This is a genomic window from Micromonospora sp. NPDC047527, assembly GCF_040643015.1.
In the GTDB taxonomy this organism is placed as follows: Bacteria; Actinomycetota; Actinomycetes; order Mycobacteriales; family Micromonosporaceae; genus Micromonospora.
In genome coordinates, this window is sequence record NZ_JBEYTK010000002.1 from 282848 (window position 1) to 336817 (window position 53970).

Consider the following 53970-nt stretch of genomic DNA (forward strand, 5'->3'; position numbering starts at 1 on the left):
CAGATTCCCTGGGCATCACCCGGGTCGGCGCCGCCGTATTCATCCATGACCGGGCCTTCACGGTCATGGGCATCTTCTATGACGTCGGCCGGCGCCAGGACTCACTCACCGGGGCGCTCATGCCAGCCTCGACGGCTGAGATCCTCCTAGAGTCGTACCGTCAGGGAGCGGAGGAAGACGCTAACCGCGAGGTTCTGATCCGGACCTCTCCCGGTGCGGCTCAACTGATCGGGTCGCAGGCTGCGACCGCGCTGCATCCCGAGAGCCCGCAAGACCTACGAGTCGTCGCGCCTCCCGACCCGCGACAGCTGCGCCGGGAGGTGGAAGGCAACGTGGCGCTGTCGACCGTGTTGCTCAGCATCGTCGCGCTTGCCGTAGGCGCGGTGACGATCGCCAATGCAGCCGCAGCCTCCGTGACGACGCGGGTCGCGGAGATCGGGCTACGTCGCGCGTTGGGAGCTCGCCCGTCACACATCTTCGCGCAACTGGTCGGCGAGACCACGGTCTTAGGCACCATCGGTGGCGCGGTCGGCGTCCTTATTGGCGTAGCGACCGTTGCCACCGTCAGCATTGTGAACCGCTGGAGCCCGGTGCTCGATATGCGCGCCGCGATGATAGCTGTAGCGGCAAGCGCGGCGACAGGACTGGTAGCGGGCCTTTGGCCTGCCGCTCGCGCGATCCGGATCCAACCGGTGTCCGCGCTTCAACGGTGACCCACTTGGCGAATCGCTAACGCCGGGCGTGGTCCCGCGCTCTGGACACCCGCAGCGGGCTTTGTGGCCCGAGGACAGGCAGACGGGGCGTAGGACGATCGGACGGGCTCCTCCCATAGGGAGGAGCCCGTCCGTGTTGCCGCATGGTGTGGTCCGGAGCGCCTCGCCCTGTTCGGCTGGCCCAGGTCAGCGCGGGCGGGGAACCCTCCGCGCCTTCTCGCGGCGCGCGGGCATCGCCGGGTCGGCGACGGTACCAGCGGTCTGCAACCGGAACTCGGTCTGCCTACCGATATCGAATCGGGCGGCGACGCGGGCCAGGACCTTGTCGGCCGGCCGGGCGGCGATTTCGAAGTGCGAGGTCTTCACCGGGGTTAGGTCGCCGCCCCACACGACCGTGCCCTCGCAGTCGGCGAGAATGTCCCGCACGATGGCCTCGTGGTGCGGCCACAGCCGCTCGCTGCCGGCCACCGGGTAGGCGGTCGGGTGCAGGGCGATGGCGGTGCCGGACAGGTAATTCGACTCGAATTCCGCCTGGACCGCGCGCTCCGTCATATGCCCCGTGATTCCGCCGCCTTCACCCGTGTCCAGCGGCGCGATCTCGTAGTGCCAGCGGCGCGCGACGTGCAGCAACATCGCAGCGGCGCTGCCCTGTCGCACTGCAACCGTGGCGTTCGATCCCTCGACCCGGTAGGTGGTGATGGCGGCGGGGTCGATCTTCCAACCATTGGCGGAGACACCACGTGTCCACCGCGCAGGGGCTTTGCCCGCAGCGTTGGCCGGCAGGCTGGGCGCGAGAGCGAGGACGCCGCTGCCTGCGGCAGCCCCGAGGAGACTGCGTCTGGTAACCATGTGGATTCCTAACTAGTCGCTGAGGGCGGATACGCCGGGGTCACTTCCATCGCGCCAAACGTTGTGGTCCAGTCCCCAGTTCGACTGGAACATGTACTCCTTGATCTGGTTGAAAGACCAGTTCGCTGGCAAGGGGTAACCCAGGTTGCCGGAGAAGCCCCAGGACATGCCGGAGACCAGGGACCAGCGGGCGCCGACCTCGTGCGAGATGCGACTGCACACGTTGCGGGACCCGTAGACACCGAAGGTGTATGGGTTACCGTGATTGGAGAGCAGCGCCTTGACGCCCTCGAAGTACGGTTTGATGTTGCTGTCGATCTCCGAGTCCATCGCGTCGTAGTCGACTGCGAAGTAGATGCAGGTGCCGGCCGGGATCCTGTGTTCGAGCGACTTCTGATAGGCGGCCCAAGCCTGGTCGAACCCCTTCTCGTATGTGAAGTTGAACAGCTCTCTCCCGTTGTACTGAAAGATCGGGAAGAACCGCAGCCCAGCGTCGATGATTGTCTGGGGCTCGCCGGGCTTCAGCGCTTTGCCGAGGTAGTACGGGTCCGTCGGCGGCAGATGCTCGTCGAGGTAACGCCCGACGATCCGGTAACCGGCCGACTTCAGTGCGGCTGCGCGGGCGGCGGTGATCTCGGTGATGCAGTCGCAGCCGGTGGCGGGTCGATCCGTGTCACCGCTGGAGACGAGTAGTTGCGCCCACGTCGTGTAGTCGTTGTGCCCTGTTACGGGAATTTGCGAGAAGCGCTGGAATGCCTGCACCCAATTAAGGTGGGTGCTGGTCAGCGTGTCGGTGCCGATGTCCTCCGGGCGGTACATCAACGGCACCTGGGGGTTTCCCGGAAGCATTGTCGGCGAATTGAAGTAGCATGCCGACCGGAACAGATACCTGAGGTCGCCGGTGAGCGTCCCCGAGCCCCTTCCTCTGAGGCCGGACTGGGTGCCGGGACCGAAGTATCCGTTGATGGAGTTGAGCGCGATGCCAATCTCGTACTGGACCGCCATCATGAAGCCCTGCTGGACATCCCGGGAGTAAATGCCGTCGCAGGGGACTAGGCCCATCGCTGGGATGCGGATTCCCGCGACGTAGCGCGAGTTGAGCCTCTTCTGGACGTTCTGGATATTGATGTCACCACCCGGCACAAGCCGGAACTGGTCCATCCGCATCAACGCCTTGACGATGTGCGGCCACATACCAGTCTGGGCGTATGTCAGTCCGGCGTCCCTGTAGAGCTGCTCAAGGGATGTCTGTGAGGCGGGCCCCCAGACGTCGTAGAGCGTGGATGCCCAGTAGCCCTTGCAGAACAGAGCGCTGTTGTAGATGCGAACAAGATTCGGCCGGCCCAACTCTTCGCTCGGCATCTTGTTGCGCAGCCGGACAGCGTCGAACGTGCCGGGTCCGAAGCTCTGGACCGTTGGGGAAATGCCGAGCTCGTGTTGGAGCGCTTGGGTCAGGGAGAGCACCGTGGACCATCCGGTCTTCCCGTTCTCGGGGCACCTGATGTATCCCGGAGCGTTCGCGTACGTGGCGTTGACCCACTTCTGGGCCGCGTACACGTGAACGTCGCCGGCGCCGATCCACGGTGCCGCCGGGTCGATGGTGGATCCCGGCTTGGCGTACATGTGGAGGTGGCCCGGGCACTGGGTGTCGTATTCGTGCGAGTGCGGATAGATCTGGAGGCCGGTCCTTCTGGGAGCCTCCTCGCGAAGATGCTTGATGAGCGCCCGGTACGCCTGCAGCATGGGCTCGCTTGCGGTGTGGTTCAATCGCATTAGGGCGCAGATCGAGTAGAACCCCGCGTTGCGCCCCAGTCCGTTGATATATCCCGGAGCGTTTGCCTCGCCTCGCTCGTAACCCCGGCCCTCGTAGATGTTGCCGTGTTTGCAGATGAGGAAGTTGTAGCCGATGTCTCCCTCGAACTCGTCGTTGCTGGTGTGATTGTCGTATACCTCGGCCACGTCGCGGCGGCAGTCTTCCTCCGTCGGGTAGTCGTTCTCATCGCCACCGCCTCCGCGATAGTGGATGAACACCCCGCCGACCGGGTTCCATTGAGGGTTGCTGCTCGGTATGGGCCCAAAGATGGCGTGGTCGCGCTTTTCCGCAGGTACGTAGGGGGCCCAGGTGGCACGACTGTGGATGGTAATCGGCATTGCTCCTCGTTTCACCCGATGAATCGAGTTGGTAGGGGCAGGGAACGCGACGGAACCAGTCGCACGCGTAGGTCATTAGTTGCAGATCCGCAGGCGGTGCCGGCCTGTTGATCCGCAAAATGGCACCTCAATGCACCACGCAAGGGTTGCCCGAAAGCGAATTATCTTCGGCGCGCTAAGGGAATGTTAGTGCACGATCCACTACGGTGGGGGGCGGCAGATCGGACATAATTCACATTCACGTGAGCTGATCAAACTTGTAGGTGCTCCGGTCGCGGGAGGTGTGCGAGGCCACAGGGTTGAAGAGCGTGTTCGATATGATTGGGATCACGTCCGGGTGGTGGTGCGTCGGGCTTGACGGGCATCTGGGTTGATCGTGGCTGACGCGGCGGGTCGTGTCGGCGATGGGCGTCCCAGGGCGGATGAGTGCCCCGGGAGCCTCGGGGTGGCGTTCGTCGCGGACTTCCGCCGCTCCACGGTGGAATTCACCGTGTTTGTACAGCGGTGCCCATCGCCCTATCATCTGCCCGATGAGCGTCGAGATCGAGCGGGGCAGTTCGAGGCTTCGCACCTGGGTGACGGCTACCCGAGTCGCATGGGTCGGGACCGCCCTGGTCGTGCTCCTGCTGGCATTTCCGATCTATATCCTCGGGCCGGGAGATCACGAACAGAAGGCCTGCGGGAACGCGTTGAGCCTGGATCTGGACCTCTGGGTGGGCCCATCGGACGGGAACTACTGGGAAAGGGCGTACCGGACGTGCAACGCGAAACGTATCGATCGGCTCGGCCAAGCCCTCGGCGTCGTCTCGCTGACGGTCCTCACTGTCACGCTGCTCGGTACGGGTACCCGTCGCAGAGGTGGTAAGGAGTCCTGAGCCGCCAGGACGCGCCAGATCAGGTGGTGGCGAACGCTGCCCGGCGGCGGGTGTCGACCTCGGCTGCCAGCGCCGGTGCCCGATCCAGGGCCTCCGGGTGACCGCAGCCGGCCAGCCAGTTGGCGAGCATCAGGTGGCCGCCCTCGGTGAGCACCGACTCCGGGTGGAACTGCACGCCCTCGATCGGCAACGTCCGGTGCCGCATCGCCATCACCACGCCGGACTCGGTCCAGCCGGTGACCTCCAGCTCGTCGGGGAGCGTCTCGGGCAGCACCGCCAGCGAGTGGTACCGGGTGGCGGTGAACGGGTCGGGCAGACCAGCGAGTACGCCGACCGAGTGGTGCCGCACCTCGGAGGTCTTGCCGTGCAGCAGCTCGGGAGCCCGCGTCACCGTCGCCCCGAACGCCTCACCGATCGCCTGGTGACCGAGGCAGACGCCGAAGATCGGTAGCTTGCCCGCGTACTCCCGGATGACGTCCAGGCAGATGCCGGCGCGGTCCGGGCTGCCCGGCCCGGGTGAGAGCAGGATGCCGGCCGCGCCGACCCTGCCCACCTCGGCGACGTCGATCTCGTCGTTGCGGCGGACCTCGCAGTCCACGCCGAGCTGGCCGAGGTACTGCACGAGGTTGAACACGAACGAGTCGTAGTTGTCGATCACCAGGACGCGCATGGTCACCTGCTCGGGGAGGACGGTGCGGGGTTGTTCTGGTCGGTGTCGTACGGCAACTCGTGCTCGTCACCGGCCGGGGTCTCCCCGGTCACCGCGTCACCGCCGCCCGTCTCCGCGGGGACGCCGGACTCGACCTGCACGTCGTCGAAGGGCAGCAGCGGCTCGGCCCAGGGGAAGGCCACGAACCAGAGCAGGGCCACCGCGGCGGCGGCGAGCAGCACCGAACCGGTCAGCTTGCCGACCAGCCCGAAGGGCAGCTTGCGCCAGATGAACGCGTACATCGGGTCAGCCTCCCAGCTCTGCCGGGCGGCCCGCCGTCTTGGGTTGGGTCCGGTCCAGCTCGGCGTGGATGATCAGGCGCTGGTAGTTGTCGAACTTCGGGTTGCAGGTGGTGAGGGTCAGCATCCGCTTGGTCGGCTTCTTGTCCGGCTGGCCGGGGACCGGCGCCACCACCTCGACCTGCGTCGGCTTGACGATCCGGGACTGCGACACCTTGTAGACGTACCACTCGGTCTTGCCCTCGACCACGATCGCGTCACCGTCGTCGAGTTCGTCGAGCCGCCAGAAGGTGGCCCGGTTGCGGTGGCCGGCGACGGAGAAGTTGCCGACCTGACCGGGCAGCGCGCTGGCCGGGTAGTGGCCAGGGGCATACCGGATGTCGGCCTGGGTGACGCCCTCGACGACCACCCAGTTCTTGTCGAGCTTGGGGATGTAGAGGCCCGCGATCGGCTTGCCGCGCACCGGCGGTGACGGCTTGACGCTCGGGACGGCCGATGGCGCCACCGTCGGGTCGTCGGTCGGGCCCCACGCCTGGGCGAGTTCGTTGCTGAGGTCGTTCTGATGGGCGTCGACGATTGCCGACTTGCCCCAGATCTCGTAGCCGGCGAAGAGCAGCACCACGAGGCCGAAGGTGATCAGGACCTCGCCGGTGATCCGGATGCCGCTACGGATCCGGGAGCCGAGTGACGGGCGGGTGAGTTCCGAGTAGACGCTCTTGTAGCCCTCGCCGGTCTGGTGCGGCCGGAGTTGGACCACCCGTTCGCCGCGCCGGGGGCGGGGAGGTTCGGCGGCGCTCTCGTCCGCACCGGCCGGATCGTCGGTGGTCGGGGTGCGGGGGACGGCGCCCATCAGGGCCGTGGAGTCCATCACCGGGGGCCGGGGCGCGGGCCCGGAGGGCACGGCGGGGATGAGTGCGGTGGCGCCCGGGTCTGCTGCGCGCTCCGGGCCGCGCTCCGAACCGCGGCTGGGCCCGGCCGGGGAGACCGGCGCGCCGCCCGGAGAACCGGTCGGGCGGGTGGAGCGCGGACCGACCTGCGGGAGGAACGCGGTCGGCGCGTCGCCCCCGGACGGGTTCGAGGCGCCGGACGGGTTCGGGTTCACGTCAGGTGGGTTCGAGGCGCCAGGCGGGTTCGAGGGACCGGCGGATGCCGTCGGCCGGGCCGGGGGGTAGGAAGTCGGCGGCGTCGAGGGACCGGACCCTGCCGGCCGCGTCGGAGCGCCGCCGGGCGTACCCGACCAGGTCGGAGCGCCACCGGGACGGCCCGGCGCGGTGCCCGGCCCGGTCGGTACGCCGGGCGGGCCGCTGGGGGCAGGCGGGCGGGTGCTCGCGGTGCCGGGCGCTGGCGGGCGGACGGGGACGTTGCCGGGGACGGCCGGCCGGACCGGCCCCTGATCGGGGGAGGCGGTCGGTCGGCCGGGGCCGGTGGGGGGACGGCCGGACCCGACGTGCGGGCCGGGGCCGGTCGCTGCGGCGTTGGCCGCTGCGGCACCGGGCCAGGGCGGCGGCGCGGCGGGGCCGGGGTGGCCCGAGGCGCGCGACGGGTCGGGTCGGCCAGCGCTCGGCGGGGCCGAGTGATCGGTCCGGGGAGGGTAGTCGGTCCGGGGAGTGTGGTCGGTCCGGGGAGTGTGGTCGGTCCGGCCAGGGCGCGGCTGGGAGGCGCGGTCATCCCAGGGTGCACCGGTGGCGCGCGGCGGCTCGGGAGCGGTCGGCGGGCGGGCCGGGCCGGGCCGGGTGGGCAGCACCGGCTCAGGCCAGTTGCCGGCGGGGGCCGGCCGGCCGGGAGTCGGCTCCGGGCGGCCAGGGGTCGGCTCGGGCCGGCCGGGAGTCGGCTCCGGCCGGTTGACCCTGGGTAGGATGTCGGTCGGTTCGTCGGCCTGGTCCCGGTGTCGCCCGTCGCGCCGCTCGTCCGGGCCGCTCACCTGGGCACCGTCGCCGAGCGCAGGGCGGTCGAGTCCTCGAAGGCCGGGACCGTCACGGTGGAGACGGACTCCTTGTAGCCGAGCTGGTAGTCGTCGACAGCGCCCTTGAACAACCGGACTCCCTCAGAGCTGGCGAGGGCCTGCTGGAGGGCAGCGGGATCGCCGATCGCTACGATCTTGAACGGTGGGGAGTACACCCGCCCATGTAGCAGCAGGGTGTTACCGACGCAGCGTACCGCGCTGGTCGCGAGCACGCGGACGTTCATGATTGACATGGCCTCCGCCCCTCCGGCCCAGAGTGCGTTGACCACCGCCTGGACGTCGCCCTGGTGCACGACCAGGTCGTCGTTGCTGGCGTCGGAGTGAGCCACGTCGTTGTGCTGGGGCGCGTCGTTCAACTCGACCGTGACACCGGTGCCGGTGAGCGCCGTGAACCCGGCCGACTGGAGGCTGCGCTGGGCACGGGTCTGCTGGGCCTGGATCGGGGCGTCCGAGTCGGCCAGGGTGTCGGTGCGATCTTCGATCTCGTTGCGCAGCGTGGCTGCCCGGCGTTCGCTCGCCGCGACCTGCTCCCGGCGCTCCTCGATGAGCTGGTTGAGCTGGGGCCGCCGGTCTTCTCGCAGTGCGGTGCCGCCGGCCGTGGTCGCGGTGGTGGTGAAGAGCAGCCCCGCTGCGGCGGCGATCAGGGGCACGCCGATCGACCAGCCGGGTCGACGTTGCCGTGGTCGCCGGGGCAGCAGTCCGGCGACGGCCCGTCGGAGGACCTTCTGCCAGGAGGCCGCGCCGGATGTGTACTCCACCGAGCGTTCCTTCCGCGTGTCGGGGGCCGGTCCGCCCCGGTTGGGCCGGGTGATGCGAACAGTCCCGCCTTTTTCGGTCACTCCGCGCACCGGCCTGACCCCATTCGTGGTCCAGGCGGCCGATCGGGACTACGCTAGCTGTCGAACATTATTGGCCATGACCGTCGCTTCCGCGCCCGGTTGTCAGGCCGGCCGAGGTCGTCACCCCCTCTGGAGAGCGTCGTGCCCAAGTCCCAGGTCCGCAAGAAGAAGGTGTACACCCCGCCGACGGATGTCCGTCCGACGACGGCGGCGTCGACGCGCAAGCCTAGCCCGGTGTGGTTGCCGGTCACCGCGGTCGCTCTGATCGTCGTGGGCATCGGCTGGCTGGTGGTCTACTACCTCTCCGAGCAGCAGTACCCGGTCGCCTCGTGGCAGTACTGGAACCTCGCCGTCGGCTTCGGCGCGATGGTCGGGTCGTTGGCGCTGCTCTCCCGCTGGCGCTGAGCCGGCGCGGCGCCCACCGCGTCGCAGAGGATTTGGTCATCCCGACGCGCCCCTGCCCGGCACGACCGGGCGGGGCACCCTATGGTGTCCGCAGGCGGCGTGGCCTACTGCGAGATGACTCACGTTACCGCTGGGTAACCTTGCGCGTAGGCTGCACTGTATGACCGAGCGGAGCGAGGTCATCGACCGGTCCGGTCGCAGGTGCGGCGGCGGCGCGATGCCGGCTTCGTCCTGACCCGGCCCCGGTCGCTGTACTGCTCGACAGCAAGCACACCGGGGAGGCCAACTCGATGGGCAGCGTCCAGATCGTCACCACGATCCTCGCGGCCGGCATCACCGCCGTGGCGGTGTGGCTGGCGGTGCGTGCGGTCCTGAAGATGACGGCCGTCATCCGACTCGGGCAGCCCGCCCCGGAGCGGTTCGACGACAAGGCCACCCGCACGAAGACCATGCTGGTGGAGACCGCCGGCCACACCCGGATGTTCAAGTGGGGTGTGGTGGGGGCGGCCCACTGGTTCGTGATGGTCGGCTTCATCGTGCTGTCGCTGCTCGTGCTCGAGGCGTACTTCGAGGTCGTCACCACCGATGGTGGCCTGCCGATCATCGGGCACTGGACGATCTTCGGCCTGGTCACCGAGATCATCGGTGTGCTGGGCCTGGTCGGCATCCTGGTGCTGATGGCGATCCGGCTCCGCAACCGGCCGAGCCGGCCGGGCGGCCGGTCCCGGTTCACCGGCTCCAGCATGTGGCAGGGCTACTTCGTCGAGTGGATCGTGCTGCTGGTCCTGGTCTTCGGGTTCGTGATCCGGGGCTTCAAGGTCGCCACCGACCACTTCGAGTTCCCGTTCTGGGCGACCCCGGTCAGCCACGCGGTCGGCGCGGTGCTCCCCGACTGGCAGGACGGCGTGAGTGTCGCCGCCGCCATCAAGATCATGATTTCGATGACCTGGCTGATCGTCATCTCGCTGAACGTCACTATGGGTGTCGCCTGGCACCGCTTCCTGGCGTTCCCCAACATCTTCTTCAAGCGTGAGCCGGCCAAGCCGGCGGGCTCCGGTCTCGGCGCGCTGCGCCCGATGACGAGCCAGGGCAAGCCGCTCGACTTCGAGGAGGCCGACCCGGAGAAGGACCAGTTCGGCGTCGCCCAGGTCGAGCAGTTCAGCTGGAAGGGTCTGCTGGACTTCAGCACCTGCACCGAGTGCGGTCGCTGCCAGTCGCAGTGCCCGGCCTGGAACACCGGCAAGCCGCTGTCGCCCAAGCTGCTCGTGCTGAGCCTGCGCGACCACGCGTACGCCAAGGCGCCCTACCTGCTGGCCGGCGGTGGCAAGGACCTCACCGGCGAGGAGAAGGCCACCCAGGCGCAGCTCGCCCACCTGGACGTGCTGTCCTTGGCCGAGGGTGACAAGCCGTTGATCGGCACCGCCGAGGAGGGCGGCGTCATCGACCCGGACGTGCTCTGGTCCTGCACCACCTGCGGCGCCTGTGTCGAGCAGTGCCCGGTGGATATCGAGCACGTGGACCACATCGTCGACATGCGCCGCTACCAGGTGCTGATCGAGTCGAGCTTCCCCTCGGAGGCCGGCGTGATGCTGCGCAACCTGGAGAACAAGGGCAACCCGTGGGGTGCCCCGCAGAACACCCGCGAGGACTGGACCAAGGGCCTCGACTTCGAGGTGCCGCGGGTGGGCGAGGTCGACGACTTCGAGTACCTGTTCTGGGTGGGCTGCGCCGGTGCCTTCGAGGACCGGGCCAAGAAGACCACCCGGGCGGTGGCGACCCTGCTCAACGAGGCGGGCGTGAAGTTCGCGATCCTCGGTGAGGGCGAGACCTGCTCCGGTGACCCGGCGCGGCGGATCGGCAACGAGTTCGTCTTCCAGATGCTCGCCCAGCAGAACGTGGAGACGCTGAACGAGGCGTTCGAGGGCCGCGAGAAGACCAAGCGCAAGATCGTGGCGACCTGCCCGCACTGCTTCAACACCCTGGGCAACGAGTACGGCCAGCTCGGCGGCGAGTTCGAGGTCGTCCACCACACCCAACTGCTGGCCCACCTGGTGTCCATCGGCAAGCTCACCCCGGTGCAGCCGGTCGACGGCGGTGTCACCTACCACGACCCCTGCTACCTGGGCCGGCACAACCGCATCTTCGCGGCTCCCCGCGAGGTTCTCGGTGACGCCATCCGGGGTGAGCTCACCGAGATGCCGCGAAACAGCGAGCGCTCCTTCTGCTGTGGCGCAGGCGGCGCCCGGATGTGGATGGAGGAGAAGATCGGCAAGCGGATCAACGTGGACCGGGTCGAGGAGGCCATGGCCACCGGGGCGAAGACCGTCGCCGTCGGTTGCCCGTTCTGCTCGACGATGCTCAGCGACGGGGTCAACGGCAAGGGCGCCGGCGAGCAGGTCGAGGTGATCGACGTGGCGACCGTCCTGCTGCGCTCGGTGAAGCCGGAGGCCCCGGCCGGTGAGCCGGCGGTCGTGCCGACCGCAGGCTGAGGCGTACCCCCGGCGGAAGCTGGACCACGACGGCGGCGGCACCCGTGCGGTGCCGCCGCCGCTCGTTCAGCTGACCGTGGTGGTGACGATGGTCGCGGTGGTCGCGACCATCAGCGCGGCCTGCATCTCGTCGATGGCCTTCTTGGCCGCGGCCGAGGCCCAGTCGCCCGCAGCGATCTCGTTCATCCGGGCCTTCACCCGCTCCTTCGGCAGTTCGCGGAAGAGCTTGCGGTCCAGACCGACCGCCCGGGTCAGGGTGAGCAGCGCCGCCGTCCGCGCGTCGACCGGGCCGCTGCCGGTCAGCGCCGCTGCCATCCGCTCCCGGGCTTCCGTCTCCACCGCCGGCTGGGCTCCGGTCGGCGAGGGATAGCGGGTACGCGGGAAGATCAGCAGCACCCGGTCGGACTCCCGGCGCAGCACCCCGGCGTCCACCAGCCCGTCGAGCACCCGCTCCGGAAGGCCCTTGGCCAGCTTGCCGATCCAGTTCTTCGGCTTGCGGGGCCGTTCGGCCTCCAGCATGGTCAGGGCCTCGTCCAGTAGCGGCACCCCGGTCGGGGCGGGATCGGTCACCACGAGGTGCTTGTCCGTCACCTCCACCCGGCCGGCGAGCGCCAGTTCCAGCAACACCGCGCTGGCGAGGCCGTAGTCGAGGTGTGGGCGCCCGAGCCGGTTGGCGCCGTCGTCGTCGTACGCGAGCAGGACCAGTTCATCGGTGAGTAGCAGACTGTCCATGCCACCACGCTAGCGGGGACCCGCTGCCGGCCCTCCCGTGTCACAATCACGCGCATCGACGGACTTCTGGTTCTAGCGCTGCTGCCGCTTGTCGGTTTCGTGCTGCTGACCGTCGGCAACGCGTTCTTCGTGGTGGCTGAGTTCGCCCTGGTCACCGTCGATCGGGCCGAGATCGACCGGCGGGCTGCCGCCGGTGACGAGGCCGCCCGGACGGTCCGCACGGCGCTGCGCGAGCTGTCCTTCCAGCTGTCCGGAGCGCAGCTCGGAATCACCATCACCGCGCTGCTGACCGGCTATCTGGCCGAGCCGGCCCTGGCCCGGATCTTCACTCCGTTGCTGCGTCCCGTCGCGGGTGACAGCACCGAACGGTTCACCCCGTTCCTGGCGCTGGCCCTGGCCACGCTCATTTCCATGCTCTTCGGCGAGCTGGTGCCCAAGAACGCGGCGCTGGCCCGTCCGATGCCGGCGGCGCTCGCCACCGCCGGCCCGATGCACGCCTTCTCCAGGACGCTCGGGTGGGTGATCCGTGGCCTGAACGGCTCGGCGAACCGGCTGGTCCGGGCGCTCGGGGTGGAGCCGCAGGAAGAGCTGGCGAGCGCCCGTTCGCCGGAGGAGCTGGGCCTGCTGGCCGCCATCTCGGCCCGCGCCGGTGCATTGCCCACGGACACCGCGATGCTGCTGCGCCGCACCATCCGCTTCGGAGACAAGCGGGCGGCCGAGGCGATGACCCCGAGGGTCGACGTGGTCGCGTTGCGCGCCACCGCCACCGTGGCCGAGCTGCTGGAGGCGTCCCGGCAGACGGGGCGGACCCGGTTCCCGGTGTACGAGGAGACTCTGGACCTGGTCACCGGCGTGGCGGGCGTGCCGGACGCGCTGGGCGTGCCGCTTGCCGCCCGGGCGTCGACCATGGTCGGCTCGGTGGCCCGCGAGCCGGTGTTCGTGCCGGAGAGCCTGAACCTGGACGGCGTGTTGGCGGCGTTGAAGGCCGCCGGGGCCGATCTCGCCATCGTGGTCGACGAGTACGGCGGCACGGACGGTGTGGTGACGATCGAGGACCTCGTCGAGGAGTTGGTCGGCGAGATTGCCGACGAGTTCGATCCGGCCAGCGTGGACGACCGCGACCCGGCGGAGCTGACCGTGCCGGGCGGGGAGCGCACGGTGCTGGTCGACGGGGTGCTGCGCTCCGACGAGTTGGCCGAGCAGACCGGCTTCCGGCTGCCTGAGGGCCCGTACGAGACGTTGGCCGGGTTCCTGCTGGCCCGGCTCGGGCACATCCCGCTGGCCGGCGAGACGATCGATGAGGGCGGCTGGGAGTTCACCGTGGTGGAGGTGGAGCGGCACCGGATCGAGCAGGTCCGGGTGCTGCGCCCGGCGGAGCCGGCGACCGATGACTGAGCTGCTGGTGACCGTGCTGTTGCTGCTCGGCAACGGGTTCTTCGTGGGCAGCGAGTTCGCGCTGATCGCGTCCCGGCGGACGGTCATCGAGCCGTTGGCCGCCGGGTCGAAGCGGGCCCGCTGGGCGTTGTCCGCGATGAACCAGATCCCACTGATGATCGCCGGCGCGCAGCTCGGCATCACGGTCTGCTCGCTGGGCCTCGGCGCGATAGCCGAGCCGGCGCTGGCGCACCTGCTGGAGTCGCCGTTCCACGCGGTCGGCCTGCCCGAGCGAGCGGTGCATCCGGTGGCGTTCGTGCTGGCGCTGGGCGTGGTGATCTTCCTGCACACGGTGGTCGGCGAGATGGTGCCGAAGAACATCACGCTGGCCGGTCCGGAGGTCTCCGCGCTGTGGCTCGGCCCGGCGATGCTGGCGTTCTGTGTGGCCACCAAGCCGCTGCTGCTGGCGATGAAGTGGGCTGCCCGCCGGGTGTTGGCGCTCTGGCGGATCGAGACGACCGAGACGGTGAAGACGGTGTTCACCGCCGAGGAGTTGGCCGTGCTGGTGTCGCAGGCGCGTACCGAGGGGCTGCTCGACGCCGACGAGCACGCCCGCATCACCGGTGCCCTGGCCCTGCATTCCCGGACCGCGGCGGACGCGTTGCAGCCGTGGTCGACGGTGGTGACGGTTGCCGAGGACGTCTCGCCCGCGTCGCTGGAGGTGCTGGCGACCCGGACCGGCCGTTCCCGGTTCCCCGTGGTGCAGCGGTCCACCCGGCGTGTGCTGGGCTTCGTGCACGTCAAGGACGTGCTCGGGTACGCCGGGCAGGGTCGCCGGGCACCGGTGCCGGCCCAGGTGCACCGGCCGCTGGCGGTGGTGCCGCCGGACCGTACGCTGGCCGATCTGCTGCTGGCCATGCGCCGCGAACGGCGGCACATGGTGCTGGTCAGTGACGGCCGGCGCCCGCTCGGCGTGGTCACGCTTGACGATGTATTGACCGCAATCGTTGGCTAATGGAGCAACACCGTTGGTGTGCAAGCAGTTGCGCGACAGTGATGGTGACGCAGTCCGCCTTGATTCCGGTCCGGCGCTTCCCTAGTGTTGGGCACCGACCGCTGTGGGTCGTCTGCCTCGGCCCTTCCCTCACGCGAGGCGCCCGGCGGTCGGTTGTAAAGGAGTCGATGCCGGTGGCAACCGTGCCCCCTCATCGTCACGCCCCGGGGCTGTCCGTTCGACCGGGCGGTCTACGCCGGGTCGCCCACCGCCTGCTCGTTCTGGTCGCCGCCGCGGCCGTCGGCGCCGGCATGCTCGCCGTTCCGGCGCAGGCTGAGCCCACGGTCGACGAGATCGAGGCGCAGATCGACAAGAAGTGGGAGCAGTTGGAGCCCACCATCGAGCAGTACAACAAGGTGCGGGCGGACCTGAAGGTCAACCGCAAGAAGTCGGCCGACCTGCAGAAGAAGATCGAGCCGCTGGCCCTGCAGAGTGAGTTGGCGCTCAACCGGGTCGGTGACCTCGCGTCCCGCTACTACATGTCGGGCCCGTCGCAGGAGATCGGCGCGCTGCTGGTCAGCGCCAAGCCGGACACCCTCACCGAGCAGCTCACCCTCCTCGACCGACTCGCCGCGCGTGAGCGCAAGGAGGTCGAGGGCGTGCTGGCCGTCCGGGCCAAGTACGACGCCGAGAAAGAGAAGCTCGACGCGCTGATCGGCACCCAGACGAAGCAGCAGAACGACCTGGCGGCCAAGAAGAAGCAGATCGACGTCGAGATCAAGAAGCTCGAGGCGTCGCTGCCCAAGACCACGGTCAAGACCACGGGCTGCCCCACCATCAACGGTGTGGTCAACGTGGCGGCCCAGAAGGCGATCAAGACGGCCTGTCAGCAGGTCGGCAAGCCGTACGTCTGGGGTGCCACCGGCCCGAACTCGTTCGACTGCTCGGGCCTGACCCAGTACGCCTACAAGTCGGCCGGGATCAGCCTCACCCACCACACCGGCAACCAGTGGAACGAGGGCAAGGCCATCTCGCGGGCCGACGCCCGTCCCGGTGACCTGGTGTTCTTCTTCAGCGACCTGCACCATGTCGGCCTCTATCTGGGTAACGACCAGATGGTGCACGCCCCGCGCGCCGGTAAACCGGTGCAGGTGGCAAGCATCAACCACATGCCGGTCGCCGGGTTCCGCCGACCCGGCTGATCCCCACCAGGCACGACGACGGCCCCCGGTCACCGACCGGGGGCCGTCGCGGTTTTCAGCGGTACGCCGGTCAGCGCGGCGCGCCCACCGGGGATGGCAGCACCTGCACGTCGGCCAGGTTGACGTACATGATGCGGTGGCCGAACTGGATCTGCACGTACCTGTTCTCGCCGCGGATTACCGTCCAGTCGCCGGGCGAGGAGCCGTCGACCGTGCTGGCCCGGTAGTACTCACCGGGCAGCACCGCGCCGACGGCGTACCGCTGCCCGGCGGCGAGGGTGTACTGCAACGGCGAGATCGCCTGGTAGGGCACACCGGCCGGGTAGGCGGCCTGCTCCGGGTACGCCCGCCCGTACACCGGAATGGTGGCGCGGCCGGGCTTCGGGGTGACCACCACGCCGACGGTCCAGGTGGCGGTCGGTGCGGTCTTCGGGTTGTGGAACCAGGCCCGCTGCCCGAGGTACCAGATGGCCGTCCAGTCACCCTGCCGCCCGGCCAGCGCGTACGTCTGGCCGGCGGAGGCGCGGGCGCCGTGGTCCGACACCTCCATCGTGTTCGGGGTGCCGTCGGGGCGCAGCGCGATGTCGTTGACCAGTGGCGCGTCCGCGGCCGGTGCGGTGCGCAGCACCACCGACGACGATCCGCGCGGCGGGCACGGAACGCCGGGGGTGACGCATCCAATGAACGCCGGCTGGTTGGTGGCGTAGTCCGGGTCGATCCGGACCAGGCCGGTCGCCGGGGTGCCGGTGTCCAGGCGCGGCGCGTGCAGCAGGTCGAAGTAGTGCGTCCAGTCCCAGTACGGTCCCGGGTCCCAGTGCATCCCGCGCACGGTCGACGCGGTGGTGCCGGGCACGTTGTCGTGGCCGATGATGTGCTGGCGGTCCAGCGGGATGCCCAACCGCAGCGCGAGGTGTCGGACGAGCTTCGCGGATGTCCGGTACATCGCCTCCGTGTACCAGGTGCCCTGCGCGGCGAAGCCCTCGTGTTCGAGCCCGATCGACTTGGCGTTGACGTACCAGTTGCCGGCGTGCCAGGCGACGTCCTTGGTCCTGACGTGCTGGGCGATGTGCCCGTCCACCGAGCGCAGCGAGTAGTGCCAGCTCACGTACGTCGGGTCCTGGACGAGGTTCAGGGTGGTCGCCCAACTCGCCTCGGTGTCGTGGATGACGATGTATTCGATCTTCTGCCGGGCGGGCCGGTCGGAGAGGTCGTGGTTGCCGTAGTCCCCGTCGCCGAACGCCTCGTACGGCGCGGGAATCCATTCACACGAGATGGTGCGCGGGCACTCCAGACCATCCGGGCGGGCGAGCTTGCGCAGACCCAGCCGGTCCAGCCAGGAACGCTCCGGCCGTACCGTGCGGGCTGGCAGCGTGACCCGCTGACCGTCGTCGGTCACCCGGGACTCGCCCGCGCCGATGGTGGTGAAGACCTCGTCGGCGAAGGCCGCCGCGGCGTCGGCGCTGTCCGCGCCGGCGTAACGGGCCACCGCGCCGTACCAGGCGGACGGGTCGCTGCCGGCGCCGACCGGCGCGCCCAACTCCCGTTGGTACGCCGCCAGCAGCGCCGCCCCGCCGCGGATGTTCACGTTGGCGTCGGTGCGTAGCGAATCGGGGGCCGCGCCGGTCAGCGCGGCGGCGGCGTCCACGGTCTGCAGGGCCGCGCTGGGCGGCTCGGAGTCTGCGGTGTGGCGGGGTGCCAGCGTGGTACGCGAGTCGTCGCCGCGCGGGTCCTCGGTGCCGGCGTCGTGGTGGCCGCGTCCGGGCAGGGCGGTCACGTGCCGGGCGTCGGTCAGGTGCATCGGGCCGTAGCCGCCGCTGGTGCTCGGTGTGCCGGCGTTGCTGTCCCAGCGGGACTCCAGATAGGAGACGCCGAGCAGCACGGCGGTCGGTACGCCGTACTCGCTGGCTGCGGCGGCGTACTGCTGCTGGCGGTCGGCGGTGGGTGCGGCGGCGGCCGGACCGGCGGGCAACGGTAGTGCGGTCGCGGCGACCACGGCGGTGACCAGCAGTGCGTGCCGGCCGGACGACAGGGTTGGATGGCGCATCGAACCCCCTAGATTGCGTGGGTAAGGGTGAGGCCACCCTCCCGCCGGCCGGGAGTCGGCGTCAATACCTTTCCTCGTATGGACACACTCAGAAGGAAACTTTCGCCCACGGTCCGTGACCCCTCCGGATCGGTACGGAGTGTCACGGCCCCACGGGTTGCGGATTGGTAACGGCCGTCTCTACTCTGGTCATTTGTCGGCCCGGTGGCAGGTCTGCCCGTCCCGGGCAGTAACGGACCGACACCGCCGAGTCGCTTCCGAGCGAGCCGGGGACCCAGGTTCCTCGGGGTGAATCCGCAGTCACTGCGGTAGGGCGCCGACTTCCCGCCCGAACCCGTCAGCTAACCCGGTAGGCGGTCAGGAAGAAGGAGTACGGAACCCCGGTGGCACTTCATGCCCCGCGGCCGTCGTCCGGGCGGTCGGCGTCAGCCGACCCGACACCGACCGTGCCGCGTCCACGCTGGTCCCGCTTCACCACCGCCTTCGCCGCCCTGGTCGGCGCCGCCGTTGTCCTGACCGGCAGCGCCACGGCGGCCCACGCGGACCCGTCCGTCGCCGAGATCGAACGCCAGATCGACGCCGACTGGAACAAGCTCGAACCGATCATCGAACGGCACAACGCCACCCGCACCGACCTGGCCGCCAAGCGCAAGCAGGCCGACGCCCTGGCCGCCCGGATCGCTCCGCTGGAGCGCCAGGTCGACGCCGCGATGGACAAGGTCAGCGCCCTGGCCGTCCGCGCGTACATGGGCGAGAACGTCTCCACCGTCAACGCCATGCTCGGCAGCCGGTCACCCAGCGAGATGGTCGGCCAACTGGAGATGCTCGACCGGTTCGCCCACAACCAGCAGCAGGACGTACAGCAGGTGTCCGACCTGCGTGACGAGCTGGCCCGGCAGAAGGCGCCGCTGGACGAGATGGTGGCCCAGCTGACCCTGACCGAGGCGCAGTTGGCGGCGAAGAAGAAGCAGATCAACGGGGAGATCGACCGGCTACAGAAGCTGCGCCTCAAGGTGTACGGCAACGGCGGCGGCGGTCCGCTGCGTCCGGCGCCCTGCCCGGCCAGCTACCCCGGCGGCGGCGCGGGCACGGCGGTCAAGTTCGCCTGCGCCCAGATCGGCAAACCCTACGTGTGGGGCGCCGAGGGCCCGAACTCGTACGACTGCTCCGGGCTGATGCTGGCCGCGTGGGCCAAGGCCGGGGTGTCCCTGCCGCACAACGCCGCGCAGCAGAGCCGGGTGACCAAGGACGTCAGCCGCGCCGATCTGCGCCCCGGTGACCTGGTCTTCTACTACAGCGACATCCACCACGTCGGCATGTACGTCGGCAACGGCTGGGTGGTGCACGCGTCCCAGGCCGGTCAACCCGTCAAGATGAAGAAGGTCGACGACGGCCCGATCCACAGCTACGGCCGCCCAGGCTGAACCTCTGCTGGTCGAGGGCCCGTCGCGATCCGTCGCGGCGGGCCCTCGTCGTTGACCCGACCCTCAGCGGGTCGGCCAGGCCCGCCAGTTCTGCCAGGAGCGGCTCGGCGTCGGCCCCCGCTGACCCTGGTAACGCGAGCCGTAGACCACCGAGCCGTACGGGTGGTCGGCCGGCGAGGAGAGCCGGAAGATGCAGAGCTGCCCGATCTTCATGCCCGGCCAGAGGGTGATCGGCAGGTTCGCCACGTTGGACAGCTCCAGCGTCACGTGACCGGAGAAGCCCGGGTCGATGAAGCCGGCGGTGGAGTGGGTGAGCAGGCCGAGCCGGCCCAGGCTGGACTTGCCCTCCAGGCGGCCGGCCAGCTGGTCGCCGAGCGAGATCACCTCCAGCGTCGAGGCGAGCACGAACTCGCCCGGGTGCAGCACGAACGGCTCGCCGTCGGGCACCTCGACCACCGAGGTCAGGTCGTCCTGCTGCATGGCCGGGTCGATGTGCGTGTAGAGGTGGTTGTTGAAGACCCGGAACAGCCGGTCGAGTCGTACGTCGATGCTGGACGGTTGGACCAGAGTGGGCTCGAAAGGGTCCAGGCCCAGCGCGCCGGCCTTGATCTCGGTGACCAGGTCGCGGTCGGAGAGCAGCATCGGACCACCATAGCGAGGCACGCGGTGACCAGCGTGTCGAGGTCGCTCTTCGTACATTTGTTCGATAGAATGCCGGCATGGCTTCCTGGTCCGATTTCGCCGCCGACGAGCCCCGACTCGCCGACGGGATCCGCGTTCTCCTGCAGCAGTACGGGCCGGGCTTCGGCTACCTGGCCACGGTCCGCGCCGACGGCGGTCCCCGGGTCCATCCGGTCTCCCCGGTCATCACCGACGAGGGTCTGTTCTGCTTCATCATCGACTCGCCGAAGCGCCGTGACCTGGAGCGGGACGGCCGCTATGCGCTGCACTCGTTCCCACCGGAGGAGAGCGACGACGAGGCTTACGTGGCGGGGCACGCCTGGCCGGTGACCGATCCGGCGCGGGTGGCCCGGCTGGCGCAGACCGCCCGAGCGGAGCCGCAGGTCGACTGGCGGCTCTTCGAGTTCACCGTCGACGTGGCGATGCTGACCCGCCGCGAGCACCACATCACGGGCATTCCTGGTCTCCCGCCGAGCCGTCCGGCCGTTCGGGTCTGGCTCGACCCGCACGCCCCGACGGCTGCGGCGCCGCTCGGCGTACCCCAGGCACGCCCGACCCGTCTCAGCCGTGACGTCCAGTGCACGGCCGCCTGACCACCGCCCGAAGACGCCGGTGCCGGCTCCGTCGTGACGGAGCCGGCACCGGTGGTACGCGGAGAAGTTAGGCCGCGCGGTACGCGTTCCAGGCGGTCAGCATGCGGCTGGCCTGTCCCGGGGTGAACTGATACATGCACGAGTCGTAGGTGTAGTCCATGAAGTTGGTGATCGGGTCCAGCCCGGCCGCCGAGCAGGTGTTGCGCCCGGTCGGGCACTGGTAGGCCGGCGACGCCTCGGCCGGGGTGTCGCTGACGCTGTCACCCGAGCCACCGCAGCCACCCTGGAAGGTGTGGTAGAGGTTCAGCCAGTGACCCACCTCGTGGGTGCCGGTGTCGCCCTGGTTGTAGTTGGTGGCGGTGCCGCCCGGCAGCGACTCGTTCAGCGCGACCACGCCGTCCATGCTGCTCAGGTTCCGCTGCGGGAAGGTCGCCCAGCCCAGCAGGTTGTTGCTCAGTTCGCCGAGGTAGATGTTGAGCGTGTTCTTGCCGCCCACCCGCAGCGAGGACTTCATCGACCGCTCCGCCGACGAGCCCTGCACGATCGGGTACCACGATGGGTTCGTCACCCGGTTGATCTTGTCGAGGCGGAAGGCGAACGCGGTGACCGCGCCGCCGGTCGCGCCGGCGTACGCCTGGTTGAGCACGTTGATCTGGGCGGTGACCAGCGAGTCCGGGATGTTGCCGCCGGCCCGGGTGCTGTTCTCCTGGATCACGTGCACCACCACCGGGATGGTGACGGTGGCCAGTGCCGTCGCGCCGGCACCCGTGCGGAAGTTGGCGCGCTCCCGCAACGCCGCCGCGAGGTCGGCTTCCCGGTCGCGGACCTGGTCGGCGGTCAGTTCGTTCGGGTCGTGCTTGGCCGCACCGCCGGGCCTCATCCGGGCGTTGGCGTGGCTGTCGGCCGGCTCCACGCAGGCGCCACCAGGCGCTGCCGAGAGGGCTGAAGCAGCCGGCACGACACCTACGGCGGCGGTGCTGAGCAGCAGCGCGAGGGTTGTCGACGCGACACCGGCGGCACGCCGGGTCAGCAGGTTGGGACGGAGTCCCATGGGCCCACCTCTTTCTGGCGGCGCGGCAGGGGGTGTGTCACGCCATGGCGGAGAACGTGTGGCAGACGTTACAACCCATCGATGCATTTGAGAACGGCCATATGTTGCCGTGAGGAAACTTCTTGCTGGCCGCGTCCCGCTGTCGGCACGCGGGGATGCCTGGGTGCACCGGCTCGGCGACTCGGGTACAGTGGTGCCGCCCGCGGGTGTAGTTCAATGGCAGAACATCAGCTTCCCAAGCTGACAGTGCGGGTTCGATTCCCGTCACCCGCTCCACGATCAAGGCCCAGGTCAGGACACGTTCCCGACCTGGGCCTCATCCGTTCCGGCCACGTCTTCGGCTTGCTGTGCCCGGTCACGGCCCTTATTGATCCGCGCACGGAGACTGCCCGGCAGTTGCGGGAGCGCTGGACGTTGGGTGGCAGCGTTATACATCTCCTGCGCCTCCGAGGGCTGCCGATCTACCCGATGACTATCCGCCATGCTGCATAGGTGATCCCGATGAGCAGCGCCGCCGCTAACGCGAGCCGGAACAACGAGAGGGTTCCTGTCAACTCGCTGTTCAGTGACTCCACAGCGCCAGGGAGTTCCGGTATCGATGAAGGTCGGAATACCAAGGCGCCGACACGCCCCTCAGGGACCGGGATGGAATTGCGGACTCGTCGCCCCGGGCTTCCGTTGCGACGAGGCACCCAGGCCACGACGTCGACGGCGCCGGCTCGGACGGCGACGTCGTACGGATCCCACCCGGGCAACTGATACTCGATGTCCTCGACGGCGACGACCGGGGCGGCGTCGTTGGCATAGGTGTCACCGTCGAGCCACCACTCGGGCTTGACCGGAATGACCCGAAGCACGCCTTGCTCCGACGCGATTGGAACCGAGACAGGTGCGGCCTCTTTTGCAACCAGGTCGCGAACCAGTTCCGGGGTGAGCGCTTTGTTGGGTACGAAGAACAGCTTCGCGGCCAGGTTCGGCCCCACGACGGCCATGAGCAGGAGCAGCGTGACGAGCAGTGCGCCGCCGTACGCGAGATAGAACCCGATCATGGCCAACAACCGACCGACAAGCCACGTGTCGCGAAAATGCTCGGCAAGCACAATGAGGCCGGCCGCCGATCCGCCGAAGATGACGAGGACGGCCGGTATGCCGACGGCAGCGTTGGCAAGAACCCTCCGGCCGGCTCCCATGCCTCCGACCCTAACGATGGTCAGCAACGCGCTCCGCCGTCATCGGTGATGCGGCCTCCGCGTGCCCGGTTCGTGCGCGATGAAGGGGCCAAGCCGGGTCAACGGCAACGCGGTCACGGCCAGAGCCCTCGATGTTCCACACCCGAGGACCGCGCCGCGGGCCATTACCTGAGTGGTCGCACCGGATAGTGTCCGGTTGGAGGTGGTCGCGTGTTCACCGAGGCGTTCCCCATCGTGACGACGACAGACCTGCCACGGCTTATCGCGTTCTATCGGGACGTTGTCGGCTTCGAACTGACCTACCGATTTCCCGAGGAGGGCGAGCCGGAGTTCGTCGCGCTCCGGTTGGGCAACAGCGAGTTGGGCCTGGCCTCCGACCCGAACGCCGGTGACCCTGCCCTCTCGCGTCGTTGGGAGTTGTGCGTCTACGCCGACGACTGCGATGCGGCCGTGGACGTGCTGCGGGTGGGCGGCGGGACGATCATTGAGGAGCCGGTCAGCCAGCCGTGGGGTGAGCGGTCCGCCCGCGTCACCGATCCCGATGGCAACCGCATGCTGGTGCTTTCCCGCCTCTCGTAGATGGTGTTGGGACCGCCCCGGTCCGGGCCGACGCTGTCCAAGATCTGGAGCGGCAGGCCGCCGTCGAGCGCGCCGTCGACAGGCGGGTGCCTCGCCTGTCGACGGCGGTTGCCTAACGCATCAGCGCGTCACCGTCGGCCCGCCGCCGCTGCCCCGGTCGTCGAGCACGAGCGGGGCGCGACCGCCCACCGCGTACCGGATGTGGGTGACCTCCGGTGTGGGGATGACCCGGGTGGGCGTCAGCTCGATCGCCTCCTTGTCGCCCAGGTCGAGGTCCGCGTCGAGCAGCCGCAGGCCGGTGCCGAGCACGACCGGTACGACGTGCAGCTCCAACTCGTCGAGCAGACCGGCCTTGAGCACCTGCCGCACGAGGCTGCCCCCGCCGGCCACGGCGACGTCCTTGCCGCCGGCCACGGCGCGTGCCTGCTCGACGGCGCTGGCCACGCCATCGGTGACGTACGTGAAGCTGGTGCCACCTTCGCGCAACAGGGTCTGACGCGGGCGGTGGGTGACGACGAAGACCGGCGCGCGGAACGGCGGCTCGTCGCCCCAGGGGATCTCACCCCCGTCGGCCATCCGCCGGCCCATCACGTACGCGCCGGCCGCCCCGAACGACTCGGCGACGATGTCGGAGTTGGTGTCCTGCTCGCCGCCTTCGAAGCCCAGCCGTTCGCGCCACGCCATCGCGTGGGTTACCCAGCGGGTGACCCGGAAGAAGCCGGCGGCCTCGGCCGAGTCGATCCAGTTGCCGTCGCCGGTGAACTGCGGGCCGGCGTAGAACCCGTCCACCGACACCGACAGCTGAGCGGTCACCTTCGTCATCTCGCATCGTCCCCTTCGTTGGCGGCACCCGCCCGGGTGCCTGCTCGCCGAGAGGTCGAAGCCGGCCCCGATACCCCCTACAGGACAACCATGTGACGTGGGACACATGCCTACCGAGCGGTCTGGCCGGCGTTGGGATCAGCCTTCGCCACGTACCACATGCCGGCGCGCTCGGGGTCGCTCAGCCAGCGCATGTGGGGAACCTCGTCGGGGCGGGGCCGCCAGTCGCGGTAGGGGGCGAGAGCCACCCGCCAGGCGATCACCGCGAAGATCAACGCACCCGGGCCGACCAGCCAGAGCAGGGCGTCGCGCCGCCGGTAGGAGGCGTACGGCGCGAGCCAGGCAGTCATCACCACCGGCACCACGAGGAAGCTGACATCGGCTACCGGTCCGTCGCCGAACCGGACCTCGACCAGCTCGCGGACGAGCAGGGCTGGCACCACCGCCGCCAGCACGATCACCGCCGCGACGGTCGTGCGGGCCCGCCGCCCCAGGGGCGCGCGTACAGCGGATGGTTCGACGGACATGTCCGGAGGGTACGGCTCGACAGGCGTGGTGAAACTACGTCTTACGGTCGCGGTCCTCGGTACGGCAGGGTGGCGCTGTAGACCACGTTCGTGGTGGTGCTGCCGAACGCCGCCAATTCGTCGATGACTCGTTCGAGGTGGGCCATCGAGGTCGCGGCCACCTTGAGTACGTAGCAGTCGTCGCCGGTGGTGCGCAGGCACTCCAGGATCTCGTACCGCTCGGCCAGCAGTTGCCGCAGCGGTTCGTGCCGGCTGCCGGGATACTTCAGCCGCACCACCGCGAGCACGGCGAACCCGACCTTCGCCAGGTCGACCTCTGCCCGGTAGCCGCTGATCACCCCGGTCGACTCCAGCCGCTTCACCCGCTCGGTGGCCGCCGACGAGCTGAGGTTGACCCGCCGGCCCAACTCGGTCAGCGGGAGCCGGCCGTCGTTCTGCAGCTCGCCGAGGATGGCCCAGTCGACGGCATCGAGATTGACGGTCATCGGGGCAAACTACCGGCAGATCCTCGGCGAAAGCCAGTGAACGCCGGCAGTAGTCCGTTCACAATTGGGACATCGCCTCGATAGCGTTGGGCGGTGGAAATTGGGGTCAACGTACCGAACTTCGCCCCGGGCACTGACCCCGAGGTGCTGCGCCGCTGGGCGCAGACGGTGGAAGGTCTGGGCTTCGATCTGCTGCTGGTCTCGGACCACATCGTGATCACGCCGGACGTGGCCGAGCAGTATCCTGCCCCGTTCTACGAGCCGTTCACCACGCTGTCCTTCCTGGCTGGGGTGACCCGCCGGGTGAAGCTGGGCACCACCGTCCTCATCGTTCCGTACCGGCACCCGCTGCTGACCGCGCGGATGGCGGCGAACCTCAACCGGCTCAGCGGCGGCCGGCTGGTCCTCGGCGTCGGGGTCGGGTGGGCCCGGCAGGAGTTCGAGGCGCTCGGGGTGCCGTTTCGGCAGCGTGGCGCGCTCACCGACGAGTACCTGCGCACCATCCGTGAGGCGTGGCGGGACACCGCCGACTACGCCACCCCGCCGATTCCGATCTGGGTCGGCGGCAACAGCGACGCCGGCATCCGTCGCGCCGTGCGTCTCGGGGACGCCTGGCATCCACTGCGGTTCACCCTGGACTGGTTGACCGACGCCGTTGGGCGGCTGCGGGCGAGCGCGGAGGAGTTGGGCCGGCCGGTGCCGGCGCTGGTTCCGCGGATCGCACTCCGGATGACCGACGAACCGGTCACCGACCCGGCGCGGCTCGCCGGGATCGGCACCATCGGGCAGATCGCCGCCGATCTCGACCGGCTCCGGCTGCTCGGCGCGCGGACGGTGGTGCTCGACCCGTTCAACGGCGACGTCACCGAGATCCGCGAACCCGAACGGGCCTGGCGGGCGCTGGCAGCCGTCGCGGCCCTGCGCCACACCATCACCGACCAACGATCCACGGAGGATTCATGACCCCCGACGACGAGACGTTTCTCCGGCGCGCGATCGACATCGCCTACCGGGCCGGTGCGGCCGGCGAGCGGCCGTTCGGCTCGCTGCTGGTCGGCCCTGACGGCGACGTGCTGATCGAGGACCACAACACGGTGGTCTCCGAGGTCGACATCTCCGCCCACCCGGAGTTGAAGTTGGCCCGCTGGGCGGCCCGGGAGCTCGCGCCCGAGGCGGCGGCCGGAACCACCATGTACACCAGTTGCCAGCCGTGCCCGATGTGCGCCACGGCAATCGACCGCTCCGGCCTGGGGCGGGTGGTGTTCGCCCTGTCCGCCGAGCAGTTCGAGAGCGTCAAGCCGGCCACTCCGGTGCCAACCCCGGTCCCGTACGAGGGGCCGGCCCTGTTCGAGGAGGCCCGCCGGCCGATCGAGGACCACTACTGACATCGGGCCCGTCGGGCGCATGGTCGGATGGCCAGGTCGGCGCGGCTAGGCTGGCGGTCATGCGGATTGGCATCGTGATCCTGCCGGACCAGCGGTGGGCGGAGTCGCAGCGTCGCTGGCGGCAGGTCGACGAGTGGGGCTTCGACCACGCCTGGACGTACGACCACCTGGGCTGGCGGGATCTGGTGGACGGCCCGTGGTTCGACTCGATGGCCACGTTGACGGCCGCCGCCACGGTGACCTCTCGGATCCGGTTGGGCACGCTCGTCGCGTCGCCGAACTTCCGGCACCCGGCAGCGTTCGCCCGGCAGATCACCACGGTGGACGACGTCTCGGAGGGCCGGCTGCTGCTCGGCCTGGGCGCGGGCGGCATCGGCTTCGACTCGGCGGTGCTCGGCGGCGAGACGCTGCCGCCGCGCCAGCGGGTCGACCGGTTCGCCGAGTTCACCGAACTGCTCGACCTGATCCTGCGCCAGGACGGCACCACCTGGCGCGGCGACTGGTTCGCGGCGGTGGACGCCCGCAACAACCCCGGCTGCGTGCAGCAGCCCCGGGTGCCGTTCGTGGTGGCCGCGAACGGCCCGCGGTCGATGCGGTTGGTGGCCCGGTTCGGCCAGGGTTGGGTGACCACCGGCACCGACGCCGACGACGTGCAGGGCTGGTGGGCCACGGTGTCGGCGCTGTCCGCCCGGATGGACCGGACGTTGGACGAGGCCGGCCGTGACCCGGCCACCCTGGACCGCTATCTCTCGTTGGACGCCGCGCCGGTGTTCTCGCTCAGCAGCGCGCAGTTCTTCGCCGATCAGGTCGGCCGGGCCGCCGAGTTGGGCTTCACCGACGTGGTGACGCACTGGCCGCGCGCCAGCAGTTGGTACGCCGGCGACGAGGCCGTCCTGGTGGACGTGGCGACCCGGCTGCTGCCTCAGCTACGCGGCTGAGCCAGCCGGACCTGTCGGACGGGCGTTTAGTGCGCCAACGGCTGCGACAGCATCACGATCTTCCCTTGGGCGCGGCGGCTCTCGCTCAGCAGGTGGGCGGCGGGGGCCTCCGACAGTGGGAACGATGCGGCGACCGGCACCCGGAGTCGTCCCTCGTCGGCGAGCGTGGCGGCGATTCCGAGTCCGTGTAGCGCCATCGGGTCGGCTGGTGCGCCGACCATCGCGCTCGCGTCCGAGCCCGGTGCCGTGTGGGACATGTGGACGCCGTGTGCCGCCGCGCCGAAGTCGGCGATCGTCACAACGCGCGCCGGGTCCCCGGTGATCGCGATCAGGTCTGGCAACGCACCACCGGCGCAGTCGAAAACGGCCTGCACTCCGCGCGGTGCGAGCGCGGCGACCCGGTCGCCCATGCCTGGACCGTAGGTCGTCGGAGTCGCGCCCAGCGACCGGAGGAACTCGTGGTTGCGCTCGCTCGCCGTACCGATGACGGTGGCGCCACGAGCGACGGCGAGTTGGATCGCGATCGTGCCGACGCCGCCGGCCGCGCCGTGCACGAGCAGCGTGTGCCCCGCGCCCACGTCGAGTCGGTCGAGAACCCGGGTCGCCGTCTCGATGTTCCCCGCCGCGCCGCCGGCCTCCGCCCAGCTCCACCCCGTCGGCTTGGTTGCCCAGGCGACGAGGACGGCGTGTTCGGCGTTGGCTCCACCGAGGCGGGCCATGGCCGTCGTGCCGAACACCTCGTCACCGAGTTCGACACCGGTGACGCCGTCACCGATCTCGTCGACCACTCCGGCGGCGTCGTAACCGGTGGTGTGCGGCAGCGTCAGGGGCACCTGGTCGCGCAGCATGCCGGATCGGACGTACGTGTCCGAGGGCGTGACACCGGATGCGCGTACCGAAATGCGGATCTCGCCGGGACCGGCGTGCGGTGCCTCCACCTCGACGAGGTGCAACACGTCGGCCGGCCCGTACTCGGAGAATTGAACAGCTCTCATGCGGCCGACGGTAATGGAACACCCCGTCCGGATAGCTAAAGTGAGAGGGGTGACAGAGCAAGTGACCCAGAAGATGCGCTCGGACGCCCGCGCCAACCGGGACCGGATTCTCGAGGTCGCCCGCGCGGCGTTCGAGGCAGGCGGCCTTGAGGTGTCGATGCGGGAGATCGCGCGACGGGCGGAGGTCGGCGCGGCGACCCTCTACCGGCGCTTCCCGACCAAGGAAGCGCTGATCATGGAAGCCTTCGCCGAGCAGATGACGGTGTGCTCCGCCATCGTCGACGAGGGCATCGCCGCAGCCGATCCCTGGCAGGGTTTCTGTCTGGTCGTCGAGGAACTGATGGCGGTGCACGCCCTCGACCGGGGATTCACCGCCGCTTTCCTGGCGCAGTTCCCGGAGCCCGCGGCCTTCAACGTCGCTCGCGACCGGACGGTGCGCGCACTGCTGCAGCTCATCCGCCGCGCCAAGGAGTCCGGTGAGCTACGCGCGGACTTCGTCGTAGAGGACATTGTCATGGCGATGATGGCCAACGGCGGCATCCGGGCCGACTCCCGCGCCGCGACTCTCGCGGCCTCCCGCCGCTTCGCGGCATTGATGATCCAGTCGTTCCGGGCCCGCCCGGTGCTGTCGCCGCTGCCTCCGGCGGCCCGGCTCCCGCTGACCCCCCGGTGGGGCGACAGCGCCCGCGGTGCGAACCGCAGGGCTGGCCGCGAGGCGGCGGCGCTGGCGGCCAGGGGCGATCAGGTGCCGAGGTCGCCGCTGGCCACGCCGCCCTCGCCGCCGGAGACCAGCCGCAGGCGCAGGCAGACGATCGGGGTGTCGTCGTCGACCGGGGTGCCGAGCCGCGCCCAGTAGGCCGCATGTCCAGCCCGCCACTCCTCGATCGAGCGGTCACCCTCGCCTTCGGCACGGGCGAAGTCCCACGGCACGTCGGCGAAGCGGACCACCTCGACGCCGGTGATCTCCACGACGCCGGCCAGCGCATCGTCGTCGTCGACCAGCGCCAGCCGCTCGCCGACGTGCTCCAACTCCTCGCCCTCTTCGGCGTACTCGGCGAGCCGGCCGGCCGTCGCGGTCTTCACGCCGGCCAGCACCAGGGTGTTCAGGGTCGCCCGCAGCTCGCCAGGGGTGCCGAGGGCGAGGGCGCGCAGTTCACCGATCCGAGGCCACATCCTGCCGAGGCTAGGTCAGCACGGCTCCGCCGTCGCCGGATTTCGCCCGTCCGGCTCAACTCCCCCAGCGGGCGGGGTCACGCCGGGAGGTCCGTGCCGGCGACGAGGCCACGGATCCGCAGCTCGGTGGCGACCTCGGGCGGGCAGTCGACCGCGACCACGGCCGCGCCCAGCACCTCGGCCCCGCGTGCGGCGCAGATGTCGTAGAGGGCGTGGAGTTGCGCGCCGGTACGCACCCAGTCGTCCACCAGGAGGACCCGGTCGCCGGGGCCGAGGTGTCGGTCCCGTACGGCCAGGTCGACCTGCCGGCCCCGGTAGTCCGGCGGGCTCTGCGCCCAGGTGAGCGGCCCGGCCGGCAGCCTCCCGTCGCCGGGCTTGTGGGCGGCCACGAAGCCGACTCCGAGGGCGGTGGCGGCCAGCGGGCCGAGCAGCAGCCCGGTCACTGCCGGGGCGAGCACCACGGTCGGCCGGGCGGCCCGGTAGGGCGCCACCAGGGCCGGCCCCAACTCGGCCAGCACCGTCGGGTCCCGCCACCACCCGGAGATGTCGCTGACCAGGTGGCTGGTGCCCGGCCCCGGGTCGATCCAGCGGAACAGGTCGACGAGGCGTTCGGTCAGCGCACCGGGCATCCGCCCATCCTGCGGCACGTGCGCTCGGCGGGTCGACACCCGGGCCGGTCGACCCATGCGGGCTCGGATGATCGGCTACACGTACCAGTGCAAATACGGGCATACCACAATGATCACGTTGACTTCGGAAGTGCTTCTCTCGTTACGGTCCGACCCGGTTTGTTCAGTCGACGAAAGGACCGGGCCGTGGTTGGTAGGCACTCCCGTACCCGCATCTTCTCCTCTCCAGCGGGCATCGTGGCCACCGCGGCGGTCGGCGTCGCCCTCGCCGTCGGGGGCACGTTCGGTGCCGTGCAGCTGACCTCGGGCTCCGCGCAGTCGGGGCAGGTGGCTCTCGACCTGACGCCGACCACCGCTCCCAGCAGCCCGGCCGCCAGTTCCCCGGCCGCCTCGCCGAGCGCCAGTGCCTCGCCCAGCGCGTCGGCGAGCCCGTCGGCGAGCCGCTCGCCGCAGGCCGCCTCCCGGGCCAAGGCCCGCACGGCCGCGCCGAAGCCGAGCGCGACCGTGAAGAAGACCACGCCGGCCGCGAAGGTGTTGGAGAGCGGCTCGTGTGGCGCCTCCTTCTACTCCAACGGGCAGCTCACCGCCAACGGTGAGTCGTTCAACCCGAACGAGCTGACCGCGGCGCACAAGACGCTGCCGTTCAACACCAAGGTCCGGGTCACCAACCCCAGCAGCGGCAAGTCGGTCGTGGTGCGGATCAACGACCGTGGCCCGTTCATCGACGGCCGCTGCCTCGACCTCTCCCGCGCCGCGTTCGCGACCATCGCCTCGGTCGACGTCGGCGCGCTCACCGTGCGGTACGAGGTGCTCGGCTGAGGCGAGTCGACGAGGCCGATCCGGCCGAGCGCCTGGGCCGGCCGGACAGAACCTCCTCGGACGACGGGCCAGGTTCATACCGGCGTTCACGTGAATCAGGCATGCTGTCCCTCGTACCCACGCGACTCCTCCAGTCGGGCCGCCGCCCGCTGAGCCCCGGATCCCGCGCCGGCCTCGGCGCGGCCCTCGTTCTGCTCGCGATCGTCTCGGCGGTCGAGTTGGCCGACGGCCGCCCGGCGCACTACACCGCGCTCCTGATGGTCGTCCCGCTCCTGGCTGCCGCCCTGGCGTCCTGGCCGGTGGTGCTCGGCGTCGGCGCCGTGGCGACCCTGGTCGGGGTGGGTTTCGCCCTGGTCGATCCGAAGATGTTGCTGATCACCTCGGTCAACGTGGTCGGGATCGCGCTCGCGACTGGGCTGGCGGTGGCGGTGGCGTCGGTACGGCAGCGGCAGGCCGAGCAGATCGGCGAGCTGACCAAGCTCGCCTCGGTGGCCCAGCAGGCGGTGCTGCGTCCGCTCGGCCCGCAGGTCGGCACGCTCTCGGTGGCTGGCCGCTACATCTCCTCCACCGCCACGGCCGAGATCGGCGGCGACCTGTACGAGGCGATCGACACGCCCTACGGCGTACGCATGATCATCGGCGACGTACGCGGCAAGGGCCTCGATGCGGTCCGGCTGGCCAGCATCGTCCTCGGCTCCTACCGGCACGTGGCCTACGAGCGGGCCGACCTGCGTGCCGTCGTCGCCGACCTGGATCGCGCGGTGGCCCGCAACGTCGGCGACGAGGACTTCGTGACCGCGGCTCTGGTGGAGGAGCGGGGTGGCACGCTCACCATCGTCAACTGCGGGCACCCGCCGCCGCTGCTGCTGCGCAGGGGCGCGGTGATCCCGCTGGAGCCGCCGGCGCCAGCGCCCCCGCTCGGGTTCATGCCGGTGGTCCGCCCCCGGGTGGAGCGCCTGGAGCCCGGCGACCGGCTGTTGCTGTTCACCGACGGTCTCGGCGAGGCCCGGCGGGACGGCGAGTTCTTCCCCACTGCCGACCGGGCGTGGCGACTGCTCGGTCACGGCACGGTGGCGGACGGGCTCGCCTCGCTGGAGACGGCCCTCGTCGAGTGGGTGCATGGCCGGCTCGACGACGACATCGCCCTGGTTCTGATGGAGTACGCCGGGACGCGGACGGGCGTGGCGTCGGCCGTGCCGAGCTGGGAGGTCGGCGCCGCCGAGAGCTGAGCCCGGCTGTCGCCGCCGAAAGTGTGTAATGGCTGTCACTTCGGAGATCGGCTTGTCGCTGCCTACCCGCGAGTAATACAGTGTGGGTTACTGATCGGTAACACCTGTCCGGAAGCGGGGCCAGCGAGCATGACCCACTACAAGAGCAACCTGCGGGACCTTGAGTTCAACCTCTTCGAGGTCTTCGGGGCGGACCAGGCGTTCGGCCAGGCACCGTACTCGGAACTCGACGCCGACACCGCCCGCACCTTCCTCGCGGAGCTCGACCGGCTCGCTCGCGAGGACCTGGCCGCCAGCTACACGGACAGCGACCGCAACCCGCCGGTGTTCGACCCGGCCACGCACACCGCGCCGCTGCCGGCGTCGTTCAAGAAGTCCTACCAGGCGTTCATGGACTCCGAGTTCTGGCGCCTGGACCTGCCGCCGCACCTGGGCGGCACCACCGCGCCGCGCGCCCTCTGGTGGGCTCTCGCCGAGTTGGTGCTCGGCTCGAACGCCCCCATCTGGATGTACGCCTCCGGCCCGTCCTTCGCGCACGTCCTGGAGGTCGAGGGTACCGAGCAGCAGAAGCGCTGGGCCAAGCTCTTCATCGACAAGCAGTGGGGCTCCACGATGGTGCTCACCGAGCCGGACGCCGGCTCGGACGTCGGCGCCGGCCGCGCCCGCGCCATCCAGCAGCCGGACGGCTCGTGGCACATCGAGGGCGTCAAGCGCTTCATCACCTCGGGTGAACACGACCTCAGCGACAACATCGTGCACTACGTGCTCGCCCGCCCGGTTGGCGTCGAGGGCCACGGCGGCCCCGGCACCAAGGGTCTGTCGCTCTTCGTGGTGCCGAAGTTCCACTTCGACGAGACCACCGGCGAGCTGGGCGAGCGCAACGGCGTCTACGCCACCAACGTCGAGCACAAGATGGGCCTGAAGGTCTCCAACACCTGCGAGCTGACCTTCGGCGAGAACGGCGTACCCGCCAAGGGCTGGCTGTTGGGCGACAAGCACGACGGCATCCGGCAGATGTTCATGATCATCGAGTACGCCCGGATGCTCGTCGGCACCAAGGCCATCGCCACCCTCTCCACCGGCTACCTCAACGCCCTGGAGTACGCGAAGAACCGGGTGCAGGGCGCCGACCTGGTCCAGCAGACGGACAAGACCGCGCCGCGGGTCACCATCACCCACCACCCGGACGTACGCCGCTCGCTGCTGCTGCAGAAGTCGTACGCCGAGGGCCTGCGCGCCCTGGTTCTCTACACCGCCACCTGGCAGGACAAGGTCGCCATCGCCGAGGCGGCCGGCGACGAGAAGGCCACCAAGCTGGCCAAGCGGGTCAACGACCTGCTGCTGCCGCTGGTCAAGGGCGTCGGCTCGGAACGGGCGTACGAACTGCTCGGGCACGAGGCCCTGCAGACCTTCGGCGGTTCCGGCTTCCTCCAGGACTACCCGCTGGAGCAGTACGTCCGGGACGCCAAGATCGACACCCTGTACGAGGGCACCACCGCCATCCAGAGCCTCGACCTGATCTTCCGCAAGATCGTGCGGGACAACGGCAAGGCGCTCATGGCGGTCGCCAGCGAGATCCAGGAGTTCATCTCCTCCGAGGCGGGCAACGGCCAGCTCAAGGAGGAGCGGCAGGCGCTCGGCAAGGCGCTCGGCGAGGTCCAGAACATCCTCGGTGTCATGACCAGCTGGCTGGGCGAGGCGCAGGGCGGCGAGACCCGCGCGCTCTACAAGGTCGGGCTGAGCAGCCGGCGGTTCCTGCTGGCGATCGGCGACCTGGTGGTCGGCTGGCTGCTCCAGAAGCAGGCCGACGTCGCGCTCAAGGCGCTGGCCGGCGACATCTCCGCCAGTGACAAGGCGTTCTACACCGGAAAGGTCGCGGCCGCCCGGTTCTTCGCCCGCGAGGTGCTGCCGCGCATCGGCGCCGACCGGCGGATCATCGAGGGCACCGACCTCGACATCATGGACCTCCCGGAGGAGGCCTTCTGACCGTGCCACGGCACGCCTGACGGTTCCGGGCCGCACCACCCGGAACCGACTACGACGGCCGGCGGGGCAACTGCCCTGCCGGCCGTTGTCGTCCCCCGATGGCACCAGAGCGGCGAATGTCGGACCAGCCGGTGCCGACCGCCGAGGTACGTCGATTGATCGAGCCGCGCCGGGTAGGCCGGCCCCCTGGCGGGTAACCGGCGCGTGACCAGGAAAGGGAACGCCCAGAGCCACCGCACGGGGGAGTGCAGCGCACATGGGTGTAGGAAGCGGCATATTTCTCATCGCGCTCGGCGCGATCATGACCTTCGCGATCAGAGCCAATGTCTGGTGGATCGACCTACGCGCGGTCGGCTGGGTGTTCATCCTGGCCGGGCTGGCCGTGCTGCTCACCACGCTCTGGTTCTGGCAGGACCGGCGCAAGCGGGCCCGGACCCTCATCGTGGAGGAGAACCGGCTGTCCCATCCGACGGCGATGATGCCGCCGCCGCCCGACCCGCCGCCGCCGACCGCGCCACCCTCCTGACCTGAGTACGCCCTGAGCCACCCGTCGAGGATCGACGGGTGGTTCAGCCGCGTGCGGTGTGCCGCTCGGCGACCGGCGCCCCGGCGCGACCCAACTCCGGCCAGGCGAGCGTGCCGCGGTGCACCGCCAGCTCGGCCGTCCGCAGGCCCTCCTCGGTCGCCTCCTGTGGGTCGAGGAACGCGGACAACAGCGAGATGCCCGGGTTGTGGGCGATCAGCAGCACGACGCGCGCCGCCGGGTCGGCCGTGCGGACCAGCGCCAACAGCTCCTCGGGATGGGCGTCGTACGCGCCGGGCTCATAGCGGACGCTCGGGCGGGGACCGGTCGGCCCGCCCTCCGGCGGCGATCCGGTCATCCCCATCGCCAACCCGTGCCAGGTCTGGCGGGTACGCCGGGCCGTCGAGCAGATCACCACGTCGGGCAGCAGATCGTGCCGGGCCAGCCAGGCGCCGGCTGCCTCCGCGTCGGCCTCCCCACGCACGCTCAGTGGACGGTCAGCGTCGTCCGACCCCTCGCCGCCCTGCTCGGCCTTCGCGTGCCGGAGCAACACCAGTGTCCGTGTCCCGGCTCGGGTGTCCGTCATGCCCTCAGCTTGCCCGATTGGCGATCTCTGCGCCGGGGTAAGTCGAGGGATGCCGCGACCCCTACCAACGGCCGCGACGGGCCGTACGCCAGGTTAGAGCCGAGGAGCGAGACATGGGCATTGGTGGCAGCATCTTCCTGATCGCGTTGGGCGCGATCTTCGCATTCGCCGTGGAGGCCGATCTGGGCTGGCTGAACCTGGCCGTGGTCGGCTGGGTGCTCATGCTGGCCGGTGTCGCCGGCCTGCTCGTCACCCTCTACTTCTGGAACAGCCGCCGTCGCCCGGTGGCCGCCGCGCCCGTCCGCGAGGAGCGCGTGGTTGCCGACCGGGTGGTGCCGGTGCAGGGCGACCGGGTCGTCGAGGAGTACCGCGAGGTACGTCGGCCGGGTCGCCCGGTCTGATCCTCGTCCGCGAACTCCGGGGTCCCGCAGCGTCGCGGGACCCCGGCTCGCGTGTGCGGGAGCCAGCTCACGCGTTCGAGGGCCGGGCGATGCCCTGGCTCAGGCGAACAGCGCGAAGTAGATCGCGATGTGGTGGCACAGCGCGGCCAGCAGGGTGCAGGCGTGGAAGAACTCGTGGTGGCCGAAGACGCTGGGCCACGGGTTGGGGCGGCGCAGCGCGTAGAAGACCGCTCCGACGCTGTAGATGACGCCGCCGACGATCAGCAGCACCAGCGCGGTGACGCCGCCGCCGCGCAGGATCTCGGGAAGCATGGCCACCGCGACCCAGCCGAGCGCCAGGTAGAGCGGCGCGGAAACCCAGCGGGGCGCGTGCGGCCAGGCCACCTTGACCGCCACGCCGGCCAGCGCGCCACCCCAGACCAGGGCCAACATCACGGTGGCCTGTCGCGGTTCGAGCAGCATGACGCAGAGCGGTGTGTACGTGCCGGCGATGAACACGAAGATCATCGAGTGGTCCATCCGGCGCATCAACTGGTAGCCGCGCTCCGACCACACACGACGGTGGTACAACGCGCTGGTGCCGAAGAGGCCGCAGACCGTGAGGCTGTAGATGAGACAGCTCACCAGTGGTGCCCATCCGGGCCGGGTGGCGGCGATCGAGCAGAGCACGATGCCGCTGGCGAGGGCGACGAAGAAGGCGTACGTGTGCAGCCAGCCGCGCATCCGGGGTTTGCCGATGTCGACCGGCTTCAGGCGAAGCGGTGCGGAGGTGGTCACGCCAATAGGTTACGCCACCGTAGGTTACCTTCAAGTAAGCGCGCTGGGTGACGCCCGGCACCGTCCCGATGAATTCCTTGCCGGCACGGCATCGGCGAGGATGAGCCGATGCGGATCCGATCCGTCGGGGCGTACGCACTGCTCCTCGACTGCACCGCCCCCGCCGACATCCCCGAGGCCGCCCTGGTCGAAGCCTGGCGGGCCGAGCTGTGGCGCCGTCGCGAACAGGGCGACCTGAGCGCCGTCGAGATCGTGCCGGCGGCCAGCACCCTCCTGCTCGACGGCCTGTCCGACCCCGCCGCCACAGCCGACCTGCTGGCCAGTTGGGCACCAACCGTCGCCGCCACCGCCACGGCCAGCACCGACGACGACCGGCCCGACGGCGTGCAGGTCGTCGTCCCGGTCGAGTTCGACGGGCCGGACCTGCCCGTCGTCGCCGACCACTGGGGGGTCGACGTGCCAACCGTGCTGCGCCGCCTGACCGACACCCCGTTTCGGGTCGCCTTCTGCGGCTTCGCCCCCGGGTTCCCCTACCTGACCGGGCTCCCCGCCGATCTGGCGCTGCCCCGGCTGCCCACCCCCCGTCCCCGCGTCCCGGCCGGCTCCGTCGCCCTCGCCGGCCCGTACGCCGGCATCTACCCCGGCGCGTCCCCCGGCGGCTGGCTGCTGGTCGGCCGGACCGACCTGACCCTCTTCGACGTGGACGACGACCCGCCGGCCCGACTCGGCCCCGGCACCCCGGTCCGGCTGGCGACGGCATGACCCGCCCCGCCGAGATCGAGGTGCTCCGGGCCGGCGCGCTCACCACCGTGCAGGATCTCGGCCGGCCGGGCTGGGCGCACCTCGGCGTCCCCCGCTCCGGCGCTCTCGACCCGAGCGCCCTGCGGCTCGCCAACCGGCTGGTCGGCAACCCCGAGGAGGCCGCCGGCCTGGAGATCACCCTGACCGGCTGCACGCTGCGGCTGACCCGGGCCACCACCGTGGCGATCACCGGCGCCGACGTCGTCGTCCGCGCCGGCGACCGGCCCGGCGACACCGGACGTCCCCTCACCGTGCCGGCGGGAACGGTGCTGAAGGTCGGTCCGGCCCGTCGAGGCGTACGGAGCTGGCTCGCCGTGGCGGGCGGGATCGACGTGCCGCCGGTGCTCGGCAGCCGGGCCACCGACACCCTCTCCGGGCTCGGCCCGGCCCCGCTGCGCGACGGCGACCGGCTGCCGCAGGGCGTTCCACTCGGGAAACCCGCGCCGGTGGACCTGACCGTCGGCCCGGCACCCGCGCCGGAGCTGACCCTGAGCGTGCGCCTGGGTCCACGCGACGACTGGTTCACCCCCGCCGCGCTCGACCGGCTGCTCGGCACCGCGTACACCGTGAGCCCGGTCAGCAACCGGGTCGGCGCGCGACTCGCTGGCGCGCCGCTGCCCCGCGCGGTCACCGGCGAACTGCCCAGCGAGGGCGTCGTGCTCGGCGCGGTGCAGGTGCCGGCGGACGGGCAACCCCTGATCTTCCTCGCCGACCATCCGACCACGGGTGGATACCCGGTCATCGGGGTGGTCACCGACGTGACCCCGCTCGCGCAGGCCCGGCCAGGCACTACCGTCAGGTTCCATGGACCTCAACGCTGACCTGGGCGAGGGCTTCGGCATCTGGCGGCTCGGTGACGACGACGCCCTGCTGGCCCTGGTGACCTCCGCGAACGTCGCCTGCGGCTTCCACGGCGGTGATCCGTCCACCATGCGGAGGGTCTGCGAGGGCGCGGCGCGACACGGCGTCGCGGTGGGCGCGCAGGTCGGCTACCGGGACCTGGCCGGCTTCGGCCGGCGGCGCATCGAGTACGACTTCGCCGAGCTACGCGACGAGGTGACCTACCAGTTGGGGGCGCTTGACGCGTTCTGCCGGATCTTCCGCACCCGGGTCCGCTACCTCAAGCCACACGGCGCGCTCTACCACGCGGCGGCCACCGACGAGTCGCAGGCCGCGGCGGTGGTCGCCGCGATCTGCGGGTACGACCCCGAACTGCCCGTCCTCTGCCTGTCCGGCTCGGTGCTCGCCCAGCTCGCCGTCGGCGCGGGCCTACCCGTGGTCGCCGAGGCGTTCGCCGACCGTGGCTACCTGCCCAACGGGTCGCTGGTGCCGCGCGGCACCCCCGGCGCGGTGATCACCGACCCGGAGGAGGTGGCCACCCGGGCGGTACGGATGGCCACCGAACGGACCGTGGTGGCGGTGGACGGCACCGTCATCCCCTGCCCGGTGGAGTCGATCTGCGTACACGGCGACACGTCGGGCGCGGTCTCCGCCACCGAACTGGTCCGGGCCTCCCTGATCGACGCCGGGGTCCAGGTCGCCCCGTTCGCCCGTTAGGCGTCGAGGCCGCGCAGCACCAGGGGAAGTCGGGACGCGGCACCGTCGACCACCCGGACCGGGACACCCCAGTCCTGCCGGGTCAGGTGGCAGGCCGCGTGCTCGACGTCCGCGTCGCAGGTCGCCGCCTGGGCCGTCACCTGGAGGACCCCACCGGTGACCTCGCCATTCAGCACCAGTCGGCGGGACAGCTCGGTGCCGGTGCCGCCACCGTCCAGCAGCAGCTCCGGCGGGGAGGCGGAGACCACCAGCCGGGTCGACGGCCCGTACGTCTCGTCCAGCTTCTGCCCCGGCGCGGGGGTGAAGACGATGTCGAGGGTGACCTCACCCGCCGCCACGTCGGTCGGCTTGCGCTCGGTGCGGTGTCGGGGGCCGTCGACAGTGCTCGCGCCGGCCGCCGACAGCGCCCCCGGGGCCAGCCGGGTCAGCCGGTGCCCGGCGGACTCCACCACCAGCACCTCACCGGACGGGGTGAGCACCAAATCGCTCGGCTCGGCCAGCCCGTCGGCGACCGTGGACACCTGGGAGGTGGCCGGGTCGAAGCGGCGCACCGCACCGTTGTAGGTGTCCGCGACCAGCACCGAGCCGTCCGGCAGCGCGCACACCCCGAGCGGGTGCTGGAGCAGCGCCGACTCCGCCGGCCCGTCCACGTGACCGAAGTCGAACAGGCCCTGCCCGACGGCGGTGCCCAGCACCCCGTTCTCGACGTACCGGACCGCGCTGGTCTCGCTGTCGGCGATCCACAGCCGGGCACCGTCGGCCGAGACGGAGAGCCCTGACGGCTGCGCCATCCACGCCTCGGCCAGCGGGCCGTCGCGCAGCGCCTCGACCGTCGTGCCCGCGTACATGCCGGCCGTCCGCTTGATCGGGTCGAACCACCAGAGCTGGTGGATACCGGCCATCGTGATGATCAACTTGTCGTCGTACCAGGCCAGGTCCCACGGGGACGACAGGTCCACGGCGAGCGCGTCGTGCGCGTGGTCGTCGACCGAGGCGCGCCACTGCCGGCCGCTGCCGGCCACGGTGACCACCTCACCCGACGCCAGCCGTACGCCCCGCAGCAGGTGGTTGACCGTGTCGGCGACTACCAGGTCGTAACCGGCCACCTCGGCGACGTGGGTGGGCAGCAGGCAGAGCCCCTGCGGCTCGGAGAAGGTCGCCGCGCCCGCCGGCCCGTCGGCCCGACCCCGGTCCCCCGAGCCGATCCGGCGCACCGGCGTCTCGCCGTCCGGGGCCAACTCGACCAGGGAGTGCCGCGCCGAGTCGGAGACCAGCAGGTTGCCGCCTTCCAGGAGCACCGCCTTGCCCGGAAAGCGCAGCGTCGTCTCCGGTGCCGGCGGCGGGACGTACGGGCCGTCACCCCGGTGCAGAGTGCCCTTGGCCTCGTGGGTGGCGATCAGCTCGTCGATCAACCGGGCCAGCCCTTCGGCGTGCCCCTCGCCCGCCATGGTCGCCACCACGTAACCCTCGGGGTCGATCACCGACAGGGTCGGCCAGGCCCGGGCCGCGTACTGCTGCCACATGTCCAGCTCAGGGTCGTCGAGTACGGGGTGGTGCACCCCGTACCGCTCCACGGCGGCGGCCAGCGCGTCGGCGTCCTTCTCGTGCTCGAACTTCGGCGAGTGCACACCGATCACGACGAGTACGTCGCCGTACTTCTCCTCCAGCGGCCGCAGCTCGTCGAGCACGTGCAGGCAGTTGATGCAGCAGAAGGTCCAAAAATCTAAGATGACGCAACGACCTCGAAGATCCTGCAGTGTCAGGTTTTGTCCACCCGTATTAAGCCACTGCCGGCCCCGGAGTTCGGGTGCACGTACACGCGCTGTCGTTGCCATGCCTGTCAGCCTGCCACGGCGAGGCTTTTCCGTATCGGTCCTCGTGACCCGAGCGACAGAAAGCGTCGAGGCGTCTCAGCCCGCGCCGCCGTCGTTACGTTCACGACGCTTCCCGGCGTACTCGCGGACCTCGACCTCGTCGCAGATTCGGCCGACGGTCGACGTCTCCATCGGGGCCGGGAAGTCGACGGCGCGGGGTGCCGGCTGAGGTCATATTCGACATGGGCATCTTCGACGGCCCCGAGGCACAGCGACTCGCCGAGATCATGGCAGAAGAGTCCGACTAGCCCCACGACAACGACGAAGCGCCCCGCCGCCCGGCACCGCCGAGGGTGGGGCGTTCAAGCTGTTGATGGCGCTGGGAATCACCGGGTGGTGATCCCGCTGGTCCGCCAGTTCGGACCGTCCCGGTAGGACTTAACTGGGCTCTCTCGGCGGGTTTCACATCGACATGGGTGACCGACATTGCACGGGGCGCGCCTGGCTTGGGCTGGGAGGCGCCGCGCCATTACAGTCCGAGGCATGCCGGAAATGGTGCAGCCCCAGGTCAAGTTGATCGCGTGGACCCAGTTCGCGGCCCCAGACGACGTACAGGGGTCGACCGACACCGAGGGCGGCCAGCACGCCGGGTAGTACGACGACGGCACCCGCGCCAACGGGTGCCGTCGTGAACAGCACTCGCGTCAACGAGTGCAGGTAACGAGATCACCAAGCCCTTCCGACGAAGAAGAAACAAGGAGGCTCGCCTGTGAGCAGAGTACGTCGCAACACGGACGAGGTTAAGAAGGCCCCTGGAAACCGCGACGTGTCGCCCAGGGGTCTCGCGCTGCTGGTGGCGGCCGTTCTCGCTGGCTACCTGGTCATGGAAAACCCAAAGGCCGCAACCCCGGCCCTCGTTGCCGTGGCGGTTCTCACGGTGCTGAACCAGCTTGTCCGGCGGGATCGGGATCGCGACTCGGACCAGGATTAGCCCCTGAGTGAGGCCCTCGGTCGACCGGATCACCCCGGCGGACGAGGGCTTCACCTTGTTCGACATCGGCAACCCGCCGTGCCTCAAGGACCGAGGCCCTCGGCTTGCGGAGATCGCGGCCGACGAGGAGTCCTAGCCTCACGGAGTCTTTGACCGAGAGTGGATGATTGATTCCTGCGAGACACTGCTAACGGCCGGTGCCCGACGACTCAATGCGGGTTAGCCGGACGCGCGACAGTAGCTCGATTGGCTGTCGGGCAGCCTCAATTGCCTCCACTAGCTCTTCGTCGGATACGCCCGGCAGGCCCTCATACGCCTGATCCACGGTCTCGCGTGCTATTTGTTCAGGACCTACCAACGGGCGGGGCACACGAGGCGATGCACCTTCGAGAATCTCCATCCGGTGTTTCTGCCAGTCCATAATAAGCCGAACAATTCGCTCCATGGCTGCGATACCAGCGACGCCGTACGCGACTGGTGAGAACTGCTCGGCCACAGTCGTCAGGACAACTTCAAATGGACTTTCGAGGCGCATGCGAGCTACATGAAGGCTCGGGTTTCCGACGACTCTCATCTGCGCCGCAAGGCTCAGTCGTGGATGGTTCCCCCTCGTAGCCCGGAACCTGCCCACAGCTTCTCCAACGCAACCCACGCGGTCAAGTTGGTCAACGTAACGCTTAACCTGGGACAGCCTCGGCATGTCGCCAAGATCAGCAACTATCAACAGCGTGGGCGTCTCTGTAGTCAACCCGGCACCGAGGGAAGTCATGCGGCGCATCTAACCACAATGGACTCGGGGTGCCCACCCCTCGTGAACGACGCGCCGGACAGTCCACCAAGCTTCTCCAAGGCGTGGTTGGGGTGGGGAGGGCCTTACTCTCGCTGGCGCTGCTTCCCTGCTACGCCTTGGTCCAGTAGAGGACAGGAGCCGGCGGCACGTAGCGGCACGTGCCTACTGTGGATGCGTGCCACCTGAACTCATGCCTTCGCTGCTGACCGGGGCCTTCGCGCTAGGGGGTGGACTGGGCGGTGTCCTGCTGACTGGCTGGATCACTCGACGCAATGAGACGCGACGCTTAGCCGCCGAGGACTCCCGCCGCTGGCTAGTCGACCGCCGGCACGCCTACGCCGCTTACCTCACACTCGTTCAGTCGATGCTTCGAGAGATCGACGAAACTGCGGTCTTCCTGTCCTACGACGGTACTGAGGAGGTAAGCGAAGAGTACGAGTCATTCATTGACGAAGGACTGATGGATTACTGGCAGCGCTGGGAGGAGGTACTTCAGCCAGCATTGCTAGAGGTGGAATTGATGGCCAACCCGCTAGTGGCGGATCTTGCAGACAGGACGAGTGCCGCCCTTATGGAGATCACCGCAGTAGTCGAAATGCGAGGAAGGTTCACCGATTACTATCCCGGATGGTTTCAGGCTCGGGACATGTTCGAGGTTCTGCGGAATGCGATGCGGGTAGAGATTGGCCTTCCAGCTTCGGGGATTAGGGATTTCCGGGCTAGGGACGATTCTTGGCCCTGGCTTCCGAACAGACCTAGCCGCGAATCATATATTCAGGTCCACCCAAGGAAGGCGGAGGAAGTACCCGGCAAGACCCTTTCTGAGCAGCGCTCGGCTCAGGCCAGCCGGCGTGAGGGCAACGCCTTCGAGACCAAGCCAGAAAGAGGGAGTTCCAGAACGAAGAGGGGACCTTCAGGACGCTCGCGCTGACGGGCTCGCAGTGTATCGGTGAGATCCATAGCGACCCCTATGCCCGTACGAACAGGAAGGCGCTATGCCGCTTCGGTGGGGGAAGCGGGGCCGAGGGGGCCTTCCCCCAGGGTCACGGTCAGTAATTTTGGCATTGAGCCAGTCGCGACCTCGCGGCGGTCACGGCGAGACGCGGCGTGCTGGGCATCCGAGTCAGGAGCCGGGCCACCGGGGTCGCCGGGGGTGGTCCGGCACCGGGACGCGGTAAGGGTAGCTGGACAGTCACGGCCCTGGCACCAAGGACGCGCAAGGGCCCCCGGGGTACAAGATCCCCGAGGGCCCTCATGTCCGTGCCGCTAGGAGGTCTGGCGGACCTGCCGGACCACGTCGGTCGGATCGAAGTCGTACAGGCTTTGATCGGCCGGGGTCCGGCCAGATACCAGGGCGGGCCTCGGGGCTTCCGGCTGGGCGTCCCGCGCGGCGTCGTTGGCGACGCGGGCCCGGTCTAGCGCCAAGGTCCGGGCCTCGCGCTGGATCTCCGTCGGGGAGTTCCCTGTGATCCTGGCGGCTAGGTCCTCCCCGAGGGAGTAGCGCTTGGCGGCGTCGGCGACCAGCCAAGCCCGGTTCGCGCGGGCCGGCGGTTCGGTCCGCACCCGCTCGGCATCCTGGGCAGCGGCGACGGCTCGGGCTATCTTGTCGCCCTCCTGCGCCCCGGCGATGGCGCGGTCTACCTTGCTGCTGATGTTGTCCATGCTCGTCACGGTCACGCCCCCGTGAACGGCTCGGCGGCGATCAGGTCCGCCGGGATGCCGCTCGCGCAGACGGTGAGGTCGTCCCATGCCATGCCGAGGCGGGACAGGCGACCGGGGAAGTTCCTCGGGTCGGCCCGGTGGGCGGCGTTGTGGTGGGCGGCCAGCGCGGCGCGTTGCTCAGGGCTCGCCGGACGGTGCATGACGCGCAGGTTGTCCAGCCCGGTAATCGCCGAGGCGACCCGGTCGGCCTCCTCGTACGCGCCGCGCGCTTCGCGGATCGCGCGGGCCGAGGTCTCGGCCAACTCGGGGAGGCGGGCGGCGAGGATCGGCCGCAGACCCTCGTAGTTCGCAGGAATGCTCTGCTCGTAGACCCGCGCGGCGGCGTAAGCCCGGTTCAGCGCGGCGCGGATCTTTAGCTCGGCCTGACGGATGCGCTCGTCGGTGACCTCCTGAAAGATCGGCGCGGGCGGGTTCTTTCCAGCTCGGATCGCGGCGGCGATCGCCGCGCGGTTGTCGGCCATGGCGTCGCGGATCGCTTCAACCATGTCCCGCTCGGCGGCGGTGGCGTTGTTCGCCGCGTCCAGGGCGTCGAACGCGGTCCGCACGGCAGACGGGCACGCGGGGTCGTCCAGGACCCAGGCCGGGATGCCGTAGTCGGGGGCGACCAGGTCGCCGATGCTCGTGGCCATTGTGTCTCCTCTGGGTGTGCTGCAATCCCCCCGCCAGACGCTCTGTGTGGGGGGATCAGGTGCGGGTCGGAATCGGGGGAAGGCTGGGAACGACTCAGGCCCTCCGAGGGGGCGTCTCAGACCAGTCGGAAGAACCAGGGGCGGCTATCCGCGCGGGTGCGTCTGCGGCTGGCGGAGATGCCGAGCGTGCCGAGATCGGCAGCCAGGTGGCGGACGTTCCAAGCCTTCGCCGCGGGATTCTTCGTCGCTGAACTCCGCGGTAGCCGACGGCACACAACCGCGTGTAGTTCGGCGGTCGTGACGTTGTATTCGCCGCGCCCGCCAGCACCTTCTCGGCGATCAGTTGGGCAACCGCCGGGTCAGGCTCGAAAGGCTGAACCATCAGGCCGCCTTCTCGGTTGGCTCGGTGCCAAACAGCCGCGCCGCCTTACGCTCGATCGCGGCCAGGGCGTCGCGGTCCTCGGCGATCACGGCGTCGGCCTGGCGCAGCAGCAGATCCTGCGCGGCGGCACGGAAGCTCGTTGCAGCCTCCGCGCGTAGACGGACCGACCTTCTGATACGGCACCGGTTCGAGCAGGTCAGGCGGGCGCGGTAGCCGGGGGTGCGCGTAGTCGCCGCCGGGCACTCGCTACACCGGGCCATACAGGCACCTCCCTTTCCGCGTGATGCGAATAAACGGCAGAAAAAACCAGATCGAGCCCGCTCACGCCACATAAAGCGGGCTCGATCTGGCCTGAAGAATGACGGCCGCAGCGCCAGGAGAAGCCCCGCCCGTTACAAGGTGAGTGGGCCCGCGAGGCCCTAGCTGTTCACCTGTCCCACGTTGCGGGACGCCGGACGTGGGACGGCGGTTTCACGCTGCCCCAGGGAAGCGGGCCTTTTCGAGTGACGCAGTGACGCGCGTTTCGTCACTCCCGTATCTATGTCTAAGACTTCTTCTTCTTCCTCTAGTAGTAGTAATAGGGAAGTGACGAAACGGGGGTCACTGCGTCACCCGGCGGCTCGCTTCCACGCTCCGCGTGATGCTGGCACCGCTCAGCGCAAAGACCCGCCCCAGGGCGGTCAGCCTCGGTGGACGAGGCACTAACGCCGGGGCGGGCGGCTGAGACGGCTACCGGCGTTGGGCCCAGCCGACAAAGCGCGGGGTCAGGTCCGGCAATGTGCCGTCCGGGTTGAGTTTCTTCAGGTCGGCCGTCGCCTCCTCCTGAACCTTTGCCATGTGTACCAGCAGGCCCGGACGATCGTCGCGGAACTCGCCGAGGAGGCGCAGCTTCGCGGCCGAGCAGGGCCACAAGATGCCGCAGTTGGGGCAACGCCACGACGGGCGTAACGGCTTGTGCTCCGCCTGGTCGCGCATCAGCCGACCCGCACGGGCGTACGGGCGACCGGGCGGCGGGCGGTCTGCCGGGACGCTGGGGCCAGTGCCGGCGGGTCCTGCCAAACCAGGCCGCCGGACATGACGAACAACGAACGCCGCGCGACAGCGTCCCCGCTCACGCCCAGCTCGTACCCGTCGAGCCAGAGCCAACCGTCGTACGTCGGCCAGTCGAGTACCCGAATCACGCGCACGAAGATCGGGCGCATGAACTGCACACTCGCGGCGCGGGTTAGGTGCAGGACGTCGCCTGTCGCCACCTTCCGCGCGGCCCCGCTCACGCGTGCGCCCAGCGGCTATCAGGGACGCGGTTTAGGCGTTCAACCGGCGCGACCGGGGGCAGCCCGACCGGGACGAAGGTCCCCGGCGGCCAGGGCGTCGGCGGTCTCGCCGGGGCCGGCTTCCGGTTGGGTGGCCGATCGGGCTTCGGTTCGGGTGGCTGGTCCGGCACGCGCGCTCCCCCTGCTCGTAGCTCTGGGAAGGGGCCACCCCCGTAGTGCTCGCCGTCAGGGGCGGCCCCGGTTACGAACGCGTCCGCCGGGTTCTGGTCCCTGCCGGCCGCGCCGTCTACAAAGCACCTTGCCCAACGAAGCTAGACGGCTACACCACGTAGCTATACGTTCTATAGACGTCGAAGACGTCCGCTCGGAGGTGGGCATGAACCAGGCGCTACGAGTGGCATTGGCTGACACAGGTGAGACCGTCGAAAGTCTTGCCGAGCAGGTCGGCGTAGACCCGAAGACGGTGGCGCGCTGGGTCAACCCCGGCCGAGTCCCACACCCGCGCCACCGCGCAGCCGCAGCCGCTGCGCTCGGCCGTGAGGCTGAGGACATTTGGCCGGACGTCTTGAAGCGGCGGGAACCGGCGTGGCTACGCCCGTGGGTGGAGACCGAGCTTCAGGCGTCTGCTCTGCGCGCCTTTCAGGTGGCGGTCATTCCCGGCTTGTTGCAAACCCCCGATTACGCCTCGGCGGTACTGGCTAGTGGGGTGCTCGGCCCGGACGAGGTCGCGGACTACGTCGAGACCCGGCTACGCAGGCAAACGGCGGTGCTCGACCGGCGCAAGCCCCCGCTCTTCGTCGCGGTGATTGACGAATTCGCTCTTCGTCGTGGCGACCCCGAGATCATGAACCCGCAGCTAGACCACCTGGTAAAGATGGCCCAGCGGCCGAATGTGCTTGTTCACGTGTTGCCGCTGGACGCGGGCCTTCACGCCGGGCAAGCGGGGCCGTTCGTCATCGCCACCACTGAAGACGGCGATGTCGCCTACCTCGATGATCAGGCTGCCGGACGGCTGACCAACGACACCGCCGCCCTTTGGGCCACCTGGGATACGCTGCGCTCAGTGGCTCTCCCACGCCGCCAAACCATCGACTACTTAGAGGCAAGATCATGGCTGACCTGACCGGCGCCCTCTGGCGCAAGAGCACCCGCAGTAGCTCCAACGGCGGCGACTGCGTCGAGGTTGCCGACAACCTTCCGGGCGTCGTCGCGGTGCGCGACTCAAAGGACCCAGCGGGTCCGGCGCTGACCTTCCCCCCGGCCACGTGGGTCGCGTTCGTCGGCCAAGTAGCCGAGCGGTCGTAGCCAACGCCAGACCAACGGAAGCGCCCGTCCCCGATATTGGGGACGGGCGCGATGCGTTGAGGCCCGCGCATGTCGCCGGCACAGCGCTAGCGTGGCCTGAGTAAGCACATGGTGCACGGAAAACGGTTGACCGCGCATCGGCCGAATGACGATCTCCGTTGCCCAGCATTCCGCGAAGTTCCGCGAAGTTCCCCCAAACTTCGCGGAACTTCGCGCCAAGTAGCGCTGAATGTTGAGCACAACCTCAGCGGTCGTGCCCGCTGTCCGCGAGCTACAGCGCTAGAGGCTCGCGGGACACAAGCCATCGGCAGCCGTACCGTTGCTGAACGTGACAACCGACGACCAGCCCGACGACGCTCCATATAGCCGGCGCAGTCCGATCTTCGGAAGGGTGCGGCCTACCCCCGGGCATCCTCGGCGCGTTGACCGCGCGCTCACGACTCGCAGACGTTCGGACGAGCCGGATTCAGCCGTTCTCGGCGAGAGATGCCGATGCGACTTGACCTCGGTTGCTGAACCGTCTGCAATGGAGGGCGCAAGTTACACCGGTGTAAGCCGCCTAGACGTTGGGCCCGACTACCGGCCCGTCGTCCTAGGTATGCGTGTACCACTACTAATCAGGAGAGCACTCACGATCGGGCCTACGCGGTGTGGTTCCCCGCTCGGGCTAGGCTCGCTGCGGCGACGCAATCACTTCACTCCAACGCGGTCATCAGTCGCCCCATCTGGGGCGCGCGACAGGCCGAAGGGAGGTGATCAAGTCGAGCCGGAGGAGGAAGCCCCCAAGCAGGAGAACGAGCCTTATTCCGCAAGCCGCGCCGCGCAACTGGCAGAGCAGAGGGACGGCCGCAGCGATCTTGCTGCAAATTACGTACTGGGCGTTGAAGGTGGTCAGCATCATGACCGACTTCGCGCGGGGTGGATTCGCCTGACCCACTGGGTAGACGAACCCACGCCAGCGACCGCAAACCTGTCGCCACGAGTTTCCAGGCCCTAGGCGACTGGCCCTTGTTATCACGGTGATAACGCGTTATCACCCCGAGTGTAGGTCCTACCCGCAGGAATGAGTCAACGCACTGACGGAGATTTTCGCACTGCGGTGTAGGCGTGCGGGCCGGGGGTGGTCGACCAACGACCCCCGGCCCGCACATTCATGCGGGTCTCAAGTGGTCGTGAGGGCCGTCAGCCTCGCAGGCCGCCGACGCCGTGTCGGCACCTTGTCGGCAGGCAGGTACCGACGCACAGTCCGCTCACTGACGCCCAGGCGTGCGGCGATCTGCGCAGGCGTCGCGCCCGGCGTCGCGGCGAGCACCGTCGACACTCTGGCGGCGGTCGTGGGCGGTGCCGCCACCGGATCGGCCATCGTCGGCGGATTGCCGACAGAGGCAAGGACCGGCAACGGCCGAACGCCGGACGGGATGACCGGCGGGCGAGGCCGGGCCGGCGCTAGGACGATCGGCAAGGGGGCCCCGGGAGGACTAAGGACGGCCTCACCCGGGCGAGGAGTACCTCCGGCAGGGGTCGCCCCGGCCGACGCGTCTGCGGTCCTCCCTTGCGGGTCATGGGTGATGGCGGGCGTCCGGGCAAAGACGAGTTTCACCAATGCCATGAAGGCGAGCGCCGGCACAGCCGACAGGAGCTAGCCCGAGACGCCCGGCTTCGCCACGGCGAGCTGAGCGGCGAGCGACAGGCACGCCGCCCCGACCAGCAGGGCGAGCGGGTACCCCGTCGGCGAACCCGCCCGACGCCGCCGCCGGATCTCCAGCAGCGACGCCACCGGGACCAACTCGGACACGCAGGCGTTGACCCAGCCGAAGGCGTTCGGCGTCCCGTCGGGGCTGTTGGCCATGGTCCACGCGTGTACGTGGGAAAGCTGGCCCAGCCAGCGGCCACGCCGACAACGAGCAGGATCAGGACCAGCAATGCGCCCTCGGCGCGTTCGGTGCGGTTCATGCGGTGGGCAGGCGACGCAGATTGGCCAGAACGTCGGCCAGGGTCACGACCGGCACGCCGTGAAGCGCGGCGTAGACGGGTTCGGGGAAGTCCTCGGCCCCGGGCAGGGTCACGACGACGTCAGCCGCGCGAGCGGCGTCCATGTCGTCGGCGACCAGGGCGACGAGGTCGTCAGCGTCGGCCGGATCAGCGTCGGTCGCGGTGACGACCAGGTAGCCGGCGTCCAGCAGGGCGGCCACGGCGGCGCCGAGCCCGTCGGCGGCCTCGGCGGGAGCAGCGATGTAGACGCGGGGGTCAGTAGGGTTGAACACAGCGAACCTCCTGGGGTTCGTTAGGGCCCTGGTCGGCGGCGGAATCGCTCGGCCGGGGCCTGTCTTATGCGGTTGTGGTGGCTGGTCTCAGGCGTCGGCGGGCACAGGCTCGGGCTCGTCGGCCCAGGTGAAGCGCAGACGCGCGGCGGGGTCGAACCTGTAGCCCCGGCGACCCCCGGCGGGCGTGATCGTTACGGCGTTCAGGGCCAGGCCGAGAAGGTCGCGCCGGTCGGGCAGAGTCGCGGCGTCCCAAGCTTCGCGAGCTAGAACCGGATCAAGTAGCGGGCTGATGTCGGCCTCGGGCAACGGGAACTCGGCGAGGTTGCGACGCAGCCCGGCGACGCGGGCGGTTAGGCGTTCGTGTAACCGGGTCCAACGCTGGACCGCCTCGGGGCCGACGAATTCGCCGCGCAGGTATCGGGCGTCTTCGAGGTCGACCAGGGCGGCGTTAGCGTCGTCCAGGGCGGCTGTGATGGTGGCGCGCTCGCGGATTACGGCGGGGTCGTGGCGGGCGACCCATCGTTCGGCGACGGCGTCTAGCAGTGGGTCGCCGGGCTCCGTCGCGGCGAGTCGGTTTATGAAGCCGTCGACCACGGCGCGGTCGACGGCGGGGATCATCGCCGTGGTGTGCGCCGGGCACGGGCGGCCGAGGCGGCGGGCTTGGCAGACGTACGACTGACCGGCGGCGGACATGCGACCGGCGCAGCCCCCGCAGCGCAGGTACCCGGTTAGGAGGTGGGCGACCTGCGCGCGGACGCCCCGAGAGCGGCCCGACTTGTCGGTGGCGGTCCGCTGTTCGAGGAGGCGAACGGCCTGTAGTTGCTCGGCCGGCGTGACGATCCCTCGGCCGACCTCGACGGTCTCGCCGGTCTCCGGGTCGCGCCACGGGACGACCTTCGCCGTGTACTTCCCGTCGCGCTTGATGGTCTCAGGCAGTAGCCCGGCGAACGCGGGGGACTTGAGCAGAGTAGACAGCGTCCCGACGGCCCAGGCACCGCCGCGCGGCGCGGGGATCTCCCGCGCGTTGAGGTCGCGTGCGATCCTCACCAGCGGCTCGCCGGACAGGGCCCGGTCGGCGATCTCGCGGGCGGTCGGCGCGGTGCGCGGGTCGTGGTCTAGCCGGCCGTCCTCGCCGACGGTCAGGCCGTACGGCGGCTGCCCCCCGATCCACCGGCCGAGAGTGCGAAGGTGGGCCTTCGCGCTGGCGACGCGAAGGCCGATGTTCGCGGATTCGCTGCGGGCGACCTCAGACAGGAGGGCGAGCACGAGCCGGGCCTGAGAGTGCGACGTGTCGAGGCCGTCCTGTACGAAGACGATCCGTCCGCCGGCCTTCTCGACGTCGTCAAGGACTTGGCCGACCTGGCCCATGCCACGCCGGGACAGGCGGTCGACCTTCCAGACGACCAGCGTCCCGACGGTGCCGGTCGTGAGGGCAGATACGGCGGCGTCGAACCCGGCGCGGTCGACGGCCTTATAGCCGGACCGGCCCCGGTCGATGTGGACGGTACGGACCTCTAACCCGGCGCGCGTGGCCCAGGCCCGGCAGTCGGCCTCTTGGCGCTCGATTGCGGTCTTTCCCTCACGGTCGAGGGACAGGCGTAGGTAGAGATCGGCGAGGTGTTCATGGTGGGACATGGCGAGGACGCTAGGCCCTCGGCCAGTGAGTTACAAGCTTCTTCTAGGACATCCAGAAATCAGCGAGGACGATCTTGCCGCGCAGGTCGGCGAGCTTCAGATCGCGTCCACCGGTGTTCAGCCAGCCCCGACCGCGCAGCTCGGGGGCCCGTACTCGTGCGCTCATGTCCCCATCGTGCCTGACCACCGACGTCCGGCAGACCAGCGGGGGCGATCCGGGGCGGCATCGGATGGGTGAACGGCGGCGGCGGGGCCACGGTTGCCCGTGGCCCCGCCGCCGGTCGGTCTAACTCGCGGCCGGCTTGAGGCAGAGCACCCGGTTGGCACCGTCACCGGGCAGCACCACGTGGGGCTGGGCCGGGTCGGCGCACTTGTCCTTCGCGTCCACCTTGGAAACGATCGTGAAGGCACCCGCCTCGCCGCAGTCCACCGCCGAGGCGGCCTGACCGGCCTGCTTCACGCAGCTGCCGACCGCCGGGTCGAAGGCCGGTGCGTTGTCGTTACCACCGAACTTGCCGAGCAGCATCAGCAGGCCGAGGGGCACCGCCAGGATGAGCACCGCCGCGACCAGCACCGCCGCGAGCACCCGCCCGTTGCGCACCTTCGGTGCCGGCGGCTCCGCCTTGGGCTCGTCGGCGTCCGGCTTGAACGCGTCGAACCGGCCCTGCTCCGATCCGCCGGCCTCCTGGCCCCAGGAGGGCGCGGGCTGTTGCGGCGGCGGGAAGGCCGGGAACTGAGCCCCCGGCGCCTGCTCGGTGGCCGATCCGCCGCCGAAGCCCGGTCCGCCGAAGCCCGGCGTGCCGTTCACCGCGGCGGAGCCGGCGACCGGTGCCGCCGGACCGCCGAAGCGGTCGTCCGGGCGCTCGGCACCGGACTGCGGCCGGACGCCGTTCACCGGCCGGTTGTTACCGGGAGCGTCGACAAAGGACGGCACCCCCGGCGGGAACGCGGGTGGCACGGCGGCGGCCGAGGCGGGCTCGCCGAAACCGTCGGGCGCCGGCGACCGGTCCCGGCCGTCGAAGCGCGGCTCGGGCGACGACTCGCCACCCCAACCGGGGAAGCCCGGACGCTCCGGACCGCTCTGCCAGTCTGGTGGGCCCTGGCGGTCGGCGCCGTTCTGCCAGTCCGGGGCGCCCGGCTGGGCGGAGCCGCTCCGCCAGTCGGGCGTGGCCGGGCGCTCGGAGCCTGGGTCGGCCTGGAACGCCTCCGCCGCCGACTGCTCCGGCTCGCTCTCCGGCTGGGCCGGGCGGCCGTACACCCGGGGCTGTGGCGCGGCCGCGCTGGCCGGCCGCATCGCCTGGTCGGCCGGGGGCATCACCCGGCTGGCCAGCGGCACCGAGGCGCTCGCCGAGGCGCGGCCCGCCGCGCCGGCCGGCCCGGCGTCCGCAACCGGTACGGCCGCACGCCCCGCCCCGGACTCCGGCGAGGTACGCGGAGCGGGAACCACGGCACCACTCGCCGAAGCCTCCTCGACGCGACCCCAACCGGCCGGCTCCGCCTCGTACTGCGCGGCGGCGTCCGGGGTGTCCCGCTCGGCGTACGCCGGCTGCTCGGGGATCGGGGAGTACTGGGCCGGCGGCGCGTAGTCGACCGGCGGCGCGGCGGCCAGGCTCGCGCCCGGCACACGCTGCTCCTGCGGCGGCAGAGGGACCGCGTTGGCCGGCGAGATGCCCGGCGCGGGACCGGGCTGGTAGACCGGTGACTCATCGCCCCGGTCAGCGTCCCAGCCACCGCGGGACTGCGCGGAGGCCTCCGCCTCGGCGCGACCCCACACCTCGCCCGGAGCCCACGGCTGGACCTGCGGCACACCGGCACCGCCCTGCGCGGCGTTGCCCGGGTCAGCGGCGGCCCAGCCGGGCGTCGCGTCGCTGCCGGGCACACTGGCACTGGCTCGGGCCGCCGGAGGGCCGGCCTGCTCCGTCTGGGGCCATCCCGCCGGCTCCGGCCGCTCGGCCGGCTGGTCCTGGGTCGAGAGCACCCAGTCCGGCTGTTGTGGACGGCCCTCGGCGCCACCCCAGGCGGCGGGCTGCGCGGGCTCGCCCTGCTTCACGTCGGCGCCGTCGCCCCACCCAGCCGGCTGCGCCTGCTGTTGCTGCTGCTGTGCGGCCCAGCCGCCCGAGCGGGCCGGGTCGTCCTGGCCGGGCCAGTTCGCCGCCGGCACCTGGGCCGCCCCACGGGCACCGGCCGACTCGGCCTGCCCCCAGGCGGGGGCCGGCTGCTCGGCCTGGTCGGTGGGCTGGCCCCAGGTCTGGGATGACTGCTCGGCCGGAGTCCACACCGGCTGGTCGTCCCGGGCGGCGGCACCCACTGCCCAGCCACCGGAGCCGGACTGGTCGTCCTGCTGCGCGGGGCTGCCGGACCAGCCGGCGGGCTGCGGCGGCTCGGCACCGCGCCACTCGGCGGCGGGCGGGTTGGCCTGCGCCGCGCCACTCCAG

At 70.1% G+C, this 53970-nt stretch carries 56 protein-coding genes, 1 tRNA gene, 3 pseudogenes and 1 riboswitch (2 of these 61 only partly in view); of the genes and pseudogenes, 29 read left to right on the forward strand and 31 right to left on the reverse strand.

Annotated features, from left to right (window positions below; translation table 11 throughout):
- On the forward strand, positions 1 to 713 hold the 3' portion of the coding sequence (locus ABZ808_RS10090; protein ID WP_357003342.1) for an ABC transporter permease. It extends 466 nt beyond the left edge of the window; the window shows 713 of its 1179 coding nt (coding positions 467–1179); its start codon lies beyond the left edge, outside the window; its stop codon occupies positions 711 to 713.
- Between the two features lie 186 nt (positions 714 to 899).
- On the opposite strand, the gene ABZ808_RS10095 is transcribed toward ABZ808_RS10090, so the two are convergent.
- Together ABZ808_RS10095 and ABZ808_RS10100 are read right to left on the reverse strand one after the other, a co-directional pair.
- Entirely contained in the window at positions 900 to 1562 is a 663-nt protein-coding gene (locus ABZ808_RS10095; RefSeq protein ID WP_357003344.1) for a hypothetical protein, read from the reverse strand.
- Between the two features lie 12 nt (positions 1563 to 1574).
- Positions 1575 to 3713, reverse strand: a complete 2139-nt coding sequence (locus ABZ808_RS10100) for a glycoside hydrolase domain-containing protein (RefSeq protein ID WP_357003346.1) — start codon at positions 3711 to 3713, stop codon at positions 1575 to 1577.
- Positions 3714 to 4243: 530 nt separating this feature from the next.
- Between ABZ808_RS10100 and ABZ808_RS10105 the strand changes: the two genes are divergently transcribed.
- The gene (locus tag ABZ808_RS10105) at positions 4244 to 4588 is read left to right on the forward strand and encodes a hypothetical protein (protein ID WP_357003348.1); all 345 of its coding nucleotides are present in this window, start codon (positions 4244 to 4246) and stop codon (positions 4586 to 4588) included.
- 19 nt (positions 4589 to 4607) lie between these two features.
- Here the strand turns inward: ABZ808_RS10105 and ABZ808_RS10110 are convergent, their stop codons facing one another.
- The 4 genes and pseudogenes from ABZ808_RS10110 to ABZ808_RS10125 all read right to left on the reverse strand — a co-directional run bounded on the left by ABZ808_RS10110 (position 4608) and on the right by ABZ808_RS10125 (position 8257).
- Positions 4608 to 5258, reverse strand: coding sequence for an aminodeoxychorismate/anthranilate synthase component II (locus ABZ808_RS10110; protein ID WP_357003350.1), 651 nt, complete (start codon positions 5256 to 5258; stop codon positions 4608 to 4610).
- Positions 5259 to 5260: 2 nt separating this feature from the next.
- Entirely contained in the window at positions 5261 to 5539 is a 279-nt protein-coding gene (locus tag ABZ808_RS10115) for a hypothetical protein (RefSeq protein ID WP_357003352.1), read from the reverse strand.
- A 4-nt stretch (positions 5540 to 5543) separates the two neighbouring features.
- Positions 5544 to 6467: pseudogene (locus ABZ808_RS10120) on the reverse strand (class E sortase); the annotation flags it as partial.
- 986 nt (positions 6468 to 7453) lie between these two features.
- Positions 7454 to 8257, reverse strand: coding sequence for a DUF881 domain-containing protein (locus tag ABZ808_RS10125; RefSeq protein ID WP_357003354.1), 804 nt, complete (start codon positions 8255 to 8257; stop codon positions 7454 to 7456).
- Between the two features lie 222 nt (positions 8258 to 8479).
- On the opposite strand from ABZ808_RS10125, the gene ABZ808_RS10130 reads away from it, so the two are divergent.
- Positions 8480 to 8743 (forward strand): cell division protein CrgA, encoded by a 264-nt coding sequence (locus tag ABZ808_RS10130; RefSeq protein WP_357003356.1) that lies wholly within the window; start codon positions 8480 to 8482, stop codon positions 8741 to 8743.
- 290 nt (positions 8744 to 9033) lie between these two features.
- Positions 9034 to 11232, forward strand: a complete 2199-nt coding sequence (locus tag ABZ808_RS10135) for a (Fe-S)-binding protein (RefSeq protein WP_357003358.1) — start codon at positions 9034 to 9036, stop codon at positions 11230 to 11232.
- Positions 11233 to 11298: 66 nt separating this feature from the next.
- On the opposite strand, the gene ABZ808_RS10140 is transcribed toward ABZ808_RS10135, so the two are convergent.
- Entirely contained in the window at positions 11299 to 11964 is a 666-nt protein-coding gene (locus tag ABZ808_RS10140) for a GPP34 family phosphoprotein (protein ID WP_357003360.1), read from the reverse strand.
- An 81-nt stretch (positions 11965 to 12045) separates the two neighbouring features.
- On the opposite strand from ABZ808_RS10140, the gene ABZ808_RS10145 reads away from it, so the two are divergent.
- From ABZ808_RS10145 to ABZ808_RS10155, 3 genes are all read left to right on the forward strand, one after another.
- Complete coding sequence (locus ABZ808_RS10145) at positions 12046 to 13359, forward strand: hemolysin family protein (RefSeq protein ID WP_357004798.1); 1314 nt, start codon at positions 12046 to 12048, stop codon at positions 13357 to 13359.
- On the forward strand, positions 13352 to 14353 hold the full coding sequence (locus tag ABZ808_RS10150) for a hemolysin family protein (RefSeq protein WP_357003362.1): 1002 nt from the start codon (positions 13352 to 13354) through the stop codon (positions 14351 to 14353). Before ABZ808_RS10145 ends, ABZ808_RS10150 begins: the two co-directional genes overlap by 8 nt.
- A gap of 167 nt (positions 14354 to 14520) precedes the next feature.
- On the forward strand, positions 14521 to 15534 hold the full coding sequence (locus ABZ808_RS10155) for an NlpC/P60 family protein (RefSeq protein ID WP_357003364.1): 1014 nt from the start codon (positions 14521 to 14523) through the stop codon (positions 15532 to 15534).
- A gap of 70 nt (positions 15535 to 15604) precedes the next feature.
- Here the strand turns inward: ABZ808_RS10155 and ABZ808_RS10160 are convergent, their stop codons facing one another.
- Positions 15605 to 17578: an N-acetylmuramoyl-L-alanine amidase gene (locus ABZ808_RS10160; protein ID WP_357003366.1), complete on the reverse strand. Its 1974-nt coding sequence runs from the start codon at positions 17576 to 17578 to the stop codon at positions 15605 to 15607.
- A gap of 234 nt (positions 17579 to 17812) precedes the next feature.
- A riboswitch (cyclic di-AMP (ydaO/yuaA leader) is annotated at positions 17813 to 17948 on the forward strand.
- A 76-nt stretch (positions 17949 to 18024) separates the two neighbouring features.
- Between ABZ808_RS10160 and ABZ808_RS10165 the strand changes: the two genes are divergently transcribed.
- Complete coding sequence (locus ABZ808_RS10165; protein ID WP_357003368.1) at positions 18025 to 19002, forward strand: NlpC/P60 family protein; 978 nt, start codon at positions 18025 to 18027, stop codon at positions 19000 to 19002.
- Positions 19003 to 19065: 63 nt separating this feature from the next.
- Here the strand turns inward: ABZ808_RS10165 and dcd are convergent, their stop codons facing one another.
- Positions 19066 to 19644, reverse strand: coding sequence for a dCTP deaminase (gene dcd / locus ABZ808_RS10170; protein ID WP_357003370.1), 579 nt, complete (start codon positions 19642 to 19644; stop codon positions 19066 to 19068).
- A 77-nt stretch (positions 19645 to 19721) separates the two neighbouring features.
- Here dcd and ABZ808_RS10175 point away from each other — a divergent pair, with 77 nt between their 5' ends.
- On the forward strand, positions 19722 to 20276 hold the full coding sequence (locus ABZ808_RS10175) for a pyridoxamine 5'-phosphate oxidase family protein (RefSeq protein ID WP_357003372.1): 555 nt from the start codon (positions 19722 to 19724) through the stop codon (positions 20274 to 20276).
- Between the two features lie 67 nt (positions 20277 to 20343).
- On the opposite strand, the gene ABZ808_RS10180 is transcribed toward ABZ808_RS10175, so the two are convergent.
- On the reverse strand, positions 20344 to 21327 hold the full coding sequence (locus tag ABZ808_RS10180; RefSeq protein ID WP_357003374.1) for a zinc metalloprotease: 984 nt from the start codon (positions 21325 to 21327) through the stop codon (positions 20344 to 20346).
- A gap of 202 nt (positions 21328 to 21529) precedes the next feature.
- On the opposite strand from ABZ808_RS10180, the gene ABZ808_RS10185 reads away from it, so the two are divergent.
- Positions 21530 to 21603: transfer RNA gene (locus ABZ808_RS10185), tRNA-Gly, on the forward strand.
- Positions 21604 to 21788: 185 nt separating this feature from the next.
- On the opposite strand, the gene ABZ808_RS10190 is transcribed toward ABZ808_RS10185, so the two are convergent.
- Positions 21789 to 22517: a hypothetical protein gene (locus ABZ808_RS10190; protein WP_357003376.1), complete on the reverse strand. Its 729-nt coding sequence runs from the start codon at positions 22515 to 22517 to the stop codon at positions 21789 to 21791.
- Between the two features lie 210 nt (positions 22518 to 22727).
- On the opposite strand from ABZ808_RS10190, the gene ABZ808_RS10195 reads away from it, so the two are divergent.
- Entirely contained in the window at positions 22728 to 23096 is a 369-nt protein-coding gene (locus ABZ808_RS10195; protein ID WP_357003378.1) for a VOC family protein, read from the forward strand.
- 120 nt (positions 23097 to 23216) lie between these two features.
- Here the strand turns inward: ABZ808_RS10195 and ABZ808_RS10200 are convergent, their stop codons facing one another.
- From ABZ808_RS10200 to ABZ808_RS10210, 3 genes are all read right to left on the reverse strand, one after another.
- Positions 23217 to 23918: a dihydrofolate reductase family protein gene (locus ABZ808_RS10200; protein ID WP_357003380.1), complete on the reverse strand. Its 702-nt coding sequence runs from the start codon at positions 23916 to 23918 to the stop codon at positions 23217 to 23219.
- Between the two features lie 110 nt (positions 23919 to 24028).
- Positions 24029 to 24445 (reverse strand): hypothetical protein, encoded by a 417-nt coding sequence (locus ABZ808_RS10205; RefSeq protein ID WP_357003382.1) that lies wholly within the window; start codon positions 24443 to 24445, stop codon positions 24029 to 24031.
- A gap of 41 nt (positions 24446 to 24486) precedes the next feature.
- Positions 24487 to 24930: an Lrp/AsnC family transcriptional regulator gene (locus ABZ808_RS10210; RefSeq protein ID WP_357003384.1), complete on the reverse strand. Its 444-nt coding sequence runs from the start codon at positions 24928 to 24930 to the stop codon at positions 24487 to 24489.
- 93 nt (positions 24931 to 25023) lie between these two features.
- Here ABZ808_RS10210 and ABZ808_RS10215 point away from each other — a divergent pair, with 93 nt between their 5' ends.
- From ABZ808_RS10215 to ABZ808_RS10225, 3 genes are read left to right on the forward strand one after another with little or no spacing between them, the layout of a single operon-like run.
- Positions 25024 to 25893, forward strand: coding sequence for an LLM class flavin-dependent oxidoreductase (locus tag ABZ808_RS10215; protein ID WP_357003386.1), 870 nt, complete (start codon positions 25024 to 25026; stop codon positions 25891 to 25893).
- Positions 25890 to 26315, forward strand: coding sequence for a nucleoside deaminase (locus ABZ808_RS10220; RefSeq protein ID WP_357003388.1), 426 nt, complete (start codon positions 25890 to 25892; stop codon positions 26313 to 26315). The genes ABZ808_RS10215 and ABZ808_RS10220 overlap by 4 nt, the downstream gene beginning before the upstream one ends.
- A 59-nt stretch (positions 26316 to 26374) precedes the next feature.
- Positions 26375 to 27253: an LLM class flavin-dependent oxidoreductase gene (locus ABZ808_RS10225; RefSeq protein WP_357003390.1), complete on the forward strand. Its 879-nt coding sequence runs from the start codon at positions 26375 to 26377 to the stop codon at positions 27251 to 27253.
- A 26-nt stretch (positions 27254 to 27279) separates the two neighbouring features.
- On the opposite strand, the gene ABZ808_RS10230 is transcribed toward ABZ808_RS10225, so the two are convergent.
- Positions 27280 to 28248: an NADP-dependent oxidoreductase gene (locus ABZ808_RS10230; protein WP_357003392.1), complete on the reverse strand. Its 969-nt coding sequence runs from the start codon at positions 28246 to 28248 to the stop codon at positions 27280 to 27282.
- 49 nt (positions 28249 to 28297) lie between these two features.
- Here ABZ808_RS10230 and ABZ808_RS10235 point away from each other — a divergent pair, with 49 nt between their 5' ends.
- On the forward strand, positions 28298 to 29104 hold the full coding sequence (locus tag ABZ808_RS10235) for a helix-turn-helix domain-containing protein (protein ID WP_357003394.1): 807 nt from the start codon (positions 28298 to 28300) through the stop codon (positions 29102 to 29104).
- Here the strand turns inward: ABZ808_RS10235 and ABZ808_RS10240 are convergent.
- Positions 28990 to 29421 carry an ASCH domain-containing protein gene (locus ABZ808_RS10240; RefSeq protein ID WP_357003396.1) on the reverse strand — a complete coding sequence of 144 codons (432 nt, stop codon included), beginning with the start codon at positions 29419 to 29421 and terminating at the stop codon, positions 28990 to 28992. The genes ABZ808_RS10235 and ABZ808_RS10240 overlap by 115 nt on opposite strands.
- A 77-nt stretch (positions 29422 to 29498) precedes the next feature.
- Entirely contained in the window at positions 29499 to 30050 is a 552-nt protein-coding gene (locus ABZ808_RS10245; protein ID WP_357003398.1) for a phosphoribosyltransferase family protein, read from the reverse strand.
- A 186-nt stretch (positions 30051 to 30236) separates the two neighbouring features.
- On the opposite strand from ABZ808_RS10245, the gene ABZ808_RS10250 reads away from it, so the two are divergent.
- The 4 genes from ABZ808_RS10250 (at position 30237) to ABZ808_RS10265 (ending at position 34610) form a co-directional block, all read left to right on the forward strand.
- Positions 30237 to 30869 (forward strand): septal ring lytic transglycosylase RlpA family protein, encoded by a 633-nt coding sequence (locus ABZ808_RS10250; RefSeq protein WP_357003400.1) that lies wholly within the window; start codon positions 30237 to 30239, stop codon positions 30867 to 30869.
- Positions 30870 to 30970: 101 nt separating this feature from the next.
- Complete coding sequence (locus ABZ808_RS10255) at positions 30971 to 32098, forward strand: PP2C family protein-serine/threonine phosphatase (RefSeq protein ID WP_357003402.1); 1128 nt, start codon at positions 30971 to 30973, stop codon at positions 32096 to 32098.
- Between the two features lie 129 nt (positions 32099 to 32227).
- Positions 32228 to 34084 (forward strand): acyl-CoA dehydrogenase, encoded by a 1857-nt coding sequence (locus ABZ808_RS10260; RefSeq protein ID WP_357003404.1) that lies wholly within the window; start codon positions 32228 to 32230, stop codon positions 34082 to 34084.
- A 256-nt stretch (positions 34085 to 34340) separates the two neighbouring features.
- The gene (locus ABZ808_RS10265; RefSeq protein WP_007454197.1) at positions 34341 to 34610 is read left to right on the forward strand and encodes a DUF6458 family protein; all 270 of its coding nucleotides are present in this window, start codon (positions 34341 to 34343) and stop codon (positions 34608 to 34610) included.
- Between the two features lie 43 nt (positions 34611 to 34653).
- Here ABZ808_RS10265 and ABZ808_RS10270 read toward each other — a convergent pair whose 3' ends face one another.
- Positions 34654 to 35193, reverse strand: coding sequence for a histidine phosphatase family protein (locus tag ABZ808_RS10270; RefSeq protein ID WP_357003406.1), 540 nt, complete (start codon positions 35191 to 35193; stop codon positions 34654 to 34656).
- 113 nt (positions 35194 to 35306) lie between these two features.
- Between ABZ808_RS10270 and ABZ808_RS10275 the strand changes: the two genes are divergently transcribed.
- Complete coding sequence (locus ABZ808_RS10275; protein WP_357003408.1) at positions 35307 to 35594, forward strand: DUF6458 family protein; 288 nt, start codon at positions 35307 to 35309, stop codon at positions 35592 to 35594.
- A 99-nt stretch (positions 35595 to 35693) separates the two neighbouring features.
- On the opposite strand, the gene ABZ808_RS10280 is transcribed toward ABZ808_RS10275, so the two are convergent.
- Positions 35694 to 36371 carry a hemolysin III family protein gene (locus ABZ808_RS10280; protein WP_357003410.1) on the reverse strand — a complete coding sequence of 226 codons (678 nt, stop codon included), beginning with the start codon at positions 36369 to 36371 and terminating at the stop codon, positions 35694 to 35696.
- A 108-nt stretch (positions 36372 to 36479) separates the two neighbouring features.
- On the opposite strand from ABZ808_RS10280, the gene ABZ808_RS10285 reads away from it, so the two are divergent.
- Genes ABZ808_RS10285 through ABZ808_RS10295 form a run of 3 tightly spaced genes read left to right on the forward strand, consistent with a single transcriptional unit; the run spans position 36480 to position 38729 of the window.
- On the forward strand, positions 36480 to 37133 hold the full coding sequence (locus tag ABZ808_RS10285; protein WP_357003412.1) for an allophanate hydrolase subunit 1: 654 nt from the start codon (positions 36480 to 36482) through the stop codon (positions 37131 to 37133).
- Complete coding sequence (locus ABZ808_RS10290) at positions 37130 to 37993, forward strand: biotin-dependent carboxyltransferase family protein (protein WP_357003414.1); 864 nt, start codon at positions 37130 to 37132, stop codon at positions 37991 to 37993. The genes ABZ808_RS10285 and ABZ808_RS10290 overlap by 4 nt, the downstream gene beginning before the upstream one ends.
- Positions 37977 to 38729, forward strand: a complete 753-nt coding sequence (locus ABZ808_RS10295; protein ID WP_357003416.1) for a 5-oxoprolinase subunit PxpA — start codon at positions 37977 to 37979, stop codon at positions 38727 to 38729. The genes ABZ808_RS10290 and ABZ808_RS10295 overlap by 17 nt, the downstream gene beginning before the upstream one ends.
- Here ABZ808_RS10295 and ABZ808_RS10300 read toward each other — a convergent pair.
- Positions 38726 to 40564 carry an NHL domain-containing thioredoxin family protein gene (locus ABZ808_RS10300; protein ID WP_357003418.1) on the reverse strand — a complete coding sequence of 613 codons (1839 nt, stop codon included), beginning with the start codon at positions 40562 to 40564 and terminating at the stop codon, positions 38726 to 38728. The two genes, ABZ808_RS10295 and ABZ808_RS10300, sit on opposite strands and share 4 nt — an antisense overlap.
- Positions 40565 to 41095: 531 nt before the next feature.
- Here ABZ808_RS10300 and thyX point away from each other — a divergent pair.
- From thyX to ABZ808_RS10315, 3 genes and pseudogenes are all read left to right on the forward strand, one after another.
- Positions 41096 to 41185: pseudogene (gene thyX, locus ABZ808_RS10305) on the forward strand (FAD-dependent thymidylate synthase); the annotation flags it as partial.
- Positions 41186 to 41312: 127 nt separating this feature from the next.
- Positions 41313 to 41534, forward strand: coding sequence for a hypothetical protein (locus tag ABZ808_RS10310; RefSeq protein WP_357003420.1), 222 nt, complete (start codon positions 41313 to 41315; stop codon positions 41532 to 41534).
- A gap of 7 nt (positions 41535 to 41541) precedes the next feature.
- A complete protein-coding gene (locus ABZ808_RS10315) occupies positions 41542 to 41670 on the forward strand; it encodes a hypothetical protein (protein ID WP_357003422.1) in 129 nt (42 codons plus the stop codon).
- Positions 41671 to 41721: 51 nt separating this feature from the next.
- Here the strand turns inward: ABZ808_RS10315 and ABZ808_RS10320 are convergent, their stop codons facing one another.
- Entirely contained in the window at positions 41722 to 42303 is a 582-nt protein-coding gene (locus tag ABZ808_RS10320; protein WP_357003424.1) for a hypothetical protein, read from the reverse strand.
- A gap of 196 nt (positions 42304 to 42499) precedes the next feature.
- Between ABZ808_RS10320 and ABZ808_RS10325 the strand changes: the two genes are divergently transcribed.
- Positions 42500 to 43255 (forward strand): hypothetical protein, encoded by a 756-nt coding sequence (locus ABZ808_RS10325; RefSeq protein WP_357003426.1) that lies wholly within the window; start codon positions 42500 to 42502, stop codon positions 43253 to 43255.
- A 335-nt stretch (positions 43256 to 43590) separates the two neighbouring features.
- On the opposite strand, the gene ABZ808_RS10330 is transcribed toward ABZ808_RS10325, so the two are convergent.
- From ABZ808_RS10330 to ABZ808_RS10345, 4 genes are all read right to left on the reverse strand, one after another.
- The gene (locus ABZ808_RS10330; RefSeq protein WP_357003428.1) at positions 43591 to 43986 is read right to left on the reverse strand and encodes a hypothetical protein; all 396 of its coding nucleotides are present in this window, start codon (positions 43984 to 43986) and stop codon (positions 43591 to 43593) included.
- A gap of 11 nt (positions 43987 to 43997) precedes the next feature.
- Positions 43998 to 44675 (reverse strand): hypothetical protein, encoded by a 678-nt coding sequence (locus tag ABZ808_RS10335; RefSeq protein WP_357003430.1) that lies wholly within the window; start codon positions 44673 to 44675, stop codon positions 43998 to 44000.
- A gap of 1111 nt (positions 44676 to 45786) precedes the next feature.
- The gene (locus ABZ808_RS10340) at positions 45787 to 46032 is read right to left on the reverse strand and encodes a flavin reductase (protein ID WP_357003432.1); all 246 of its coding nucleotides are present in this window, start codon (positions 46030 to 46032) and stop codon (positions 45787 to 45789) included.
- Positions 46032 to 46259 (reverse strand): hypothetical protein, encoded by a 228-nt coding sequence (locus ABZ808_RS10345; RefSeq protein WP_357004801.1) that lies wholly within the window; start codon positions 46257 to 46259, stop codon positions 46032 to 46034. The genes ABZ808_RS10340 and ABZ808_RS10345 overlap by 1 nt, the downstream gene beginning before the upstream one ends.
- 448 nt (positions 46260 to 46707) lie before the next feature.
- Here ABZ808_RS10345 and ABZ808_RS10350 point away from each other — a divergent pair, with 448 nt between their 5' ends.
- Positions 46708 to 47454 (forward strand): DUF5753 domain-containing protein, encoded by a 747-nt coding sequence (locus ABZ808_RS10350; protein WP_357003434.1) that lies wholly within the window; start codon positions 46708 to 46710, stop codon positions 47452 to 47454.
- Positions 47442 to 47636 (forward strand): DUF397 domain-containing protein, encoded by a 195-nt coding sequence (locus ABZ808_RS10355; RefSeq protein ID WP_357003436.1) that lies wholly within the window; start codon positions 47442 to 47444, stop codon positions 47634 to 47636. Before ABZ808_RS10350 ends, ABZ808_RS10355 begins: the two co-directional genes overlap by 13 nt.
- 1174 nt (positions 47637 to 48810) lie before the next feature.
- Here ABZ808_RS10355 and ABZ808_RS10360 read toward each other — a convergent pair.
- The 6 genes and pseudogenes from ABZ808_RS10360 to ABZ808_RS10385 form a co-directional block, all read right to left on the reverse strand.
- Positions 48811 to 48915: pseudogene (locus tag ABZ808_RS10360) on the reverse strand (IS21 family transposase); the annotation flags it as partial.
- A 360-nt stretch (positions 48916 to 49275) separates the two neighbouring features.
- Entirely contained in the window at positions 49276 to 49485 is a 210-nt protein-coding gene (locus ABZ808_RS10365; protein WP_357003438.1) for a hypothetical protein, read from the reverse strand.
- 100 nt (positions 49486 to 49585) lie between these two features.
- Positions 49586 to 49900 carry a hypothetical protein gene (locus ABZ808_RS10370; protein WP_357003440.1) on the reverse strand — a complete coding sequence of 105 codons (315 nt, stop codon included), beginning with the start codon at positions 49898 to 49900 and terminating at the stop codon, positions 49586 to 49588.
- An 87-nt stretch (positions 49901 to 49987) separates the two neighbouring features.
- Entirely contained in the window at positions 49988 to 51535 is a 1548-nt protein-coding gene (locus tag ABZ808_RS10375; RefSeq protein ID WP_357003442.1) for a recombinase family protein, read from the reverse strand.
- 43 nt (positions 51536 to 51578) lie between these two features.
- Positions 51579 to 51701, reverse strand: coding sequence for a hypothetical protein (locus ABZ808_RS10380; protein ID WP_357003444.1), 123 nt, complete (start codon positions 51699 to 51701; stop codon positions 51579 to 51581).
- 120 nt (positions 51702 to 51821) lie between these two features.
- Positions 51822 to 53970, reverse strand: the 3' portion of a protein-coding gene (locus ABZ808_RS10385) for a hypothetical protein (protein WP_357003446.1). It continues 527 nt past the right edge of the window; only the last 2149 of its 2676 coding nucleotides appear in the window; its start codon lies off the right edge, out of view — the gene reads right to left on this strand; the stop codon is at positions 51822 to 51824.

Coding starts and splice junctions, on each gene's coding strand:
- ABZ808_RS10355 (WP_357003436.1), top strand. CDS start 47,442: ATGGCTGACCTGACCGGCGCCCTCTGGCGCAAGAGCACCCGCAGTAGC.
- ABZ808_RS10095 (WP_357003344.1), bottom strand. CDS start 1,562: ATGGTTACCAGACGCAGTCTCCTCGGGGCTGCCGCAGGCAGCGGCGTC.
- dcd (WP_357003370.1), bottom strand. CDS start 19,644: ATGCTGCTCTCCGACCGCGACCTGGTCACCGAGATCAAGGCCGGCGCG.
- ABZ808_RS10275 (WP_357003408.1), top strand. CDS start 35,307: ATGGGCATTGGTGGCAGCATCTTCCTGATCGCGTTGGGCGCGATCTTC.
- ABZ808_RS10180 (WP_357003374.1), bottom strand. CDS start 21,327: ATGGGACTCCGTCCCAACCTGCTGACCCGGCGTGCCGCCGGTGTCGCG.
- ABZ808_RS10225 (WP_357003390.1), top strand. CDS start 26,375: ATGCGGATTGGCATCGTGATCCTGCCGGACCAGCGGTGGGCGGAGTCG.
- ABZ808_RS10350 (WP_357003434.1), top strand. CDS start 46,708: ATGAACCAGGCGCTACGAGTGGCATTGGCTGACACAGGTGAGACCGTC.
- ABZ808_RS10200 (WP_357003380.1), bottom strand. CDS start 23,918: ATGACGAAGGTGACCGCTCAGCTGTCGGTGTCGGTGGACGGGTTCTAC.
- ABZ808_RS10335 (WP_357003430.1), bottom strand. CDS start 44,675: ATGGCCACGAGCATCGGCGACCTGGTCGCCCCCGACTACGGCATCCCG.
- ABZ808_RS10135 (WP_357003358.1), top strand. CDS start 9,034: ATGGGCAGCGTCCAGATCGTCACCACGATCCTCGCGGCCGGCATCACC.
- ABZ808_RS10140 (WP_357003360.1), bottom strand. CDS start 11,964: ATGGACAGTCTGCTACTCACCGATGAACTGGTCCTGCTCGCGTACGAC.
- ABZ808_RS10270 (WP_357003406.1), bottom strand. CDS start 35,193: ATGACGGACACCCGAGCCGGGACACGGACACTGGTGTTGCTCCGGCAC.
- ABZ808_RS10365 (WP_357003438.1), bottom strand. CDS start 49,485: ATGGCCAACAGCCCCGACGGGACGCCGAACGCCTTCGGCTGGGTCAAC.
- ABZ808_RS10380 (WP_357003444.1), bottom strand. CDS start 51,701: ATGAGCGCACGAGTACGGGCCCCCGAGCTGCGCGGTCGGGGCTGGCTG.
- ABZ808_RS10245 (WP_357003398.1), bottom strand. CDS start 30,050: ATGCCCGGTGCGCTGACCGAACGCCTCGTCGACCTGTTCCGCTGGATC.
- ABZ808_RS10330 (WP_357003428.1), bottom strand. CDS start 43,986: ATGGACAACATCAGCAGCAAGGTAGACCGCGCCATCGCCGGGGCGCAG.
- ABZ808_RS10150 (WP_357003362.1), top strand. CDS start 13,352: ATGACTGAGCTGCTGGTGACCGTGCTGTTGCTGCTCGGCAACGGGTTC.
- ABZ808_RS10220 (WP_357003388.1), top strand. CDS start 25,890: ATGACCCCCGACGACGAGACGTTTCTCCGGCGCGCGATCGACATCGCC.
- ABZ808_RS10230 (WP_357003392.1), bottom strand. CDS start 28,248: ATGAGAGCTGTTCAATTCTCCGAGTACGGGCCGGCCGACGTGTTGCAC.
- ABZ808_RS10260 (WP_357003404.1), top strand. CDS start 32,228: ATGACCCACTACAAGAGCAACCTGCGGGACCTTGAGTTCAACCTCTTC.
- ABZ808_RS10340 (WP_357003432.1), bottom strand. CDS start 46,032: ATGCGCGACCAGGCGGAGCACAAGCCGTTACGCCCGTCGTGGCGTTGC.
- ABZ808_RS10240 (WP_357003396.1), bottom strand. CDS start 29,421: ATGTGGCCTCGGATCGGTGAACTGCGCGCCCTCGCCCTCGGCACCCCT.
- ABZ808_RS10115 (WP_357003352.1), bottom strand. CDS start 5,539: ATGTACGCGTTCATCTGGCGCAAGCTGCCCTTCGGGCTGGTCGGCAAG.
- ABZ808_RS10295 (WP_357003416.1), top strand. CDS start 37,977: ATGGACCTCAACGCTGACCTGGGCGAGGGCTTCGGCATCTGGCGGCTC.
- ABZ808_RS10100 (WP_357003346.1), bottom strand. CDS start 3,713: ATGCCGATTACCATCCACAGTCGTGCCACCTGGGCCCCCTACGTACCT.
- ABZ808_RS10155 (WP_357003364.1), top strand. CDS start 14,521: ATGCCGGTGGCAACCGTGCCCCCTCATCGTCACGCCCCGGGGCTGTCC.
- ABZ808_RS10285 (WP_357003412.1), top strand. CDS start 36,480: ATGCGGATCCGATCCGTCGGGGCGTACGCACTGCTCCTCGACTGCACC.
- ABZ808_RS10290 (WP_357003414.1), top strand. CDS start 37,130: ATGACCCGCCCCGCCGAGATCGAGGTGCTCCGGGCCGGCGCGCTCACC.
- ABZ808_RS10160 (WP_357003366.1), bottom strand. CDS start 17,578: ATGCGCCATCCAACCCTGTCGTCCGGCCGGCACGCACTGCTGGTCACC.
- ABZ808_RS10210 (WP_357003384.1), bottom strand. CDS start 24,930: ATGACCGTCAATCTCGATGCCGTCGACTGGGCCATCCTCGGCGAGCTG.
- ABZ808_RS10190 (WP_357003376.1), bottom strand. CDS start 22,517: ATGGGAGCCGGCCGGAGGGTTCTTGCCAACGCTGCCGTCGGCATACCG.
- ABZ808_RS10320 (WP_357003424.1), bottom strand. CDS start 42,303: ATGACTTCCCTCGGTGCCGGGTTGACTACAGAGACGCCCACGCTGTTG.
- ABZ808_RS10265 (WP_007454197.1), top strand. CDS start 34,341: ATGGGTGTAGGAAGCGGCATATTTCTCATCGCGCTCGGCGCGATCATG.
- ABZ808_RS10105 (WP_357003348.1), top strand. CDS start 4,244: ATGAGCGTCGAGATCGAGCGGGGCAGTTCGAGGCTTCGCACCTGGGTG.
- ABZ808_RS10255 (WP_357003402.1), top strand. CDS start 30,971: ATGCTGTCCCTCGTACCCACGCGACTCCTCCAGTCGGGCCGCCGCCCG.
- ABZ808_RS10205 (WP_357003382.1), bottom strand. CDS start 24,445: ATGTCCGTCGAACCATCCGCTGTACGCGCGCCCCTGGGGCGGCGGGCC.
- ABZ808_RS10300 (WP_357003418.1), bottom strand. CDS start 40,564: ATGGCAACGACAGCGCGTGTACGTGCACCCGAACTCCGGGGCCGGCAG.
- ABZ808_RS10345 (WP_357004801.1), bottom strand. CDS start 46,259: ATGCGCCCGATCTTCGTGCGCGTGATTCGGGTACTCGACTGGCCGACG.
- ABZ808_RS10375 (WP_357003442.1), bottom strand. CDS start 51,535: ATGTCCCACCATGAACACCTCGCCGATCTCTACCTACGCCTGTCCCTC.
- ABZ808_RS10110 (WP_357003350.1), bottom strand. CDS start 5,258: ATGCGCGTCCTGGTGATCGACAACTACGACTCGTTCGTGTTCAACCTC.
- ABZ808_RS10175 (WP_357003372.1), top strand. CDS start 19,722: ATGGCTTCCTGGTCCGATTTCGCCGCCGACGAGCCCCGACTCGCCGAC.